Annotated in this window: 41 protein-coding genes and 7 pseudogenes (1 of these 48 running past the window's edge); 23 read left to right on the top strand and 25 right to left on the bottom strand. The window is 68.9% G+C overall.

Annotated elements, in window-relative coordinates:
* Both ABZ624_RS28190 and ABZ624_RS28185 read right to left on the bottom strand, forming a co-directional pair.
* Positions 1 to 977: the 5' portion of an NADH-ubiquinone oxidoreductase-F iron-sulfur binding region domain-containing protein gene (locus tag ABZ624_RS28190; RefSeq protein WP_360094691.1), read on the bottom strand. The gene continues 505 nt to the left of window position 1, outside the view; the window shows 977 of its 1,482 coding nt (coding positions 1–977); its start codon is at positions 975 to 977; its stop codon lies off the left edge, out of view.
* Positions 974 to 1,804: a hypothetical protein gene (locus tag ABZ624_RS28185; protein WP_360094688.1), complete on the bottom strand. Its 831-nt coding sequence runs from the start codon at positions 1,802 to 1,804 to the stop codon at positions 974 to 976. Before ABZ624_RS28185 ends, ABZ624_RS28190 begins: the two co-directional genes overlap by 4 nt.
* An 872-nt stretch (positions 1,805 to 2,676) precedes the next feature.
* Between ABZ624_RS28185 and ABZ624_RS28180 the strand changes: the two genes are divergently transcribed.
* From ABZ624_RS28180 to ABZ624_RS28145, 8 genes and pseudogenes are all read left to right on the top strand, one after another.
* Entirely contained in the window at positions 2,677 to 3,972 is a 1,296-nt protein-coding gene (locus tag ABZ624_RS28180; RefSeq protein ID WP_360094900.1) for an APC family permease, read from the top strand.
* A 441-nt stretch (positions 3,973 to 4,413) separates the two neighbouring features.
* A complete protein-coding gene (locus ABZ624_RS28175; protein WP_360094685.1) occupies positions 4,414 to 5,286 on the top strand; it encodes a Mu transposase C-terminal domain-containing protein in 873 nt (290 codons plus the stop codon).
* Between the two features lie 67 nt (positions 5,287 to 5,353).
* A complete protein-coding gene (locus ABZ624_RS28170) occupies positions 5,354 to 6,415 on the top strand; it encodes an ATP-binding protein (RefSeq protein ID WP_360094682.1) in 1,062 nt (353 codons plus the stop codon).
* Positions 6,412 to 7,131: a TniQ family protein gene (locus ABZ624_RS28165; protein ID WP_360094679.1), complete on the top strand. Its 720-nt coding sequence runs from the start codon at positions 6,412 to 6,414 to the stop codon at positions 7,129 to 7,131. Before ABZ624_RS28170 ends, ABZ624_RS28165 begins: the two co-directional genes overlap by 4 nt.
* Positions 7,132 to 7,859: 728 nt before the next feature.
* Entirely contained in the window at positions 7,860 to 14,039 is a 6,180-nt protein-coding gene (locus ABZ624_RS28160) for a DNRLRE domain-containing protein (RefSeq protein ID WP_360094676.1), read from the top strand.
* 75 nt (positions 14,040 to 14,114) lie between these two features.
* Positions 14,115 to 14,441 carry a hypothetical protein gene (locus tag ABZ624_RS28155; RefSeq protein WP_360094673.1) on the top strand — a complete coding sequence of 109 codons (327 nt, stop codon included), beginning with the start codon at positions 14,115 to 14,117 and terminating at the stop codon, positions 14,439 to 14,441.
* Positions 14,442 to 15,381: 940 nt separating this feature from the next.
* Positions 15,382 to 16,407, top strand: coding sequence for an FKBP-type peptidyl-prolyl cis-trans isomerase (locus ABZ624_RS28150; protein WP_360094670.1), 1,026 nt, complete (start codon positions 15,382 to 15,384; stop codon positions 16,405 to 16,407).
* A 239-nt stretch (positions 16,408 to 16,646) separates the two neighbouring features.
* Positions 16,647 to 17,102 (top strand): annotated as a pseudogene (locus ABZ624_RS28145) (DNA topoisomerase IB); the annotation flags it as partial.
* Positions 17,103 to 17,859: 757 nt separating this feature from the next.
* Here ABZ624_RS28145 and ABZ624_RS28140 read toward each other — a convergent pair.
* Both ABZ624_RS28140 and ABZ624_RS28135 read right to left on the bottom strand, forming a co-directional pair.
* A complete protein-coding gene (locus ABZ624_RS28140) occupies positions 17,860 to 18,276 on the bottom strand; it encodes a hemerythrin domain-containing protein (RefSeq protein WP_360094667.1) in 417 nt (138 codons plus the stop codon).
* Positions 18,277 to 18,315: 39 nt separating this feature from the next.
* Entirely contained in the window at positions 18,316 to 18,540 is a 225-nt protein-coding gene (locus ABZ624_RS28135; protein WP_360094924.1) for a hypothetical protein, read from the bottom strand.
* Positions 18,541 to 18,604: 64 nt separating this feature from the next.
* Here ABZ624_RS28135 and ABZ624_RS28130 point away from each other — a divergent pair, with 64 nt between their 5' ends.
* Complete coding sequence (locus ABZ624_RS28130) at positions 18,605 to 19,141, top strand: MarR family transcriptional regulator (RefSeq protein WP_360094664.1); 537 nt, start codon at positions 18,605 to 18,607, stop codon at positions 19,139 to 19,141.
* Positions 19,142 to 19,321: 180 nt separating this feature from the next.
* Positions 19,322 to 19,993, top strand: a complete 672-nt coding sequence (locus ABZ624_RS28125) for a hypothetical protein (RefSeq protein WP_360094661.1) — start codon at positions 19,322 to 19,324, stop codon at positions 19,991 to 19,993.
* A 292-nt stretch (positions 19,994 to 20,285) separates the two neighbouring features.
* On the opposite strand, the gene ABZ624_RS28120 is transcribed toward ABZ624_RS28125, so the two are convergent.
* The 3 genes from ABZ624_RS28120 to ABZ624_RS28110 all read right to left on the bottom strand — a co-directional run bounded on the left by ABZ624_RS28120 (position 20,286) and on the right by ABZ624_RS28110 (position 23,282).
* The gene (locus ABZ624_RS28120) at positions 20,286 to 20,459 is read right to left on the bottom strand and encodes an SPW repeat protein (RefSeq protein ID WP_360094658.1); all 174 of its coding nucleotides are present in this window, start codon (positions 20,457 to 20,459) and stop codon (positions 20,286 to 20,288) included.
* A 153-nt stretch (positions 20,460 to 20,612) separates the two neighbouring features.
* Positions 20,613 to 21,317 carry a DUF4396 domain-containing protein gene (locus ABZ624_RS28115; protein ID WP_360094655.1) on the bottom strand — a complete coding sequence of 235 codons (705 nt, stop codon included), beginning with the start codon at positions 21,315 to 21,317 and terminating at the stop codon, positions 20,613 to 20,615.
* A 285-nt stretch (positions 21,318 to 21,602) separates the two neighbouring features.
* Entirely contained in the window at positions 21,603 to 23,282 is a 1,680-nt protein-coding gene (locus ABZ624_RS28110; protein ID WP_360094652.1) for a chloride channel protein, read from the bottom strand.
* Positions 23,283 to 23,664: 382 nt separating this feature from the next.
* On the opposite strand from ABZ624_RS28110, the gene ABZ624_RS28105 reads away from it, so the two are divergent.
* Positions 23,665 to 25,140: an FAD-dependent monooxygenase gene (locus ABZ624_RS28105; protein WP_360094649.1), complete on the top strand. Its 1,476-nt coding sequence runs from the start codon at positions 23,665 to 23,667 to the stop codon at positions 25,138 to 25,140.
* A gap of 55 nt (positions 25,141 to 25,195) precedes the next feature.
* Here the strand turns inward: ABZ624_RS28105 and ABZ624_RS28100 are convergent, their stop codons facing one another.
* A complete protein-coding gene (locus ABZ624_RS28100) occupies positions 25,196 to 25,549 on the bottom strand; it encodes a transposase (RefSeq protein ID WP_360094897.1) in 354 nt (117 codons plus the stop codon).
* Between the two features lie 30 nt (positions 25,550 to 25,579).
* Here ABZ624_RS28100 and ABZ624_RS28095 point away from each other — a divergent pair.
* Positions 25,580 to 25,801 (top strand): annotated as a pseudogene (locus ABZ624_RS28095) (phosphatase); the annotation flags it as partial.
* 138 nt (positions 25,802 to 25,939) lie between these two features.
* Here the strand turns inward: ABZ624_RS28095 and ABZ624_RS28090 are convergent.
* From ABZ624_RS28090 to ABZ624_RS28040, 11 genes and pseudogenes are all read right to left on the bottom strand, one after another.
* A complete protein-coding gene (locus ABZ624_RS28090) occupies positions 25,940 to 27,211 on the bottom strand; it encodes an MFS transporter (protein WP_360094646.1) in 1,272 nt (423 codons plus the stop codon).
* A gap of 3 nt (positions 27,212 to 27,214) precedes the next feature.
* Positions 27,215 to 27,472 carry an acyl carrier protein gene (locus ABZ624_RS28085; RefSeq protein ID WP_360094643.1) on the bottom strand — a complete coding sequence of 86 codons (258 nt, stop codon included), beginning with the start codon at positions 27,470 to 27,472 and terminating at the stop codon, positions 27,215 to 27,217.
* A 40-nt stretch (positions 27,473 to 27,512) separates the two neighbouring features.
* The gene (locus ABZ624_RS28080; protein WP_360094640.1) at positions 27,513 to 29,084 is read right to left on the bottom strand and encodes an amino acid adenylation domain-containing protein; all 1,572 of its coding nucleotides are present in this window, start codon (positions 29,082 to 29,084) and stop codon (positions 27,513 to 27,515) included.
* Complete coding sequence (locus tag ABZ624_RS28075; RefSeq protein ID WP_360094637.1) at positions 29,081 to 30,421, bottom strand: condensation domain-containing protein; 1,341 nt, start codon at positions 30,419 to 30,421, stop codon at positions 29,081 to 29,083. The genes ABZ624_RS28080 and ABZ624_RS28075 overlap by 4 nt, the downstream gene beginning before the upstream one ends.
* 90 nt (positions 30,422 to 30,511) lie before the next feature.
* Positions 30,512 to 31,660, bottom strand: coding sequence for a TauD/TfdA family dioxygenase (locus tag ABZ624_RS28070; RefSeq protein ID WP_360094634.1), 1,149 nt, complete (start codon positions 31,658 to 31,660; stop codon positions 30,512 to 30,514).
* A 49-nt stretch (positions 31,661 to 31,709) separates the two neighbouring features.
* Positions 31,710 to 32,648: a fumarylacetoacetate hydrolase family protein gene (locus ABZ624_RS28065; protein WP_360094631.1), complete on the bottom strand. Its 939-nt coding sequence runs from the start codon at positions 32,646 to 32,648 to the stop codon at positions 31,710 to 31,712.
* 17 nt (positions 32,649 to 32,665) lie between these two features.
* Positions 32,666 to 33,919, bottom strand: a complete 1,254-nt coding sequence (locus tag ABZ624_RS28060) for a hypothetical protein (protein WP_360094628.1) — start codon at positions 33,917 to 33,919, stop codon at positions 32,666 to 32,668.
* Positions 33,916 to 35,052, bottom strand: a complete 1,137-nt coding sequence (locus ABZ624_RS28055; protein ID WP_360094625.1) for a pyridoxal phosphate-dependent aminotransferase — start codon at positions 35,050 to 35,052, stop codon at positions 33,916 to 33,918. The genes ABZ624_RS28060 and ABZ624_RS28055 overlap by 4 nt, the downstream gene beginning before the upstream one ends.
* Before the next feature lie 387 nt (positions 35,053 to 35,439).
* Complete coding sequence (locus tag ABZ624_RS28050) at positions 35,440 to 36,750, bottom strand: cytochrome P450 (RefSeq protein ID WP_360094622.1); 1,311 nt, start codon at positions 36,748 to 36,750, stop codon at positions 35,440 to 35,442.
* A gap of 412 nt (positions 36,751 to 37,162) precedes the next feature.
* Positions 37,163 to 37,480 (bottom strand): annotated as a pseudogene (locus tag ABZ624_RS28045) (leucine zipper domain-containing protein); the annotation flags it as partial.
* Positions 37,477 to 38,739, bottom strand: a complete 1,263-nt coding sequence (locus ABZ624_RS28040; RefSeq protein WP_360094894.1) for a beta-ketoacyl-[acyl-carrier-protein] synthase family protein — start codon at positions 38,737 to 38,739, stop codon at positions 37,477 to 37,479. The pseudogene ABZ624_RS28045 and the gene ABZ624_RS28040, both read right to left, overlap by 4 nt.
* 67 nt (positions 38,740 to 38,806) lie before the next feature.
* Here ABZ624_RS28040 and ABZ624_RS28035 point away from each other — a divergent pair, with 67 nt between their 5' ends.
* Both ABZ624_RS28035 and ABZ624_RS28030 read left to right on the top strand, forming a co-directional pair.
* A complete protein-coding gene (locus ABZ624_RS28035; RefSeq protein ID WP_360094619.1) occupies positions 38,807 to 39,424 on the top strand; it encodes a TetR/AcrR family transcriptional regulator C-terminal domain-containing protein in 618 nt (205 codons plus the stop codon).
* A gap of 500 nt (positions 39,425 to 39,924) precedes the next feature.
* Positions 39,925 to 41,001: pseudogene (locus tag ABZ624_RS28030) on the top strand (short-chain fatty acyl-CoA regulator family protein); the annotation flags it as partial.
* Here the strand turns inward: ABZ624_RS28030 and ABZ624_RS28025 are convergent.
* The 3 genes and pseudogenes from ABZ624_RS28025 to ABZ624_RS28015 all read right to left on the bottom strand — a co-directional run bounded on the left by ABZ624_RS28025 (position 41,000) and on the right by ABZ624_RS28015 (position 43,636).
* Positions 41,000 to 41,233 carry a DUF4158 domain-containing protein gene (locus ABZ624_RS28025; RefSeq protein WP_360094616.1) on the bottom strand — a complete coding sequence of 78 codons (234 nt, stop codon included), beginning with the start codon at positions 41,231 to 41,233 and terminating at the stop codon, positions 41,000 to 41,002. The pseudogene ABZ624_RS28030 and the gene ABZ624_RS28025 sit on opposite strands and share 2 nt — an antisense overlap.
* Positions 41,173 to 42,321, bottom strand: coding sequence for a site-specific integrase (locus tag ABZ624_RS28020; RefSeq protein WP_360094613.1), 1,149 nt, complete (start codon positions 42,319 to 42,321; stop codon positions 41,173 to 41,175). Before ABZ624_RS28020 ends, ABZ624_RS28025 begins: the two co-directional genes overlap by 61 nt.
* Before the next feature lie 205 nt (positions 42,322 to 42,526).
* Positions 42,527 to 43,636, bottom strand: a pseudogene (locus tag ABZ624_RS28015) (DnaB-like helicase N-terminal domain-containing protein).
* Between the two features lie 295 nt (positions 43,637 to 43,931).
* Here ABZ624_RS28015 and ABZ624_RS28010 point away from each other — a divergent pair.
* A pseudogene (locus ABZ624_RS28010) lies at positions 43,932 to 44,121 on the top strand (IS5/IS1182 family transposase); the annotation flags it as partial.
* A 275-nt stretch (positions 44,122 to 44,396) separates the two neighbouring features.
* Positions 44,397 to 45,842 carry an alpha/beta hydrolase gene (locus ABZ624_RS28005; protein WP_360094610.1) on the top strand — a complete coding sequence of 482 codons (1,446 nt, stop codon included), beginning with the start codon at positions 44,397 to 44,399 and terminating at the stop codon, positions 45,840 to 45,842.
* A gap of 469 nt (positions 45,843 to 46,311) precedes the next feature.
* On the opposite strand, the gene ABZ624_RS28000 is transcribed toward ABZ624_RS28005, so the two are convergent.
* Complete coding sequence (locus ABZ624_RS28000; RefSeq protein WP_360094607.1) at positions 46,312 to 47,592, bottom strand: AAA family ATPase; 1,281 nt, start codon at positions 47,590 to 47,592, stop codon at positions 46,312 to 46,314.
* A gap of 1,171 nt (positions 47,593 to 48,763) precedes the next feature.
* Here ABZ624_RS28000 and ABZ624_RS27995 point away from each other — a divergent pair.
* The 3 genes from ABZ624_RS27995 to ABZ624_RS27985 all read left to right on the top strand — a co-directional run bounded on the left by ABZ624_RS27995 (position 48,764) and on the right by ABZ624_RS27985 (position 52,219).
* Entirely contained in the window at positions 48,764 to 49,108 is a 345-nt protein-coding gene (locus tag ABZ624_RS27995; protein ID WP_360094604.1) for a putative quinol monooxygenase, read from the top strand.
* Between the two features lie 275 nt (positions 49,109 to 49,383).
* Positions 49,384 to 49,902, top strand: coding sequence for a transposase (locus ABZ624_RS27990; RefSeq protein ID WP_360094601.1), 519 nt, complete (start codon positions 49,384 to 49,386; stop codon positions 49,900 to 49,902).
* A gap of 1,105 nt (positions 49,903 to 51,007) precedes the next feature.
* Positions 51,008 to 52,219 carry an ATP-binding SpoIIE family protein phosphatase gene (locus ABZ624_RS27985; protein WP_360094598.1) on the top strand — a complete coding sequence of 404 codons (1,212 nt, stop codon included), beginning with the start codon at positions 51,008 to 51,010 and terminating at the stop codon, positions 52,217 to 52,219.
* A 1,102-nt stretch (positions 52,220 to 53,321) separates the two neighbouring features.
* Here the strand turns inward: ABZ624_RS27985 and ABZ624_RS27980 are convergent.
* Entirely contained in the window at positions 53,322 to 53,855 is a 534-nt protein-coding gene (locus tag ABZ624_RS27980; RefSeq protein ID WP_360094891.1) for a MarR family transcriptional regulator, read from the bottom strand.
* 247 nt (positions 53,856 to 54,102) lie between these two features.
* Here ABZ624_RS27980 and ABZ624_RS27975 point away from each other — a divergent pair, with 247 nt between their 5' ends.
* The 4 genes from ABZ624_RS27975 (at position 54,103) to ABZ624_RS27960 (ending at position 57,452) form a co-directional block, all read left to right on the top strand.
* Positions 54,103 to 55,173, top strand: a complete 1,071-nt coding sequence (locus tag ABZ624_RS27975; protein WP_360094595.1) for an alkene reductase — start codon at positions 54,103 to 54,105, stop codon at positions 55,171 to 55,173.
* Between the two features lie 83 nt (positions 55,174 to 55,256).
* A complete protein-coding gene (locus ABZ624_RS27970) occupies positions 55,257 to 56,162 on the top strand; it encodes an NADP-dependent oxidoreductase (RefSeq protein ID WP_360094592.1) in 906 nt (301 codons plus the stop codon).
* A 20-nt stretch (positions 56,163 to 56,182) separates the two neighbouring features.
* A complete protein-coding gene (locus ABZ624_RS27965; protein WP_360094589.1) occupies positions 56,183 to 56,623 on the top strand; it encodes a helix-turn-helix domain-containing protein in 441 nt (146 codons plus the stop codon).
* 34 nt (positions 56,624 to 56,657) lie between these two features.
* On the top strand, positions 56,658 to 57,452 hold the full coding sequence (locus ABZ624_RS27960; RefSeq protein WP_360094586.1) for an alpha/beta fold hydrolase: 795 nt from the start codon (positions 56,658 to 56,660) through the stop codon (positions 57,450 to 57,452).
* A gap of 119 nt (positions 57,453 to 57,571) precedes the next feature.
* Here ABZ624_RS27960 and ABZ624_RS27955 read toward each other — a convergent pair.
* Positions 57,572 to 57,671 (bottom strand): annotated as a pseudogene (locus ABZ624_RS27955) (IS481 family transposase); the annotation flags it as partial.

Raw genomic sequence — 57,671 nt, 5'->3', positions numbered from 1 at the left:
GCGGTCTCGCCGAGCGGGCAGGTGTCGTCGGGGAGTGTGGCGATCGCGCCCGCGCCGAGGGTGGCGCCGAGGCCGGCGAGGCCGGCGCGGGAGAGCGGCGCGTCGATGGCGTCCGACGGGTGCAGCCAGGCGCCGTGGTAGCCGCCCACCAGCACTCCGGCGCCCGGCCGGAGGCGGCAGGCGTCCAGTACGGGGCCCAGCCGCGTGCCGGCAGGGACCTCGACCACGAGCGGGTCGGCGCCTGGCCGGTTGACGGTGAGCAGGATCGTGCCGGGTTCGGCGGCGGTTCCGACGGCGGCGTAGGCGTCGGGGCCGAGCCGGGCCGCGAGGGCGAGCTGGGCCCAGGTCTCGGCGTTGGAGAGCAGCGTCGGACGGCGGCGCACCCCGCCCGTTCCGCCGTCGGCCGCGCGGGCCTTCAGCGGCGCCGGTGCCACCGGCAGACCGTTGATGCCGCGGATCAGGGCGCCGGATTCGCCGGAGACGAAGCGTTCGGGCAGGCATATGGTCCGGGCCCGGCAGGGAAGATCACGCTCGGCGAGGGCGACTGGGACCGATATCTCGCCGGGGCTGCCCGCGGCGACGCCGATCACGATCTCCTCGGCGCCGAACGCGGTCGCGGCCAGGCAGGCGCCGTCCAGTACCAGATGCGGTGCGCGGGCGAGCAGCATCTTGTCCTTGGCGCTGGCGGGTTCGCCCTCCGCGCCGTTCACCACGATGACCGGCGGCGCGCCCGTGCGGTCGGCGGCGACGAGCGTGGCCCGGGCCTTGCGGGCGAACGGGAAGCCGGCGCCACCGCGGCCGGTCAGGTGGACGGCTTCGGCCAGGGCGAGCAGACCGTCCCGGTCCGGTTGGCGGAGTGGCGGGTGGACACGCGTGTGGGCGGCGAGGTCCAGGCGCTGGTGACGGTCCAGGCCGGCAGTCAGCCGGGCCGGATCCAGCCGGCGCACCTCGGGCAGCTCCAGCGGGGCCTTCCTCACTCGCTGCTCCCCGGTCGGGCCAGGTGGAGCGGCCTGGGCGCTGGTCTCGCGGCGTGCTTGGGCTGGCTGGGCAGGCCGGCACTCCGCGCGGACCGGCGAGCCGCCGTCGGTGCCGCGGACCGGGCGGCCCAGGCGATCGGGCGGACGCCGGTGGCGGACCGCGCGGCCAGGGCGGCCAGCGCTGCCGGGCGGACAGCGGCGGGCCGGTACGCCTTGGCGCCGCGCCGACGCCTGTTCAGACTCCGGTGGCGGCCGACGTAGGACAGGGCACGGACCAACAGTGCGAGCGCCACCAGGGCCCCGCACACCCCATAGCCCCAGAAGACCCATGCGTGCGCCTTGCGCCCCGCCGTCAGCCCGTGCGCCAGTGAGACCGGCCAGCAGGCGTACGCCGTCGAGTGCAGCACCCGCCACAGCCAGGGGCGGCGGCCGGCGAACCGGCCGCGGAGCACGCCGGTGGCCGTGATCAGGACGAGCAGGTCGGCGGCGAGGGTGCCCAGGCTCACCGCGAGGGCGGCACCGCCGGTGAAGGGGACCACCGCCGTCTGCGGAGCGGCGTGCCGCTCGACGACCTTGACTGTGATGTGGATGGCCAGGAAGCCGAGCGCCGCGACAGCGCTTGCCCGGTGCACCGACTGCACGGCCACCCGCAGCCGAGGAGTCAGCACCAGCCGGTCGGTGGCGGCGAGCCCGCACGTGACCACGGCGGTCAGCGAGAGCAGGGTGAAGACACCGGCGAAGTAGTCCAGGAAGGCCATCATCCGGCCGGCCACTCCGGTCCACGCGACGCCGATCGCAGGACGGGCGAGCAGGACGACGCTGGACATGGGGCACCTTCTTCCTTGCGCTCGGGTCACAGCCGGCCCGTGGCGGGGCGGGATCGGGATTCCGAATGCCCAATCGGGAAAGGCACCGCCGGGGAGCGTGGCACCGGCGGCACTGCACGACAAGGGCCATCGTTAGCCTGTACACCGGCTTGATGACAAAGGTCCCTGATACGGCCTACGACCGTAGCTAAGTGCGGCAGCGGCGCCGCTTTCTCAAGTGCCGCCTGGCATTTCGGACCCACGACCGTGCGTAGTAGACGCCGGGAGCGGCGTGACCAGGCTCACCGCGCGACAGCCATGGGCCGTGCCCAAGAGGCAGGCGATCGCCTGGCACAGGGGCCAGATCATCGGCTGGCTGCGTGACGCTCCCGCGGCGCGCACGACCTACCTGGTCCCCTGCCAACCGGACGCATCCACCGCCTTTCGCGACCAGATCGACCGGCGGCTGGGTTGCACGGCGATCGCAGGGCGATCAGCTCCCTCAGATCTGGAGGCTCGGGCTCGCGCGGAGTCCGTGTTCGCTGATCCTCCCGTACACGCCTCGTGATCGTCGCCTCCCAGGCGACGGCGCCCGGCGTCTCCCGCTCTGCCTGCAGCCAAGCCTCGCACGGTCGTGCCGCAGCAACCATGAGGCAGTCGTCGGGGCCAGTGGGCCGCCGCGGCCACGGTCAGGGGCCACCCGGCCTCGACCGTATGCTCCGAGCCGTGCCCCAGGTAATAGGGGGCCGGTGCGAGCCTCGGGCCGTTCCCCGAGGCCAGACAGCGCGCGGCTGATACCGCCCTCTCCGTTGTGTACGGCACAGGCCGCCCTCACGTTCATGGGCACCAGTTATCGTGCCCCGACATCGGTGGACGACAGATGGGCAGGCCGCGTGGACCCGCACTCGCGGAACGGGCAAGCAGCCGTGCTGGAGCGGCGGCTCGGTGTGTTCGATGCCGTGGTCATCGGCCTGGGGTCGATGATCGGCGCCGGGATCTTCGCCGCCCTGGCGCCAGCCGCCCGGACGGCGGGTTCAGGCCTGCTGGTGGGGCTTGCGATTGCCGCCGTGGTCGCGTACTGCAATGCCACGTCCTCGGCTCGCCTCGCCGCGCGGTATCCGCAGTCCGGTGGGACCTACGTGTACGGCCGGGAGCGGCTGGGCGAGTTCTGGGGCTACCTCGCCGGGTGGGCGTTCGTGGTGGGCAAGACGGCGTCCTGTGCGGCGATGGCGTTCACCGTCGGGTCGTACGTGTGGCCGGGGCACGCGCATGTCGTCGCGGTGGCTGCCGTGATCGCGCTGACGGCAGTCAATTACGTAGGCGTACAGAAGGCGGCGTGGCTGACGCGGGTGATCGTGGCCGTCGTGCTGGTGGTGCTCGCGGCCGTGGTCGTGGCCTGTCTGACCTCGGGGGAGGCGCAATCCGGGCGGTTGGACGTCGAGGCTGACGCGTCCGTGACCGGAGTGCTCCAGGCAGCCGGATTCCTGTTCTTCGCCTTCGCCGGTTACGCCCGTATCGCCACCCTCGGCGACGAGGTACGAGACCCGGCGCGCACGATTCCGCGCGCGATCCCCGTCGCACTGGGCCTCACCTTGGTCGTGTACGGGAGTGTCGCGGTGGCGGTGCTCATGGTGCTGGGGCCGACAGGACTGGCGGACCAGGCGGCGCCGTTGTCCGAGGCGGTCCGGCATGCAGGCGTCGGTGGGCTGGCGCCTGTGGTGCGCGTGGGGGCCGCGGTGGCGGCGCTCGGCTCGCTGCTGGCGCTCATCCTGGGGGTCTCGCGTACGACGCTGGCGATGTCCCGGGACAGGCATCTGCCGCAAGCCCTGTCCGCCGTCCATCCGCGCTTCAATGTGCCGCACCGTGCCGAGTTGGCCGTCGGAGCGGTGGTCGCGGTGTTGGCCGCCTCGACCGATGTGCGCGGCGCCATCGGATTCTCCTCGTTCGGTGTGCTGGTCTACTACGCCGTCGCCAACGCCTCCGCCTGGACGCTGACGGCGGAGGAGAACCGACCGCTCCGCGCGATCCCGGTCGTCGGCTTGGCGGGCTGCCTGGTCCTGGCCTTCACTCTGCCCGTCTCGTCGGTGGGGTGGGGTGTGGCTGTGCTGGCCCTCGGGGCCGCTGCATACGGGGTACGCCGCAAGGCGGGGCCCGTCGCGGGTCCTGACCAAGGCGTGTCTGAGAAATGATCAGGGTCGGTTCGGGGAGCCAGGCAGCTGCATGACATCGGCCAAGCATTGTCGGTCGAGGGGAAACGGGGCCGCACAACCGACGTCGGCGCCTGAACCGGTGGCACGGCGGGTGTCGAGCGGACCCGCCACCCTTTCCAGCGCGGTTCGTTCGCCAGCGACCGCGTAGCTGCCTCAGCCGTGTAGACGCCCAGCGGAACGGCGCCGCTGCTACCGGGCCCGATAACGTGCCGTGCCGTCCCATGGTTGTTGGCGCCGGCCCAACCCCCTTGCCCGCTACCGTGAGTGACGTTGGCTGGTCCGGGAATCCACCTGACCCGTACTTCCGCGGATCGACTCGGAAGTCCTCAGTCAGCACGGTCCGATTCCGGTGCTGGTTCGGTGCTGACTTTTGGCGCGCGGACTAGGCAAAACCGCAGCTCCTAGCCCCGATCGAATGAGTTGTCGTACTTCTTCCTCGATGAACTCGAGGCGATCATCCGCGAGTGGATCACGCAGATCTATCACCGGCGCCACCACCGCGGACTGGCGATCCCGGAGGTCCCGGGGCTGAAGCTGAGCCCGCTGGAGATGTTCGAGCACGGCGTCACCCGGGCCGGCCCGCTGCGGATCCCTGCCCGGCCGCATCTGGCGCTGGAATTCCTGGAGGAGGAACGCACCACCATCCAGCACTACGGGGTAGAGATCAACGGCCTGCGCTACAACGGCGACGCGCTCAACGCCTACCGCAACCGGCCCAGCTCGCATCGCGGGGTGAACGCAGGCAAGTGGCCGATCGCAGTCGATCGCGGCGACATCACCAAGGTCTACTTCCAGGACCCCACAACCCGCCAGTGGCACACGCTGGTCTGGGAGCATGCGGCCGCGCTGAACGGGCCAGTCAGCCGGGAGGCGCTGGTCTACGCCCGCAGGATCGCGGCGAAGACGCACCGGTTCCCCGACACCAAGCGGGCGCTGGTCGAGCTGCTGGAGCGGTGGGGCGCGGGGTTGACCGCGGACCGGGCCGAGCGGCGCATGGCGGTGCGGCTGTCGCAGGAGCGGCTGCGGATGGTCGACGACGAGGACGCACCCCCGGGCGAGCGCGAGGAGGTAACGCAGTTGCCGTCGGTGCGACGACTGGCCGCTTTGAGTATCCCGCCCGGGGACAGCAGTGAGGGCCGGCCGGAGCGTCACGCGGTCCCGCCGACAGAGGCCGCCCTGGGCGGAGACGATGACGAAGACGGTGAGTGCACGGCCGACTTCCCCGGCGATGAGGAAGGTGGGGCCCTGGTCGAGGAGGAGGACTACTACGCCGACGTCTGGAAGAGCCATTGAGGACGGCCATCGGCATGGAGCCGTTCGTGGGCGACGACCGCCAGTACTCGCCCACCCGCCTGCCGGGATGGCTGCAGGAGGTCACCGACCGGACCGCACGCAGCCCCCACAGCTCACCCGGGCCGAGCTGGCCGGACTCTCCCCGCGCGAGCTGCTGCGCCACAACGACCGGCGCGCGGTCTGGCACGCCAACATCGGCCCCATCCACACCCCACAGCTGCTCAAGCTGCATGAGGATCTGGCGGAGATCGTCGAGGCCAACCGGCACGACGGTGACAAGACCAAACCGGCCGCCCTGGTGGATGCCTGTCCCGGTATCGGGAAGAGCGCGGCGGTGCGGGCCTACGGCCGCCGCCTGTACCGCGAGCAGATCGCGCTGCGGGGAGAGACGACCCCGGAGGGACACCGCCGCGTCCCGGTCATCTACATCGCACTGAGCGGCAACACGCAGATCCGCGGCCTGAACGCGGCGATCTGCCGCTTCTACCGGCTGCCGACAACCGGGGACGCCGACACCCTGGCCGAACGTGCTGTGGATGCGGTCCTGAGCCTGAAGACATGCGCGATCATCATCGACGACGTGCACTTCCTGGCCGGTTCGCAGTCCAACTCGGTGCGGATGGCGAATCAGTTGAAGTACCTGTCGAACGTCTTCCCTGTCACGCTGATCTACGTCGGCGTCGGCGTCCAGCAACGCGGCATCCTCCGCGAGGGCTTCTCCCCCGAGGAGACCCTGCTCGCCCAGTTCGGGCGCCGCACCACCCCCTTGACGCTGCTGCCCTTCCAGGTCGAAGACGAGACCGGACGCCATCAGTGGCGCACCCTTCTGAAGACGATCGAGCGGCAGTTGGTCCTGACCGACACGTATCCCGGCATGCTCGCCGACGACCTCGCTGACTATCTCTACGTACGCTCCACCGGGCACTTCGCCTCCCTGATGGCTCTGATCAACCGCGGCTGCCTGCGCGCGATCCGCACCGGACACGAACGCCTCGACACCGAGCTGCTTGATCAGGTCACGAACGACGCCGCTACCGAAGAGGCCCGCCGCGAGCTCGCCTCGGCGATCGACGCGGGCCTGCTGACCACACGCCCCGGCATAGCCGATGCCCGGAGGAGGACGGCATGACGGCGGCCTGGACGGCGCACCGGCTTCCCATCGTGGTGCCGCCGCTGCCCGGCGAGGCCGTGGACAGCTGGATCGCTTCGTACGCAGCCCGCCTGCGCGTCTCCACCCGCGACTTCTTGAATGCACTGGGCCTGACCGGATCACGGCCAGCGCAAATGGTCACCTGCCTCACCCCCGCGGAGCGACATGCGCTGGCCGCAGCCACCGGCCTGAACGCGGCACAACTGACGGCAATGACGTTGGAGCCCTTCGATGGTCTGGCGGTCACTCTCGGCCGCGGGTCCCGAGAGTTGCGGCGGCCGCCCTGCTGGCGGCGCAGCGGCGGCAGCCGCAGCGGGGCCGGCAGCCGCTACTGCCCCGAATGCCTCAGGCAGAACGCGCACCGGTGGCTCCTGGAATGGCGGCTGCCGTGGATCTACGTCTGCTCCCAGCACCGCTGCCTGCTGCTGGAGGTGTGTCCGGCCTGCGGGAATCCTCCGCTGCCTCACGGCCCGTCCTACCGGGGACCGGCCACCCCGGGACTGTGCTCACGCCCTGTCCCGGCGGCAGCTCACGGCAGCACGCTGTTACGGTGCCGCCACCGCCTTGCCGACACCTCCGTCCCGGACCCCAGGCCGATTCCGAACGGGCCGATACTCGCAGGCCAGCAGCACGTGCGTGCCCTGCTGCAGTCCGGGGTGTCCGATCCCGAGCCTGCCGCGCTGGCGTTGCGCTAGATCTACGCCCTCGCCTGGCGGGCGCTGAAACGAACTGCGCGGCGCCGGTCGCGAGGTGGACGCCGAGGTCCTGGCGCACATCTCTCCGGCTCGCAGCCCGGCGGTCAACTACTACGGCTCGATCACGGTCGACTACGAACACGAACTCGCCCAGCTCGATGAGAACGGCCGCCGCCCGCTGCGGACCGTGGCCACCGACGATGTGGCGGCCGGGCTGGAGACGGAGGTCGGCCCCGGCGCCGTCCTGCAGGGAAGGGGGCGGCGCCGGGCCGGGGCCGACGGTGTGCCCATGCGGTCCGCGATGTGGGCATTCCCGGGAGTCCCCGGCTGTGGCGTGACATGCAAGGCGGGGGTAGCCAGTGCGCGAATTATTTGGGCACTGTCAAGGCTCGGCTGTACAGGTATGCAAGTTGGCTCACCAGGGCTTTTGACGAGTTCTTACCCGTTGCTCCACTTCTTCTGTCATCTCTTGGGAAAGCCTTGAAGCGGGCCAGGGAACGCATCTGTGACTCCGGCGTCGAGCCACAACGGGCCTGAAGTGCATGAAAAGCATCAATAGGGATGTCACAAGAGGTCGACCAGTGCAGCGGCTTTTTATGCGCCTTGGTGATTCCTTGGACTTAGCGTGAACCTACCGTGTACCTGTCATGGGTGAGCTGTATACCTCCTGTGAAGATCAGTCCGTTTTGTTGGCTCCGTATCGCGGAGTGTCAGGGAGGGAGCTGATCATGCGTCACAGACCTGCGACTCGTGGCAGACCGAAGAAGAAGAGACAGGCCCGGCGGCTGCGGCAGATTGCCATGAGTGTGGTGCTGGCGATGGCGGTGGAGACCGCCTTGGTCGCGGAGGACACCGGGATGGCGTTCGCCGCGGGTATGGCCACCACGGCATCCGCGTCCACATCCTCCGATTCCTCCACGGTGTCGGGTCCTGCGGAGGCGCAGGACGAGGCGTCGGCGGTGCTGATGGCCCGTCTGCAGAACCGGAAGATCGAGGTGCTGTCGGCGCGGACGGCGGACTCGACGACGTACGCGCTGCCCGGCGGGGACCTGCAGACCGAGGCGTACGCCGGGCCGATCCGCGTCAAGCGGGACGGGGCCTGGAAGGACATCGACACCTCGCTGTCCGACACCGGCGCCGACCTCACGCCGACGGCGACGGCCGCGGACATCGCGGTGTCCGACGGCGGTGACACCCAGCTGGCCTCGGTGGCCAAGGGCAAGGAGTCCTTCGGGCTGGGCTGGCAGGACAAGCTGCCCACCCCGTCCGTGAAGGGCGACACGGCCTCCTACAACCTGGGCAGCGGGCAGACCCTGTCGGTCACCGCGCTGGCGCAGGGCTTCTCGGAGAACATCGAGCTCGCCCAGCAGCCTGGCAACGACACGGTGTCCTACCGGATTCCGCTGAACCTGGACAGGCTGAAGCTGTCCCAGGCGGACTCCGGGCACCTGCTGCTGAAGAACGCAGGCGGTGACCTCGTGGCCGAGGCGCCGGCCCCGATGATGTGGGACGCGTCCAAGGACAAGGCCTCCGGTGAGTCGGCGCACCAGGAGCGGGTCGCCACGACGATCGAGACCGCGTCGGACGGCTCGCAGACCCTGGTGCTCACCCCGGACAAGGACTTTCTGGCGACCGCGACCTATCCGGTGACCGTGGACCCCACATCCACGCTGGCCGTCACGACGGACACGTGGGTGCAGAACCCCGACTACCCGGACTCGCAGGTCTCCTCCGAGGAGCTGAAGTCGGGTACGTACGACGCGGGCACGGACGTGGCGCGGTCGTATCTGAAGTTCGACGTGTCGCCGTTCACGGGCAAGCACATCCAGTCGGCGACGATGTCGCTCTACAACTACTACTCGGCCACCTGCTCGACGTCGGGCGCCACCACGGACGCCAAGCGGATCACCTCCTCGTGGTCCTCCTCGTCGATCACCTGGGGCGCCCAGCCGACGACCACGACCACCAACAAGGCGACGAACAGCGGGCACTGGGGCTACAACTCCTCCTGCCCCGGTGCCTGGTCGAACTGGAACCTGCAGGCCATGGTGCAGGACTGGGCCAACGGCGCCGTCAACTACGGTCTGCAGCTGGCGAGCGCCAACGAGACCGACTCCACCACCTGGCGCCGGTTCCGCTCGGCCAACTACACCACCTCCGGGTACGCACCGAAGCTGGTGGTGACCTACAACTCTTACCCGGCCGTCCCGACCGCGACCGCAGTCTCGCCCTCCGCGGTGAACGCCTACAACGGCAAGCGGTACGTGACCTCCCTGACGCCGACCCTGTCGGCGAAGGTGACGGACGCGGACGGCGGCACGGTCAAGGCCCAGTTCGAGGTGACCCCGGACCCCGCGTACAACGACACCACCTACACCTACACCGCGACCAGCGCGGGCGTGGCGTCCGGTTCCACGGCCACCCTGGCGATCCCCTCGGCCAACGCCTTCCCGGCGGGCTCGCATCTGCGGTTCAGGGTGCGGGGCTACGACTCCACCGACTACGGATCCTGGACCGGGTACACCACGTTCGTGCTGAACACCGGGCTGCCCGCGGCCCCGACCATCAGCTGTCCCCCGTACCCGCAGGACACCTGGTCGGCGAAGGCGCCCGGGGCGGTGACCTGCACCCTGGACACGACCTCGACGGACGGACAGGGCTTCAAGTGGGGCCTGGACGACCCGGCGATGGCGAAGAGCGTCTACGACACGGTGGACGGCACCGGCGGCGACCCGCTGACCACCTCCATCACGTCCGCCGACGGCTGGCACACGTTGTACGCCCAGACCATCGACTCCGGCGGCAACCTGTCGGCCACCAACACCAAGTACTCCTTCGGCGTCGGCGCGGACGGTGCCGCGCTGCTCAGCCCCGGCAACGGCGACCGGCCCGCCCGGCGCGTGGCCCTGTCCGCGACCGGCAAGCCCACCTACACCGGGGTCACCTACCAGTACCGCCGCGGTGAGACCGACAGCTGGCTCAACGTGCCGCTCGCGGGCGTCACCAAGAACAGCGACGGCTCGCCGGTGACGGCCTGGCCGCTGGCCGCTCCCAACGGTGCGCCGCCGGCGCTGACGTGGAACATCACCACGTCGCTGACCGAGGACGGCCCGGTCGACATCCGTGCCGCGTTCACCGACGGCACCACGACGGGCTACTCGCCGGTGTCGACGGTCACCGTGGACCGCAACGCGGGCACGGCGCCGTCGGAAAAGGTCGGTCCGGGTACGGTCAACGACCTGACCGGTGACTACGCGTTGTCGGCGACGGATGCGTCGGCGTTCGGGATGGACGTGACGCGTACGGCTTCGTCGCGGAAGCCGACCGCGGGCGCTGATGCCCAGGGCCAGGTGGCGATCTTCGGCCCGCAGTGGACGTCCGGTACCACCGCGGACCTCGCCGACTCCGACTACGCCTACCTCCGGCAGACCTCCTCCACCTCGGTGGCGGTCGTGGACGGGGACGGCAACGAGACCGGGTTCACCGCCACCTCCACCGGTGGCTGGAAGAGCGAGCCGGGTTCGGAGGCCCTGACCCTGACCGGGTCTCTGACGGGTTCGTTCACCCTGAAGGACACCGACGGCACGACGACCACGTTCGCGAAGGTCGACCCCGCCGCCACCACGTGGCAGGTGTCGTCGTCCTCCCTGCCGACCAGCAACTCCACCACCACGGTGGTCTCGGAGAAGGTCGTCAACGGTTCGCTGACGCTGGCCCGCCCGAAGTACGTGATCGCGCCCACCTCGGCCGTGACGGCCGGCACCTGTGCGACGATGCCGTCCACCAAGGGCTGCCGCGTCCTTGAGTACGTGTACGCCACCTCCACGACGGCCACATCTTCGGTGTTCGGTGACTACGCAGGCCAGGTCTCGCAGATCAAGCTGTGGTCCACCGTCCCGGGCGCGGGCTCCGCGACCGGGACGGCGATCGCCCAGTACGCGTACGACGACTCGGGCCGGCTCCGCGAGAGCTGGGACCCGCGGGTCTCGCCGGCACTGAAGACCGCCTACACCTACGACAGCTCAGGCCGGGTCGTGACCCTGACGCCTCCCGGTGAGCTGCCGTGGACCTTCACCTACGGCACGGCCGGCAACGCGGCCACCGCAGGCCCTGGCATGCTGCTCTCCGCCTCCCGCCCGACCCTGGTCGCGGGCTCGAAGACGCAGACCGACGGCGGCACGGCCACGACCAGCATGGTCTACGACGTACCGCTGACCGGCACCAACGCTCCCTACCCGGTGGGCGCCACCGATGTCGCGGCCTGGGGCCAGACGGACGTACCCACCGACGCCACCGCGGTCTTCCCGCCGGACGCCGTGCCCGCGTCGAACACCGGGTCGGCCCTGACCGCGGCGAGCTACACCCGCGCCTCGGTCTCCTACGTGGACGCATCGGGCCGTGAGGTCGACAGCTCCACCCCGGGCGGGCACCTGAGCGTGACCGAGTACGACCACCTGGGCGACACCGTCCGTGAACTGACCGCGGGCAACCGGGAGCTGGCGCTGTCCACCAGCGGTCCGGGACTGACCGAGCTGACCCTGCTCGGGATCAACGGCCTGTCCACGGCGGACCGTGCGCAGCGGCTGTCCACCACGTCCGTGTACTCCAGCGACGGGCAGCGCGAGTTGGAGAGCTTCGGTCCCCTCCACCTGGCCACCCTGACCGGTGTCCTGCACGCCGGCACCGGCGGCACCGACCTGCCCGCGGGCAGCGAGGCGGCGGCACGCCGGCACACCGTCACCGCGTACGACGAGGGCCGCCCCACCGACGGTACGGCCACCGTGTCCAACCAGCCCACCACCGTCACCGTCGGCGCCTACGTGGACGGTTACCCGTCAGACGGCGACATCCGTACCACGCAGACGGCGTACGACTGGGTGAAGGGCCTGCCGACGTCCATCACGGACGACCCGGGCGGTCTGAACCTCGTCAGGACCACGACGTACGACGCCCAGGGCCAGGTCATCAAGACCACCCTGCCCAAGTCGAACGGCAACGACGCCGGTGCGACGGTGACCACCTACTACTCGGCGACGGGTACCGGTGCGTGCAACGGGCGCCCCGAGTGGGCGGACCTGGTGTGCTCGGCGGGACCGGCCGGAGACATCACCCTCGGCGGCACCAACCCCACCCAACTGCCCACCAGGACCACCGAGTACGACCGGTGGGGCAACACCGCCAAGCTGACCGAGACCGCCAATTCCACGACCCGCACCACCACGACCACCTCCGACGCTGCCGGGCGTCCGACCCTGGTGTCGGTGACCGGCGGGGTGGGCACCGCGGTTCCGGACACCACCACCGCTTACGACCCAGACAGCGGTGACGTCGCCACCGTCACGGCGGGCGGTCAGACCATCACGCATGTCACCGACATGCTGGGACGGGAGATCTCCTACAACGACGGCAGCGGCAACACCGCGGCCACCCAGTACGACGCGCTCGGCCGGCCCACCAAGGTGACCGACTCCGCTCCGTCGACCACCACCTTCACCTACGACACCACCAAGGACCCGCGGGGTGTGGAGACCTCCCGCGCCGACTCCGTCGCGGGCACCTTCAACGCCACCTACGACGCGGACGGCGCACTGGCCACCGAGCAGCTGCCCGGCGGCTACACGCTCACCCTGACCCAGGACGAGACCGGCGCGCAGATCTCCCGGGTCTACACCAAGGACAGCGACGGCACCGTCGTCGCCTCCGACAGCGTCGACAGATCGGCCCAGGGCCAAGCCGTCACAGACACCGACAGCACCGGCCAGACCCGGTCCCGCGCCTACACCTACGACGCGGCCGGACGCCTGACCCGGGCGGACGACACCGATCCGAGCGGGGCGTGCACGCGCCGCGACTACACCTTCGACGGCGACAGCAACCGCAGTTCGCTCGCCACGCAGACCGCCAGCGTCGGCGCGGCCTGCACCTCGACCGGCGCGACGACCACCTCGTACTCGTACGACAGCGGGGACCGGCTGGTCACCTCCGGCACGGTCTACGACGCCTTCGGCCGCACCACCACGCAGTCGTCCGGCGCGACCATCGGCTACTACGCCAACGACCTCGTCCGGCAGCAGACCTCCGGCACCAGCCGGCAGACCTGGAGCCTGGACGCGGCCGACCGTCTCGCCTCCTGGACCACCGAGTCCAACAGCGGTGGTACCTGGACCCAGACCGGCTCCAGGACCAATCACTACGGTGCCGACGGCGACAGCCCGAGCTGGACGGCCGAGGACACCAGCGGCACGATCACCCGCGACGTGCGCGGCATCGACGGCCAACTGGATGCGATCACCGGCGCCTCCGGCTCCGCCGTGCTGCAGATGAGCGACGTCCACGGCGATGTGACCGTGCGGCTCCCGCTGGACACCCAGTCGGCGGTCGCCCAGTCCTACGACGAGTACGGCAACGCCGAGGGCGACACCGCCACGGCCCGCTACGGCTGGCTCGGTGCCGCCCAGCGTTCCGCGGACTCCGTCACCGGGGCCGTCCTGATGGGCGTACGGCTGTACGACCCCGCCATCGGACGCTTCCTGTCCATCGACCCCGTCCTGGGTGGCAACGACGACGCCTACGTCTATCCGGCCGACCCGGTCAACCAGCTGGACCTGGACGGTCGGGCTTCCAGGAAGCCCGCGTCCCTGAACCACAAGGAGAAGCAGGCCCTCGAAGACAGGGCCAACGGGCGGCCGTACGACCACAAGGCGTACAAGTCGGCAAAGAAGAAGCTGGAGCAGGCCGAGAAGTACGCGGGCAGCCGCAACCAGCAGAAGAACCGCTCGCAGTCGGACAGCCTGCGGGTGGTACTGAAGGCGCTGGGACTGTTTGCCTTCATCATCGCCCTCGTGGTCACCCTGGTCGTCTTCTGGGAGGTGGACATCGTGGCCGCGGTGCTCTGGGCACTGTCCTGATCCCCGGTGGGCCGGGCGATCCGGCCGGCCCACCATCAGGACCCCGCACACCGACAGCGAGAAAGGATTCCCGCCATGTCAGCAGGCTCGGAACCCAACGATCCGTCCTGGTACGGCATCCGATGCATCTTCCGTCACGGCCCGCTGGAGGTCTACGAGGAGCGCATCACCCTGTGGACCGCCCATTCGCCCGACGAGGCGATCGAGCGCGCCGAGGCCGAAGCCGCGGAATACTGCGAGGGCCTCGACGACGTCGAGTACGTCCGCTTCGCCGAGGCCTACACGATCGACGGGGCGCCCGGGGAAGGCGCCGAGGTGTTCTCCCTCATGCGGGAGAGCACACTGCCACCGAAAGACTACGTCTCGCGGTACTACGCAACGGGCAGTGAACGGACAGGGTGAGCGGTAACGACACCCAAGGCGGGCACCACAGTCCAACTCCATCTGGACAGCAGCAAAGCCCCTGTCTGTCTTCGACGAATACAGAAATCTGAAGGACGACTCAGCCGCCATCCGCTATGGGCGGTCTGATTAGAACGTAGAGGAGGGACTGGTGTCGGCACTCGGTACTCCCCGTGCCGACACCAGTGCTGCTTGAAGTCGACGATGTGCCCCATCGGCGGCTACGGCTTGGACAGCTGCAGCGTCCCGTCCGAGGTCACGTTGATGTAATAAGGCCCCGGAGTTGCCTGGTAGGGGTCTAGCCCTTGCCGCGTCCCTCCTCTGCTTCACAGGTTATGTCGCGGTCGATAGGGGCAAGTGCATTACCTCGCCGCGAGCGGAACAAGAGTCCTGCCCCGGTGACACCATGAGGACATGATGATCGATTCTGGTTCCGCCGCCACCGTAATCACCTACGTCGCCTCCATCGCCACCGTGGCCTCATCGCGCCTGTACCTGAGGAAGCAATTCAAGATCATCGATCCGGTGGTCGGCGAGATCGAGAACCTTACCGAAACGCTCTCTCGACTGAATAGATTCCCTTTCTCATGGGGTTGGTTCTCCATGGGTGCCGGACTCGCTTTGGTCGCAGGTGGAATCCGAAACTATACGCGATGCGACTTGGTATCTCGCGCGGCGAAGACTGCGGCGGCGTGGAAAGATTCGAGCTCTCTGCCGAGTTGTGGTGTGTGTCGTAGCGGCGACCGTCGGACTAATAGCTACATGAGCAAATAAAATAAAGCATGGCCGTGAAATTCGAACCCACGCCAGTCGTCCAGAGAAGCTGGCGCGCCTTATGACCGCGCCTTCAAGACTGGACGGATCTATTTGTCGAAATTTGTATTGCCGCCTCCTTTCAGCCCGTTCGCCGCGGGTTGAAAGGACGGAAGACAGGAAAGAAATGCGCAGATTCGCAGCACTGCTGACAGCTCCCGCCCTTCTGCTCACGGGATGCAGCAGCGATCATTCATCCGGCAAGGCCCGCCCGGACGGCTGGCACCGGCCGGTCGCAGCCCCCACCGTTTCCGTGCGCGCGCGGCCCGAGCCTGCCGCGGTGCGCACCGACGCCGTACTGCCCACCATCGCGGGCCAGTTCGGACACCCGGCCGAGATCATCCTCCCCAGGTCCGCGCCGAGCGGCAAGTTTGTCGTAGCGCCGCAGACGCCGGGGCGGGGACTCGCCGCACACACTGGCGACATCGCCGTGGTCCGCTACACAGCCAAGGTATGGCGCACCGGCAAGGCGCTTCCCGGCTCGTACGGCAAGGGGACCCGGCCGCAGGTGTTCGCCGTCGGGCGGGGCGCGACGCTGCCTGCCCTGGACCGGGCCGTGCAAGGTGGGCGCGCCGGGAGCCGGGTCCTGGTCGTCGCACCCCCGGCGGCCGCGTACGGGACGACCGGCAGCGCGCGGCTCCATGTCACCGGCAAGGACACGGTCGTGTTCGCCGTCGACATCCTGAACGTCATCGGTGCGCACGCCCTCGTCCCCGGCGAGCAGCACTCGGTCTCCGATGCGCTGCCCGAGGTGCACATGAACAAGGGCGACGGCACCGCAACCCTGGCCGTCCCCGACCAGGCGGCCCCCAAGGTCCTGGTCGTCAAGCGCCTGGTGGACGGCACCGGCCCGGTGGTGAAGGCCGGGCAGACCCTGGTCCTGCAGCATTCCTCGGCTGCTTGGGATGCCGCTCGCGGCAAGGACGAGGCGGACCTCTTCCTCAGCTCCCACGCGGACGGAGGCCCGCTGCCCGTCGTGATCGGCCGAGGCAACGTCATCGCTGGCTGGGACCGTGCCCTGGTCGGTAGGCGGGTCGGCAGCCGTGTGCTCGCCGTCATCCCCGCGAAGCTGGCGTACGGTGCGCATCCCCCGAAGGGCCTGGCACCCGGCGCCACGGTGATCTCGGTCTTCGACATCCTCGCCGCCGTCTGAGGCGATGCCGGGACCGGCCACTCATCCAGTCGACCAGCCCTGCAGCACGAAGGCCGCCCAGTGCGCACCCGTGATGACATCCATCACCTGTGTCTGGGCGTGCCGCAGGGCAGCGATGGGGAACGTTCTACCGCTCCCACGGGTCCATCCGCTCGAAGTCGGCGAGAAGGTCGAGATGACCCACGACGCGACGCCTCGCGCCAGTCCAGGCACTCACAAGATCACGATCTACAGCTGGACTGCAGCGGCGCCGGGGCGGTGGTGACCGGCTCCTGGCGTACTGGGACCGGCGTGCCTGGCATGACGTGAGCGGCGATGACGTCAACGCGTACCTCAAGGAGCTGGCCGGACTGGAGATCTCGGCCAAGGACTTCCGCACCTGGCACGCCACCGTCATGGCCGCCGTCGCGCTGGCCGTCTCCCAGCCCGTCGCGCGCAGCGAGTCCGCCCGCCGCCGCGCCGTCGCCCGGGCGGCGCGCGAGGTCGCCGGGTATCTCGGCAACACCCCGGCGGTCTGCCGGGCGTCCTACATCAATCCGCGAGTGGTCGAGCTGTACGAGGAAGGGGGGACGGTCGTCGCCGCGCTCCCGCACCTCGGTGACGAGGGTGCGTACGGCGTACCCGCGACCCAGGGACCCGTCGAACGCGCCGTGCTGCGCATGCTCCGCACCGGACACCCACCCGAAGGCACGTGAGAAACGGACGCTACCTGGAGCAGAGCCGGCTGTCACTGCCGACCTGGTGGCTCTCACAGCAGACGCGGGTCCGCCCGGGTGAGCCCCGCCTGGCAGGTCAGCTCCGCTTCCTCCAGGTCAGTGGCGGCTTGCACGACTGCCCCGGTGCAGGACAATCCTCGTCGGACTGGCTGGATCTCCGGCTGAGGGCCCGCTGGTCGACGCAGCCCGCGCAGTCGGCGGTGCGCGAGGCGGCCGGGGCCCCAGACGCTTGCGCGTATCGTTCGAGGGACTCGGGCCCAGGGGCGGCGGGCGGCAGGCCGGGTTTCTCCCCGTTGTTCGTCGCAGGGCTACGCGCGAACCTGGTCGTGTGCAACGCTTTGCGCACGGCGGTCTGTTGGTTGCACCGAGGCTCGTTGTCCGTGTCCAGGCCACAGCGTCCCCATCCGTAGCATGCCCCTGCCCCCTGCCCCTACCCCGCGTCGCCCGCCCGGTTCATGAGCGCATGGCGGTTGGGTTCGGTCCACGTGACGCCCAGCTTCAGCGTTGCCGGCGCAGCCGTTGGCATCGTTTGTCATCCGGGCGTGTGCGCGACCGCGGGTTTACTGCAGCCCGCGGCGTCCCAGCCGGTCGCGCAGACGGTCCCAGGGCCCCAGACGGCGGAGGTGAGCTTGGCCAGGGCCGGCCGAGTCAGGCGCGTCAGGGCGTGGCCGGGTGGGTGCGACGGCTTCCGCGTGGCGTGTCCCGGCCCCCGCTTCGCGCAGGACGGCGGCGGGGCTCATGGCCTGCAGGCGGGGGAACACCCGCTGTTCCAGCTCGACCACGTGCTCGGTGACGCGGAGACGAGGCACAGCAAGAGATGCACATACCGTTCGCTGCGTGCCGGTACTGCTTCAAGGGACTCGAGCGTCCGTTGGATGTCCTCGTCGACGGCGAGCAGCGCGTTCACCCTCTTGTCCCCGTCTACGACGTAACGGTGCACGAGCGGGTACAGACGCTCCTTCTCCGCCACCAGATGACTCACCAGACGGCAGCTGGCCTGTTCCACGAGTGACGTGCGCTCGTCGCTGCCGGGTGGAGCGGACCGCACCCGGTCGAGCAGGTTCTGGATCCCGCGGTGGTCCGCCGCGAGCTGTTCGATGATGCCGCTGTCACTCCCTGCGAGCTCCCTGAAAGGTGAGGCGCCGGTGGTCACCGGCAGCTGTCGGTCCTGGATGCCCGCCTGACCGCCGTTTCATTCCGGCACGAGGGCGGGTTGGTTGAGGAATACGGCCTTCGGGTAACCGAGCGCCCGTCGCGCGAGTCGTCGGGCCGTGCGGCGCACGGTGACCGGGCGGGCCTGCTGAAGGGACCGGACGCGGATCGTGCCCTGGAGGCGCTGCGTGAGGACTTGGTCCGGCATGCCGCCGGGCCGCTCCATGACGATGCCGCGACGCTTTTGCTCCGCTATCACGACCATGCGGGCTGAATGTCTGTTCGTATGAAGTGCAAGCGGGGCGGCTTTGGCACGGTAGAAAGGATGTATGGCGGAGCAGCAGACCCCCACGGGTGCCTTGGACGATGTAGATGCGGTTACCAGAGCGGTGCTGACCGCGTCGCGTCTGTTGGTGGCGGTCTCCGCCCGCTCGTTGGCGGCGGTGGAGGAGCGGGTGACCGTCGCCCAGTTCCGGATGCTGGTGGTGCTGTCCACCAGGGGGACGACCAAGCTGGTCGAGCTCGCCGAGTTGCTCCAGGTGGCACCTTCCACCGCCATGCGCATGGTCGACCGGCTCATCGCCGCCGGGCTTGCCGACCGGCAGGCCAATCCCGTCAACCGTCGCGAGACCCTGCTGCGGCTGACCGAAGAGGGCCGGCGCACCGTCGAGGAAGTCACCGCCCGGCGGCGCGCCGAGATCGCCGCCATCGTCGAACGGCTTCGCCCGATGGAGCGGCTGGCGCTCGTGGAGGCGCTCAGCGCCTTCAACGAGGCGGGAGGCGAGCCTCCGGCACCGGGGGCGGACGATCCGGAGCCACACCCGCTCGGCTGGATCGTGGACGGAATGCTGGCGGACGACGCCTGACAGGGCACGGTCGGCCGTGAACTACTTTCAGGGGCTCCCTATCTCTGCCTCCCTCACGTTTTGCATAATGCAAGCGAAGTGGAGGAGCGTCGGCGGTCGCCCATAGCCAGGGACAAGAATGCGGGTGCGGCACGCATGCGCCGAAGGCGTCGGCCCTCGTCTTCCGCCGAGTCACACCTCATGTCGCATGGGCGGACCACGGTGTGGGGGCCGGCCGAGTTCGTCGGGCTGCCGCCCGGATGGCTCGTCGTAGAAGGCGTCCTCGCGGGGGCCGTCGCCACCGCCGCAATCGTGGGAACGGCACTCTTCGGTGCCTGGTCGGGCAGACCTTCGTTGGCCGACGGCGAAGCAGGGCTGGTGTGCGGGGCCGCGCTGGCCCTCTATCTGACGTCCGTGGGAGCCGGCCGCGCACGGGTCGGTATCACGGCCCTGCTCGGCGTGTGCCTCGCGCTTCAGGCGCCGCAGGCCGCCGCCGGTGTGGTGCTGGCTGAGCGTGGGCGGGTGCAGTCGGTGGTGGTGACATCGGTCGACGATGGCCGGGCGGCGAACGGTGGTCACGGCCGCTACCTCTGCTCGGTGATGGACCACGACGGCGTCTCGTTCAAGGTTCGGATCTGGCGCGGCTGTGGCGAGGCGACGCGGCCGGGAGACGCGCTCGCGATCGTCTACGACCCCGAAGGGCGGGTGCCGCCGCGTGGCGTGGCCGGAGGGCCGGGACCGCTGCGGGACCTTGCCCCGTGGAGCATGGCACTCATAGCCGTAAGCGTGACCGCCGTGGTGCGCTCCTATCGGCTTTCCAGTCCTCCCGAAGTTCCCCAGGTCAGCGGCCGACACGCCACGGGCCGCCGCTGATCAACCCGTCGTCCGGATGGTGGACGGTGCGGGCGAGGCTGTGTTTGTCGGCACCTCCGGGGCGGTGTGAGGGCTACCACGGGGGCCCGGTATCGGGTGGGCCCGCCTACTGCGAGCCCGGTCGGCTGCCCTACCCGGATGGTCCCAGAATCAGATTCGTGGCGATCAGCCCCATCAGGCACGTGATGCTGCCCGTCAAGCTGTTGCTCCCCACGATCCCGGGCGGTGCGTCGTGGGATGCGGTCACGACTGATGGCGCAGGGATGAGCCAAAGACCAAGGGGCGCCATGGTTCAAGCGAGTCGGTGCATCCGCTCAGGCGCGAGGGGGATTCCGAAGGCAAGGACCGTGGCGGCGAGCCCCCTGATCAGCATGTTGGCCGTCAGGTAGGGGTTCGTTCTGGCGAAGGGGATCGCCCATGGCGAGACAGCCGTGTAGACGCCGGCCAGCAGGATGAGCCAGTCCACTGCGCCTGCCGGGTCGCTCGGCCCTCTGCACAGGGCGGTTTTGCACGTCGGGCGCACCCGACTTGCTGTGTTCGGTCCAGTGACGTCAATACGTCATAGCTGTGCTCCGCGAGCGCTCCGGTCACTAGCCCGGCACGAGGGCGCCGGTCCCGCTCACATCCGCTCCTTCCAGCCGGCCCGGACCAGCCAGTCGTTGACCGACCAAGCCGTGAAGAATCCGACGATCATGGCGAGCTGCATCAGGAGCCAATACGCGGCCGTGGTCGTGTCCAGGCCGGGCGCGAAGAGAGCCTCCTGGCAGGCCCACATGCCGGCGAACAGGCCAACCTGGAACGCCAGAATGGAGAACGTGTCGGCCTTGACGGCGGCCCAGAAACCCTGGGCGGGTCCGATGTCGCGCATGGGGACGATGGTGAAGTACTGGAAGCCGATGCCCAGCAGCCAGGCGAATGCGAAGTCCAGCAGGAAATCGGCGTGCAGCGGTTTGCCAGCGATCGTCAGACCGCTCGCCCGTACCAGCCATTCGCCCGCGATGTCTCCCAGGACGCAGCCTGCGCCGCAGTGGCTGATGGCCTTCGCGGAGGGGACCCAGCCCGCCAGCTTCTCCGGATCCGGGTCGCCCTGCTCCTCAATCACCGGCAGGGACGTACGCCGACCGTGGCGGACGTAGAACCAGAGCGCGGCGGGACCCCAGTACAGAGCTGTGATCGGGTGTACCAGGTGCATGATCCACATGCGCTGCCGGTATCCGCGCAGTGTCATGTCCCACACGATGGCCAGGGCGCTCGCCCCTGCCACTGAGAGACTGGCCAAGCCGAGCGCCTCGAGCCAAGGCGGCGGCGGGTGGTGTGGCTCCACTGCCGTCACCTCTCGTGCAGCCGCGCCGACGCCACGCGCTCCGGTCGCATGATGCGGATCTTGCGACCCTCGCAATTGGGGCAGCGCGGCGACTGCAGCGGTGAAGGCACGAGTTGCCGCTGAGGTGGTAGACGGCAATGATCTGCCCGCGATCGTCCACCGTCACATCGATGTCGTACGCGCTTTCCCATCCGTGCCCGCAGTCGAGGCAGACGAACGAGTAGGCGCGCCGGACGTGCTTCGAGAGATCTCGGGAGTGGATCGCAACACCTGGGGATTGCGAGTTCAGGTGGTCGCGTGTACCGCGCGAAGTGCGCTCTGGTGGCTGAGCCACCCGACCGGCTTGCCCCGTTCGGAATCCAGTACGGGCACCCCGGTCCCGGCGGCCGACAGCAGGGCGTGCAGGGCCTGGGCGAGGGGCTGCTCCGTCGTGACCGTCGTCGGTGGCGCGGCGAGTTGCTCGACCGTCCGCGGCGCGGCGTCCGGTTGTTCCGCGAGGGCCTCGGCCACTGCCTGTGCCGTGACGATGCCGACATACTCCCCTGTGTCGGCGACGACCGGGAGCGCGCCATGGCCGGAGAGGCTCAGGAGGTCAGCGGCGTCGGCAAGAGCTGTGGTGGCGGGCAGCGGGGAGGGCAGTGGCTCCATGACGGCACCGACGTGCTGGGTGCCGATGGCCGCTCCGGGGGCGGGGCCCTCGAGGTCGATGCCGCGCCGGCGCAGCTTCAGGGTGTAGATGGTGTCGCGGGAGAGCAGGTGGCTGGTGGCGGTGGCCAGCACGATCGCCAGCATCAGGGGCAGAATGATCGAGTACTCGCCGGTCAGCTCGAAGAGGATGACCACGGCGGTGATCGGCGCCCGGGCCGCACCGGCGAATGTGGCACCCATGCCGATCAGGGCGTACGCGCCCACCGCGCCAGCGGTGCCGGGCAGCAGGTGGTGGACGCCGATGCCGTACGCGGAGCCCAGCATGGCACCGATGAACAGGCTCGGCGCGAAGACACCGCCCGAGCCGCCGATGCCGATGGTGAGGCTGGTCGCCAGCATCTTGCCGGCCAGGAGCAAGAGCAGGAAGCCGACCGCGTAGCCGCCCTCGGTCGCCTTCTCCAGGACCGGGTAGCCGACGCCGTACATCTCCGGCAGTGCCAGCAGCACCAGGCCGAGCAGCCCTCCGCCGACCGCGGGGCGCAGCCATTCAGGGCCGCGCCAGAGCCAGTCGCAGGCGTCCTCGATCAGGTAGAGGAAGCGGGTGAAGCCCATGCCGACGAGGGCGGCGATGATGCCGAGCAGGGCGAAGAAGCCGTACTGGGCGAGGTGGTCGACGTGGAAGGCGGGCAGGGTCAGGAAGGCGACGTCGCCGAAGGAGGCGCGGCCGATGATGCTCGCGGTGACGCTGGCCAGCACCGTCGCGCCGAACGCCTCCGCCGAGAAGGTGCCGAGGATCAGTTCCATGGCGAAGAAGACGCCGGCCAGGGGAGCGTTGAAGGTGGCCGCGATGCCGCCCGCCGCGCCACAGGCGACCAGGAGCTTCGTGCGGCCCTCGGCCGCCTTCGTCACGCGGCCGAGGGTGGAACCGAGCGCGGAGCCGATCTGCACGATCGGGCCCTCCCTGCCGACCGAGCCGCCGGACCCGATGCACAGGGCGGAGGCGAGTGTCTTGACGACGGCCACCTTCGGGCTGATCTTCCCGCCGCGCTGGGCGACGGCCAGCATGACCTCGGGCACGCCGTGCCCGCGGGCCTCCTTTGCGAACCGGTTGACCAGCGGGCCGTACAGCAGTCCGCCGATCACCGGGACGAGCAGCACGAAATAGGGGCCCAGCCACGGCATGTGCGGATTGCTCTGGCCAGGGGAGGCGGAGTAGTCGTCGTGCCCCGACAGCGCGCGGGTGAAGGTCTTGATGCACCAGCGGAACACGACCGAGCCGACGCCCGCTCCGGCACCGACCACCACGGCCAATGCCATGACACCCCACGAGGCGTTCCGTAGCCCCGCGAGCCTTTGCGCAGGTTCGGCACCGCTCGCTGCCGTGATGGGCCCTCGTGTGCTGTTCCCCGTTGCCGGTATGGCACCCATATATTTACCCCTTCCTACATTTGCATTATGCAAAATTAGTCAGGAGGGCGCTTCATCTGTCCACCCATCGGGATCGAAGGGTCGCAGGCGATCACAGCCTCGCGGCGGCGGGGGACCAGGGAACAGGTCGGGTCGGCGATCACTGCCAGCGCGCGCAGGCTCTTCCGAACAGGCTCGCTGTTCGTCTTGACGCGATAAGCCTTGCATAGTGCAAAATGGGTGGGGGCCGTAGCCCGCTGACCGTGCCCAGGCATGAAGGTGGTGTGCGCCGATGAGGGTCGTCATCTGTGGGGCCGGTATCGCGGGACTCGCCCTGGCCGGCCGCCTGCACAACGTGCTCGGCTGGGAGGTCGTGGTCCTGGAGAAGGCGCCACGGCCCCGCACCGAGGGCTACATGATCGACTTCTTTGGGCCCGGATACGACGCGGCGGAGGCCATGGGGATGCTGCCATGGCTGGAGGAGCTCAGCTACCCGGTCTCGGAGGCTGCTTTCCTGGACGGGGACGGGCGGTGCCGTGCCCGGCTCCCGTACGGCCGGTTCGCCCGTTCCGTGCGTGGCCGGCTGCTGAGCATCATGCGGCCCGACCTCGAACTCGTCCTGCGAGAACGTCTGTCGTTCGCCGTCCGCCTGCGCTTCGGCGTCGGCCCGGCCAGTGTGGACGCACGGCCGGATGGAATCCACGTCACCCTCACCGACGGCAGTGGCATCGACGCCGATCTCCTTGTCGGTGCCGACGGCCTCCACTCCACGCTGCGCACCCTGGTCTTCGGCGAGGAACACCAGTACGTGCGATACCTCGGCTACCACACGGCCGCATTCATCTTCCACGACCCTCAGGTGCACGAGCAGCTCGGTGACCGGTTCTGCCTCACCGACACCGTGGGCAGGCAGATGGGCCTGTACGCGCTGCGCGACGACGAGGTCGCCGCCTTCACCGTGCACCGGGCCGCCGATCCCTCCCGCTCCGGCGACGCGCGGGACGCCCTGCGCCGCGAGTACGGCTCGCTCGGCTGGCTCGTGCCCCGCGCCCTGGCCCAGTGTCCTCCGTCCGCACAGATCTACTACGACCAGGTCGCGCAGATCGATCTGCCCAGCTGGAGCCACGGGCGGGTCGTGCTGGTCGGTGACGCCTGCCAGGCTGTGTCCCTGCTCGCGGGGCAGGGCGCCTCTCTGGCGATGGGCGGTGCGTATGTGCTGGCCGACCAGCTTTCCCGAGCTTCCCGGATCGAGGACGCTCTGCACGCGTACGAGCGGCTGTGGCGGCCCGTCATCAAGAACAGGCAGCGCGTCGCCCGCAGAGCCGCGCGCTGGTTCGTCCCCGAATCATCGCGGCAGGTGCGCGCCCGCCGGGCTGCCTTGCTGCTCGCGGGACTTCCTGGCGTGTGGCGTCTCGTCGGTACCGCGCTTGCTGGTAGGCGACAACTCTCCTTGGGGGTAATCCGCCGTGGGTCCGGCCTGAGTGAGCGCGGCGCCAGTCGTGGGCGTCGCGCGCAGCAGCGCAAGTCCCCACAGGCCATGAACAGTTCGTGCCGGGCTGGGGAGCCCGGCAATCCGGAGGGAATCGACATGCAGCCAAGTCCCCCGCTCGGCCCTGGCGCCGTCACCGCTCACCTGCGCAGAGTCCTACCTCTCCGAAGCCTCCATGGCCGAGCTCTTCACCACCAAGCCAACCGAACCCGAACCGCAGATCACCCCACAAACGGAACCGAAACAGCTGCCGTGACTACACCACCCCGTGGGACATGACCGTTTCCACGGCTCCGGTGGGCTGGTGCTGCTCGCAGGGACGGGAACATGCTGGTCAGCCGGGGTTCGGGAGGGCGTGGAGCCGGTCCAGGGCCTCGTGATTACCTCGGTCCACGGCCAGTGCTTGGGCCAGACGGAGGTAGCGGCGTCGGCCGGTGGCGATGAGCTGGGCGACGGTGGAGAACAGCCGAAGCCGCAGTCGGCGGGGCTCCCAGAACCGGGCTTGGCCGGTCAGGGGGAACAGGGGCATCCAGGCCAGCAGGTCGAAGGCGATCTGGATGATCTCCAGCCAAATCTGGTTCGGCATGGCCTCCTGGAGGGGGAGGGTGCGTAGGCCGGTGGCGCGGGCGGCGCGGATGCGGTCCTCGGCGCGGGCCCGCTGCCGGTGGCGCAATTCGAGGGCGGCGATCGTCTCGCCCGCCGTGTTGGTGGCAAAGGCCTGATCAACTCATACGCGTGCTCCGACGATGCTGCAGTCGCGATAGCCGGGCGCGAGATGGCGCGGACGTGGTCCGCAACATGTACGACCGGCGGGGCCACCGCATCGACAAGGGTGCCGGGGAACTTTGCCGCCGCCGATGTGGAGGCTGAGAAGACGATCCTCGGCGTCATCACTGCCGCACGGCCTGATGACGCGGTGCTCGGCGAGGAATGCGGGCAGCCGTCGCCAGCTCATGGCGTGTGCGCAGTGCTCCCCATGACGACCGCCACGCGTAGCCAGTCCAGGCCCCGCATCCATTGCCGTACGTCCTCGGTGCGCTCCGCCTTACCCTCGGTGGTCATCGTGTTCCCCTCGTCCTCATGCCTCTTTTCCCGCTCCTGGCAGCGTTGTTATCGCTGGGCGACCCTCCCGTCGGTGGAACGCGGCAGTGGCGGCGGCTGTGGCAAGGCCGATGAGTGCGGCGCCCGCCCAGTAGGCCGGCCCCAGTCGGTGCTGGAACAGCGTGGTGAACAGCGCACCTCCGGCGAAGCCGCCGAGGGACTCGCCGAGGGTGGCGTTGACCTGCCGGAAGTTGAAGACCTCGACCATGGGTCGATCCCCGCCCAGTTGTGCGTAGGCGGTGCTGACCATGGGTGAGAAGACCATCTCGGCGGTGGCGAAGACGCCGACGGCGAGGAAGGTCAGGGCGATGGACGGGCCGGGGAGCGCGAGGAGGAGGAACGAGACGCCGAACACGGCGATGCCGACGCAGAGGATGATCCCCGGTGTGTGCCCGCGGCCGAGTGCCCGGTTGGTCAGGCGGGTGACCAGTACCTGGCCCGCGACGATGATGACGGCGTTCATGGTGTAGTAGGCGCCACGTACGGTCGGGGAGTCGGTGACGTGGGTGATGTGGATGGCGAAGGCCGAGAAGAACTGGCCGTACATCACGCTGCCGACGAGAGTGAGCAGGGAGACGGTGCGTACGCGCGGGTCGCGCACCATGTCCGCGACGACCCGCAGGCCCCGGGGTTTGCGGGTGGCGCTGTCGGCAGGGCGCAGGTCTCGCGGGACGAGGACGAACATCAGCGAGGCCGTGAGCAGGAAAATGCCGGCGATGACGGGGAGCAGGACACGGGGGTGGTCGCCGAGCAGCAGGTTCGCCGCCAGGGGGCCGACGGCGGCGGCCACGTTGATGGCGACCTGGATGTAGGCGAAGGCTGTGTTGCGTGCGGTGGGTTCGGCCTGGGTAAGGGCCACCAGTACGCGTGCGCTGATGTTGTTGGCGCTGACGCCGAGTCCGGCGAGGACCAGGCAGGCGAGGATGCCGACGGGGTGTGTCATGCCGTGCAGCAGCAGGAAGCCCGCGCCGGCGATCACCAGGCCGCCGGCGGTCGTGGTGCGTACTGGCAGTCTCTGCAGGGTGTTGGCGCAGAAGAGCGAGCCTCCCTTGTAGGCGAAGGTGAAGGTGAACAGCGCGGTGCCGGTCAGCAGGGGGTCGGGGTTCCGGGTGAGGATCCCGATGATCGTCGGCAGGACCGGTACGACGCAGTAGAAGCCGAGGCCGGAGAGGAAGAAGTCGACGATGACGGGAGCCGCGATGGTGTTGCGGCTCCCGGGTCGGGTGGCGGTGGGGGCGTTGGCAGCCATGCGTCAGTGGTCGGCGAGGGCCTGGGCGCAGGCGTCGGTCGTGGCCCGGAGGAGTCCGGCGAAGGACGCGTCGAGGAAGAGGTCGGCGATGTCGACGTCGGCCCTGACGGCATCGCTGATGGAGGCCACGAGTTCGGCGGCGAGGAGCGAGTCGCCGCCGTCGGCGAAGAAGTCGGAGTCGTCGGTGATGTCGTCGGCGGAGGTTTCGAGGACGAGGGCCCAGCGCTGGCGGACGGTTTCTTCGATGGTGATGGGGTCCATGGGATCTCCGGGTGGGTGGTGGGTGGTGGGTGGAGGTGGGTCAGGTGTGGTTGAGCAGTCGGGCCCGGTCGACCTTGCCGTTGGTGGTGAGCGGGAAGGCGTCGAGGTGGGTGATGCGCCGGGGCACCATGTAGGCGGGGAGTGAGGCCGCGAGGGCGGTGCGCAGGGTGCGCGGGTCGGCGGTCCGCCCGGTGTAGAAGGCGGTGAGTTCCAGGTGGCCGGCCCGGCCGGGGGCGGCGACGACGACCGCGTCCTGGACGGGTTCAGCCAGCCTCAGCGCGCCTTCGATCTCGGAGAGTTCGATGCGGAATCCTCTTATCTTGACTTGGGAGTCGAGGCGTCCGAGGTGGACCAGGTCGCCGTCAGGGGTGTATGCGACGCGGTCCCCGGTGCGGTACCAGGCCTGCGCCGTGGGGAGTGCGTCGTCGGCGAGAGGGAGATAGGTGTCCTGTTCGCGGACGTAGTACCGGCCGGTGTTGTCCTGGGGGTCGAGGTAGCCGGCGAAGCGCTGCGACCCGCGAAGGCACAGCTCGCCCTGCTCGGCTTCGCGGCCGTCCGCGACGACGACGCGTTCCATGTGATCGTAGACGCGTCCGATGGGCAGGGTGCCGTTGTCCGTCTGGGGCCAGTGCCGGGGGTCGTCGGCGAGCGAGTGGCTGCTGACGGAGATGGTGCACTCGGTGGGGCCGTACAGGTTCTCCAGCTTGCTCTGCGGTGCCGCTCCGTGCCAGGCGCGGGCGTGATCCGCGGTCAGGGGTTCTCCGCCGAACATGCTGACCTTCAGTGTCGGCATCGACGCCTCGGTCAGTTCGCCGAGCTTGGCGGCCGTGGCGATCGTGGAGGGGACGGAGAACCAGTGGGTGATCGCCTCGCGGCGCACCCAGGCGACCGGGTGCAGCAGGTCGTTGGGGGTGGGGGCGACCAGGGTGGCGCCTGATCCCCAGGCGACGAACATGTCGAAGACCGAGGGATCGAAGGCGAAGTCGAAGGTCTGGGTGAGCCGGTCGCCGACGCCGATGCCATAGGCGTCGATATTGTGGCGTACGCAGGCCAGGGCGTTGCCGTGGGTGATGGGCACGCCCTTGGGGCGTCCGGTGGTGCCCGAGGTGAAGATGACGTAGGCCACGGGGTCGGCCGGATGCGCCGTGGTCGGCTGCTCCCGGCGCTGGGGCGGCACCTGTGTGCGCGCTGGCGCTGTGGGCAATGCGTCGATCGCTATCACGCGCGGGGCGTTCGGCGTCTCGGCGAGCGGGGCCAAAGTGGCCGCCCCGGCCGCGTCGGCGACCAGGAGCGACAGGTTCGCGGCTTCGCAGATGGCGCGGACGCGGGCCGTGGGGGCGGCGGTGCTGAGGGGGACGACTGTGGCGCCCAGGCGCAGGAGGGCCAGGTAGGCGGTGTAGGTGGCCGTGGTCTTGTGCCCGATGAGGCCGACGCGGGGCGGGAAGCTGTTGCCGGTTCCGGCCGCTTGCAGGAGGGTGCTAGCCGTCGCTTCGGCTGCGTCGATCAACTGGGCGTAGGTGAGGTCGGGTTCGTGGGCCACGACGAGCGCGGTAGCCGCCGGGTGGCGTCGTGCCGTGTGGGCGACGAGGTCGTGGAGGGTCATGGCGGTCATGCGGTGGCCTCCGCGGTCTGGTCGCGCTCGACCCCCGTGACGAGGGTGTCGAGGCGAGCGAGGAAGCGTCGGCCGAGGTCCTCGATCCATGCGGTGGCGAGCAGGCTGGGGCAGTACGTGGCCCGCAGCGTCAGGTCCGGGCCGTTGCGTTCGACCATGACGCTGAGCAGGTCCAGGATGGTGCCGGCCGCGGTGGGGTGCTGTTCGGCGGTGATGCCGGGAAGTGGCAGCAAGTCGGTGAATCCGTCGATGAGTTGGAAGGCGACGGCGGATTCGGGGTTGGGTACGAACTGTCGGTCGAGGAGTGCCGCCTCGTTGACGGCGTCCAGGGAGACGCGGGCGTGGGCGAAGGCCGTCATGGCGGCGCGGTGGGTGGCCGCGAGCTGTTCGCGTGTGCCGGCGCCAGGGTCGGTCGGTACGCGCAGCACCAGGTTGTTGGAGAAGCGTCCGATGCCTTCCCACAGGGGCGCGGAGAGGCGGTTGGCGTATCCGCACTCGACGAGGTGCTCGCGGGCTCCGGTCAGGTCGGCGAGCGCTCCGCTGAAGGCGGACAGCAGCAGGACGTAAGGAGTGGTGCGGGACCGCGCCGCGGCCTGGGCGAGCCGGTCGGCCGTGTGGTGGGGCATCGCGGTGGTGTACGTGCTCGCGCGCCGGTCCTGTGACGGGATGACGGGAAGCGGCGTGACCGCGGGGGCGTCGGCGAGGCCGCGGGCCCAGTGGGCCAGGCTGCGGTTGAAGTTGCCTGCCGTGGAGCGCTCATGCCACCAGTGGGCGTAGTCGGGGAACTGGACGGTCAGTTCGGGCAGTGGTGCCGCGCCTGCGGTGGTTTCGGCGGTGTACAGCGCCGCGAGATCGCGCAGGGCGATGCGGACGCTGGTCTGGTCGCAGATGATGTGGTGCAGGACCATGCACAGGATGGCGCGCTCGGGCCCGGTGCGGGCGAGGGCGAAGCGCGCCGGCGGGCCGGTCTCGAGCTCGAAGGATCGGTCCGCGACGGTTGCGGCCCACTGCCGCTCGGCCTGGCCGGGATGGTGGGCGTACTCGGCCAGGTCCTCGGTGGTCAGTGCGGGCAGGCGTGCGGCGGTCGTCGGGAGCACGTGCTGCCACAGCCGGTCGCCGTCGGTGCGGAACTCGGTACGCAGGGCCTCGTGCCGGGCCACGAGTCGGTCGACAGCGCGACGCAGTGCTCCTTCGTCCAGTGGGCCTTTGAGGGTGAAAGCGGCCGAGAGGTTCATGAAGGCGTTGTCGCTTCGGCCATGGTGGGCACGCCAGTCGCGGCGCTGGGCCGGGGTCGTGGGTGCGCGTCGGGCGTCCGGGCGCGGCGTGATGTAGCTCATGTGCGGGCTCTCTGTCGGACGATCGGGGCCGGGGCTCAGGGCGCCGCCGGCGAGAGTTTCTCGTCGTCGGCGGCGGCCCGGGCGGAGAGGTCAGGCCTGGACGGAGCCGAACAGGCCCGTCTTCTCGGACAGGGCGACGCCCTTGGCGAAGAACTCGTCGCGCATGACCTGGCACTGGCGCACGTGGCGGTCGCCGTTGTAGCCGGTCCTCGCATGCAGGACGCGCAGGTTGTCGAAGAGGAGGGCGTCTCCTGCGGCCATGGTGTATTCGATGCGCTGAGCGGGCTCGTAGGCGATGCGGAACGCCGTGCGCAGGGCCGCGTAGGTCTCCTCCATGAGGTCCTCGTCGACGCGGATGGCTGTCATGGTGCGCTCGTTGAGGCGCACTTCGATGACCTCGTCTTCGTGGTCGAGGAGGATGGCGGGCAGGTCGGAGGAGATGACCTGGTCCTCGATGCGGCGCTGGTGCTGTACGGGGACGCGGGTGAGCAGCTCGTACGCCTTGGGGTCGCGCTCGCGCAGAATGCGCGCGACGTTGTATGCGTCGACGAGCTGGGAGACGCCGCCGCCGCACGGGCTGGGCTTGATGCAGTGGAAGATGTTGATGCCGGTCGGCACGCGCCGGTAGGCCTCGTCGGTGTGCGGCAGGATGGGCCCGGCAAGGTCGGCGAGGATCTGGGGCTTGGCGCGGGTGATGAGGTCGAAGAACTTGCCGTAGTGCGTCTCGCGCAGGTAGCCGATCTCGTCGGCGAGTTTCTCGATGCCGTCGTGGTCGGTGCCGAGGCCGCGCAGGAGGACGAAGCCGAACTCGGCGACGGCCACGTGCAGCTTGCGGCGTTCGGTGTCGTCGGTCAGGACCTTGTCCCACTCGACAGTGGGCCACTGGCTCAGCGTGCTGTCCCACACGGTCTTGACCGGCTTGTGGCAGTCGCGCAGCTTGGCCGGGCTGTAGGCGTTGGTGCGCAGCCAGTGGGCGGTGTAGACCGACTGGTGGCTGTCGTTGTCCCAGGTGACGGTAAGGGTGTCGGCCTCGGCGGTGACGGCGGCCGGGGCGATGTCGTCGGGGATGTCCAGCAGCCGCTGGAGCCTGCTGCCGGTGGCGTGCGGTCCGCAGTCGGCGCAGGCGCAGTTGTCGCGCAGCCACATGCTGTGCAGGGTGCTGTGGTGGCCATCGCTCCACTGGATGCGGACGGCCGCGGCGTCGAAGGACGCGCTGGTGATGGTGGCCGTGTCGGTCATGGTCGGGCTCCTTTGCGTGCAGGATCGTGTGGGGTGGGTGGCGCGGTGGTCAGGCGCGGGGGGTGAGGTGGGGGGCGACGACGGTGTTGGTGAGGCGCCCGATGCCCTCGACCTCCACCTCGATCGTGTCGCCGGCGGTCAGGAAGACGGGCGGCGACAGCTCGCCCAGGTCGGACGGTGTTCCGGTGAGGACGACATCGCCGACCTCCAGCGGGGTCAGCCAGGACAGACGGCTGATGATCTCGGCGACGCCGAAGGTCATGTCTGCGGTGTTGCCGTCCTGGATGACGTCGCCGTTGAGGTAGGTGCGGACCGCCAGGTCGGTGACGTCGACGATCTCGTCGGGGGTCACGAGCGCGGGACCGAGCGGGCCGAAGGTGGCCAGCATCTTGCCGCTCGTCCACTGGCTGGTACGGAATTCCAAGTCGCGGGCGCTGATGTCGTTGGCGCAGCTGTAGCCGGCGACGTGGGACAGCGCTTCGGCGGGTGAGACCTGGTGGGCGCGCTCTCCGATGATGACCGCCAGCTCACCTTCGGGGACGGGCTGGCTGGTGTTGGACGGGACGTGGACCGCCTGGCAGTGGCCGCGCAGGGCCGAGGCCGTCTTGTGGAACACCGTCGGGTGTTCGGGGACCGGCTCGTTCAACTGGGCGAGGAACGAACGGTAGTTCATGCCGACGCCGATGACCTTGCCGGGGCGCAGCACCGGGGGCTCGAAGTGGACGTCACCGGCGGGGACGCCGTGCTCGACCAGGCACCGGTCGAGGGTCCCGCGGTCGGCGAGTACGTCGTTCCACGCCTCCTGGATGGTATCGAGCGCGTGGGCGGACAGTACGTCCTCGACCGAGCGGAAGGCCCGGTCGGGGCGCAGGTACGCGGACGGCAGGGGCAGCGTGTTGAGGTTGACGAGGTACCCGCCGTGCAGGACTCCGGCGAGGGTGAGGGTGGGGTCGCCCGTGTGTGGGGGGCGGTAGGTGACCAGGTGCATGGTGTGCTCCGGGCCCGTCAGGGGGCCGTTGGGGTGGTGTGGGTCGAGGGGCGGGCTCCGAGGTCGAGGACCCGCGCCGCCTGCTCGCGTCCGCGCAGCGTCGTGGCGCGCTGCTTGCAGTGGGCCAGGACCGCGGCGACGGCCGTGTCGTCGGCGGCGAGCCCCATCTCGCCCAGGATGGTGGCGATGGAGCGGCCGCTGCTGTTGGGGCCCATGAGCAGGGTCTGTTCGCGACCGAGGGAGGCGGCTTCGACGGCGGAGTAGATGAGGTCCTCGAAGTCCCGTCCCATGGCCCGTGCCTTGACCAGGGCTGTGGCGTGCGTGCCGGTGGCGGTGCTGAACGCGTCGGCACCGACCAGGGGTTGGTGTGCCGCTACGTCGACGTGGAGGGCCTCGGCGACCGCGGCGCACATCCCGGGCAGGCGCTTGAGGTCGAAGTCGGCGTGTCCGGCTTCGGCCAGCACCGCGATGAACTGCTCCAGGGCCAGGTTTCCCGTGCGTTCGCCGAGCCCCAGGAACGTGCCGCTGATCACTCCGGCGCCTGCTCGGGCCGCTGCCAGGGAGTTGGCCAGGGCCAGGCCGCGGTCGTTGTGGCCGTGCCAGGCCAGTACGGCGTCGCTGCCGGCACGCGAGAGGACCTCGCGGGCGAACTCCGTGTGGCGTGCGGCCCCTTCAGGCAGGCACTGGCCCACTGTGTCGTTGAGCACGACGCATCGGGCTCCGACGTCGACGGCCGCGGTGATGCAGTCGGTGAGGACGTCGGGGGGCGTGCGGGTGGAGTCCTCGAAGGCGATCCGGAAGTCGAGGCCCTCCGCCGTCGCCTGGCGGGCCACGCGCTGGAGGCGGTGCAGCATGTCCGGCAGCGACCAGTCTTCGACGTGGCAGCGCAACGGGCTGGTGCTCAGGTAGAGGTCGGCGAGGACGAGCGCTCCGGTGCGCTGCCCGATTTCCAGCAGCGGCGTGAGGTCGGACGGCACGGCGCGCGCCATCAGGACGGGCTCGACGCCGAGCCCCTGGTCGACGATGTGCTGGACGAGTGACGCGCACTGCTCGTACTCGTTGTGTGAGGCGGCGGGGAAGCCGAGGAACGACACATGCACGCCGACGGCGGCGGCGAGGTCCAGCAGGTGAGTGCGTCGGTCCAGTGAGGGCCGGCGCACCGCCACGCTCTGGAGCGACTCGCGTATGTCGTCCTCGATGCGTATTCCGCGCAGCGCCACGTCCGCCTGGGGGTTCCAGCTGTAAAGCAGGTCCGCGGCGGTGGGGCTCATCGTGCGACGGTCTCGGTCAGCCGTCGCACGGTGTCGCCCAGGCGGGCAGCGGCCTTGACGAACATGGCGGGGTCGCGCATGAGTGCGACGCGGACGTAGGAGTCGCCGACGCTCTTGTCGGTCCAGTAAAACTCGTTGCCGGGCAGAACGTGGACGCCTTCGCGGGCCAGTTCGGCGACGACCTCGGCGGAGGTGATGTCCGCGTCGATGCGCAGCCAGCTCACACTCATGTGCTCGCGCTCAACGGGCGTCAGGAAGGTGCCGGCGAGCTCGGCGTGCAGCACGGCCCGGTTCTGGGCGGCGACGCCGCGGATGTGGCTGCGGCCGTCCTGCATCGAGGTGCGCAGGAAGTCTGTCACGAGGTCGATGGCGAACGGCGACACGTGGAGCAGGAAGTCGGAGTTGATGTGCGAGATCGCCTCGACGAGCCGCTTGGACACGGACAGGAACGGGCCCTTGAGCTCCAGGGTGGGCCAGGTCTTGCCGGTGTCCTCGATGACGATGCAGTCGATGCCGGCGTCGGCGAGCATCTTGTACTGGTCGTAGACGTCGTCGTCCGGCATGTAGAACCGGAAGCACGAGTCGAGGATGAGGGTCTTGCCGGTGCGGGCGCAGAAGTCGACGATGCGCCCGAAGTTGACGCGCCGCACGGTGGCCCCGGTGGGGTTGTTCGGGCTGACGATGAACAGCACGTCCGTCGTGATCTGCTCCAGGAAGGCAACGAGCTCGTCGCCGTCGGCCTCCAGCAGGTCGTCCGGGATGGGCTCCAGGGGGACCTGGTGCCGGAGCAGGATGTCCTTGAGGTTGTCGAAGCAGGGCTCGATCAGGGTCACAGAAAGGTTCTTCAGGCGCAGATAGTTGGCGATGATCTCTATGCCGGCCGAGGCGGTGAAGCAGGGGAAGCGGGCGAAGTGGTCCGTGTCGAGCGTCTGCTGTGCCAGGGCGTAGAACGTCTCGAAGTACTCGGCTTCGATGGCGTCCTGCTGGCGGCGGTCGACCTGCCGGAACTTCTGGGGGGTGGAGTCGACGACGGCCTGCTCCTGCGGGCTCCAGTCCCGATAGGCGTGTCCGTCGGCGAGGTTGTACTCGTAGGACAGAACCGAGACCTGTCGTTCCGTCAAGTTGCGCAGCACAAAGGCTCCTAGTGCGTTTCGAGGGGGGAGTTGACCTTGCGCTGCCGCGATCGCGGACTGGAAGGATGATCGTTCAACGTTGAACTACAGTGTGCGCAAGGTGGGGTCATGGTGGTGGGTCGCACCGGCATGCGCGCCACCATCGAGTGTCCGGCTATCGAACACGCGTGAACGCTACACGGACGATCAACCGAAACTCAACCTCCTCTAGAGGGCCTATTTCGTAGAAACAAACAATGGACAGAAGGGGATTCACCTGGGTGCCCATGTTTCTCCCCTTCTATGGTCCGAGCCCACGCGCAGATGTTGAGACAGCGAACGGGCCCCACACGCCGTGCGCGTGGGGCCCGCAGGTGTCGGCTCCTCCTCCGAGGGTGTCGCTCGGACTCAGCAGGGCATCAGATCCGCGTACCGGTCGACGACCTCACTGCGCACCTTCATGACCATCGGCATGCTCTTGATGCCCGCCACGAAGTTCGAGCGCAGGTGCTCGACCTCCCCGACGATCTCGAAGTGGTCGAAGCTTTCGAACAGCTCGGTGAACAGGATCTTCAGGCTCATCCGGGCCACGGCGTGCCCCACGCAGTAGTGGGCACCGCTACCGAACGCCATGTGCCGGTTGGGCTTGCGGCGCACGTCGAAGGTGAACGGGGCGTCGAAGACCTCCTCGTCACGGTTGGCCGAACCGAGCCAGGCCACCACCGCGTCACCGGCCCGGATCTTCTTGCCGCGCAGCTCCAAATCCCGCACCGCGTACCGCATGAAGTGGTTGGCGGGCGAGGACCAGCGCAGCGCCTCGTCCACGCCGGAAGTGATCAGCCCGGGATCGCTGCGCCACAGTTCAAGTGCCGGTGTGCCGACAACGGCGGACATGGCCCCAGTTGGGACGAAGGGGGTAGTGACATTGGCTCCCAGGATCAGTCCGTAGCAGTTGGACAGGACCGCACCCGAGTCCAGCGTCTTTCCGTCGATCTCCGTATCCATGAGCAGACTGATGAGATCGTTGCCCGGATTCCGACGCCGTTGTCTGACGACGTCATGGAAATATCCGAACAATTCGCGATGGGCACGTTGCAATGTCGCGTTCTCCCCTCCCGGCTCGGCGAAGTCGGGGTCGCCTGGGGCAACCGCCATCGCTGTCAGTCGGGTGAGGCGGTCCCAGTCCTCGCGCGGCAGACCCATCATCGTGCTGGCCGTGGCCATCGGCAGCGCCATCATGACCCGGGCGAAGTCGAACGGCTCGCCGCTTGCGGCCGGTGCGAGCAGCCGGCGCACCGCGGCTGCGACCGCCGGGCGATATTGTTCCACGTTCCTGGCGGTGAGCGCGCGCCGCAACGGCTCCCGCATCCGCGTGTGGCGCGGCGGATCGGTCGCGGCCATTTGGCGCCCGCCGGCGGGATCCTGCTTTCCCAGCAGGAAGAGCATCGTGCCCCGCTCGGAGGTGAACAGGGTGTGATCCCTCAACACCAGGTCAACGTCGGCGAATTTGGTAACCGACCAGAATCCGCGATCGTCGTCGACCTGCTGCCATCGCACGGGGTCGCGGTGCCGCATGGCGTTCCAAACGGAATGCGGATCTCCAAAGGCGTACAGATTGCTGTCGGTCAAATCGGTCGCATCGAGGTCGACATCGTCCGGTGATACGGCGTAATCAAGTTTCACTTCTTCAGGCAATTCTGTTGATGACGCACCCGTCATGAGCAGGCGTGTATGGCTGCATGGGGGCGTAACGAATCAGTCGGCCTCCCGTGCCGGCGGGAGGGGGTGTGCGGCGAGCGGCCCGGCCGCCTCACGCCCTGTCCGGTGGAACGCAAGAGGACAGGGGCGAGGGGTTCTCAAAGCATCAGCCAGGACATGTGTAGCACCTCGCCGTCCGAAGGGCGGACGCCCCCCTCGGTTTGAGTACAAAAGGTCCCACTCGCAAGGGGTAGTTCTTGATGGCCTTCTCATGAGGCGGTGCCGTGCGTCGAGGAGGCCCGGTACCAGGAGCCGTCCGCCCTACGCTGTCACCCACCCAAACAACAACCGTGAGTCGATCGGCCAGGCGGTGATCAACGTGAAGGTCTCCACGGCCCGCACGCGCGTGTCCACCTTCCTCGCCCGGTGGAGGAACGCGACGGTGCGAGACCACAATCCCATCGACGGCGAGCTCGTGGGCGATGCGAGTGGCCGACCACTTGTGGGCACGCCGCATCTGCTCAATGCGTGTGACCACGACGACTGGTGTCGCACTCGGCTGATGGTGCGGCGTCGAGCTTCGATCAACCAACCCGAGTTCGCCGTGTCACCGGTGCCGGTTCACCCACTTCGACGCCGCTGCTCGGGAAATCCCCATCTCTGCGGCTACATGCGCGATCGGACGAGTCTTGCAACGCTCGACCAATCGGCGGCGATCCTCCACGGACAACGGTGCGTTCGCGTGGGTCATCGCGTGGTCGAGGTCGTACGGGACGCGGGGTGCCGTGCTCCGGTGACGATGAGTGAGACGTTCTGCCCACCGAAGCCGAAGGAGTTGCTGAGCACGGCCTCCTGGGGAACGTCTCGTCGCTCTGCGACGACATCGAGATCGATGTCGGGACTGACGCCGGCCGCAGTGATGTTGCGGGTCGGCGGGATAACGCCGTGCTCGGCGCTGAGGACGGCGATGAGCGCCTCGATCGCGCCGGCCGCGCCAAAGAGATGGCCGAGCGCCGCCTTGGGGGCTGTCACGGTGGCGCGGCCGAAGACCTCCCCGATCGCGTGTGCCTCGGCGACGTCGCCGACCGGAGTTCCGGTGGCGTGGGCGTTGATGTGGCTGATCTGCTCGGGAGCCAAGCCGGCTTGCGCGAGGGCCTTCCGCATCGCCGAGATCTGACCGGAGCCGTCGGCAGCGGGCGCCGTGATGTGGTGAGCGTCGGCGGCGATGCCAGCGCCCGCGAGCACCGCGTGGACGCGCGCGCCTCGGGCGCTGGCGTGCTCGGCGCTTTCGAGCACCACGACAGCGGCGCCTTCACTGAGGACGAAGCCGCTGCGGTCCGCGGCGAACGGCCGGGACGCTGACGCGGGTTCGGCGGTATGCCGCGACAGTGCTTGTGCCTGGGCGAAGCCGGCGACGGTGATCGGGGTGATCGCGGCCTCGGTCCCGCCCGCGATGACCACGTCCGCCTCGCCGGCACGGATAAGCCTGGCACCCAGGGCGATCGCCTCGGCACCGGAAGAGCACGCCGAGACGGGCGTGTAGACCCCGGCCCTTGCACCGTATTCGATACTGATCAGCGCCGCCGCCGCATTGGGCATGAGCATCGGTACCGTGCGTGGCGACACGCGCCGCGTCCCGGCCGCCTCCAGTACGTCGTCTTCCTTCAACAGCGTCCGTACGCCTCCGATGCCCGTGCCGATCGCCGATGCGAGCCGGTCCCGGGCCACGTCCGGGGCGCCTGCATCGGCCCAGGCTTCGGCCGCCGCGGCCAAGGCCGCCTGCTGCGAGCGGTCCAGCCGCCTGGCCTGCACCGGCAGCAGCAACTCGGCGGGGTCGATCGCCATCGTCCCCGCGACGGTGTCGGGAAGGCCGGCGTCCTCGTGGCCGCGCAGGGCGCCACCTCGGATGCCGGACTGGCCGGCAAGCAGGGCTTTCCAGGTGGACTCCACGTCTCCACCGAGTGGTGTGATCGCGCCGAGTCCGGTCACGACGACTTCAGTCCGGTGCATGCCCTTGGACCTTTCTTGTATGCGATACAAGTGAACGAAGCCTTGTTGTATCACATACAATTTGGGTGTGGAGAAGAAGCGAACCAAAACTCGATCAACGTCGACTCCGTCGCGTGACCGCGGTCGCGAGACGAGGCGCCGGCTGATTGAGGCAACTGCACGGCTCTGCAAGGAGCGGCCCGGCGCTGAGGTGAGCGTCGCGGAGATCGCGAACGCGGCAGGCGTCTTCCCCAATCAGGTCACCTACTACTTCGGCTCCAAGGACTCGCTGCTCGTGCACGCCGCCTTTCTCGGCTTGCTGCACGACGCCCGACGGATTGAGCGCATCGGTCGCCAAGCCCCCAATGCGGCGACATTTCGGCGCAACATCGCCCGCGCCGTCCTGGCCATGCCCTCGCTCCCATCGGTCGCGCGAGCACTCGCCGCCGGGATCTCCAAGCCCGAACTCGCCCCCGTGGTCGACCAACACCTCCAGTTGCTGTTCCGGCAATCCGAGCGCTTCGTGAGCCAGCTCATCGGCGGTCGCGGCTGGAGGGCCCGTCGCCCGCTCGACGTGGAGGCCCGGACGTTCTGGAGCACCGCACTCGGAGCAGTGCTGCTCGTCCGCGCCGGGGCGCACGGCACTGTCGCCGACCTCGACCTCGCCGGAGCATTGACCATCCACGACGAACCCGAGGGCGGCTAGCTCAGTCGAACGGGCCTGCGGCGACGACGTGCGCGGTTCCCACGCGACGGTGGCCTTGTCGCGGTCGGCATGCTCGCCGTCGCCGGCGAACTCCACTGTTGTGGCTAGAGCAAGGCGTCAAGAACCTGCTTGCCAGCAACAGCTAGCTGCCAATCCCGTGGTCTAACGAACGGACATGGCACTGCGTGTCGTCGCACTGGATGCGGCCCGACGTCACCCTGGAGGGCGAAACTGAGCAGTGTTGCCGATACAGTCCGCCACCGTGCCGGGATCTCCGACGTCAGGGCGGAAACCGTGCCACGGTTCCGGACTTTGCCTGCCGGTGTCCGGCGGGCCGCACTGTGACTGTGTCGACACTGGCACTCAGTGCCATCAACCTTGGATCGATGCCGACTTCTGCGAATCTTTCCCGCCAGTCTTTGCCAACCTTGCGAAGGTCGCAGTCGAGGCTGCGTCCCGTACCGCTGACGCGATCGGATCCGGGGTGTGGAGGAGTGGTCGTGAGCAAGATGTACGCGGGCGCGCGACTGCGGCGGCTGCGCGAGGAGCGGCGGATGAGCCAGGCCGAACTCGCCCGGACGCTGGAGATCTCGCCGAGCTATCGGAACCAGATGGAGCACGGCTCCCGTCCTCTCACCGTGCCGGCCCTTCTGCGGCTGACCGAGGCCGTTCGGCGTCGACCCGGGCTTCTTCTCCGAGCGCGACACGGCCCGGCTCGTGGCCGACATGCGCGAAGCGCTCGCCAGCGCCTGTCCGAGCGACTGGCCGAGGTGACGGACGGCCGAGACGGCGACCGGGGGACTGTGGCCTCACCCCACGAGGCGATCCGGGATATTTTCTACCGTCGGCAGAACTACCTCCACGACAGCGACCTGGCGGCCGAGCGCCTGGCCCAGGAGATCGGCATCCGGCCGGGGGAGGTGATCGGAGCCCCCACCGAAAGAATCGCCGACACCCACGGCATCCATCTCGCTGCCGAGCCCGGCGAACGGCTGCACCGCTACGACGAGAGAAGCCGCACTCTCCACCTGTCCCCGCGACTGCGGCCAGGTCAGCGCGCCTTCCGGATGGCGACACAGCTGGCCCTGTTGGAACACGGCGAGGACCTCGACCGGCAGGCCGCCGAGGACTTCGCACCCGGCTCGACCACCCACGCGCTGGCCCCCATCGGCATCGCCAACTACTTCCCCGCCGCGCTGATCCTGCCGTAGACAGCCTTCCACACGGCAGCCGAAGAGACGCGCTACGACATCGAACGCCTCACCGACCACTACGGCCTAGGCTACGAAACCGTCTGCCACCGCCTGAGCACGCTGCAACGCCCCCGGCTGCGCGGGGTGCCGTTCTCCTTCGTGCGTGTCGACCGGGCCGGCAACTTGTCCAAACGCCAGTCGGCGAGCGGCTTCCACTTCTCCAGGGCCGGCGGTACCTGCCCGCTGTGGAACGTCTACGAGGCGTTCGCCGCGCCCGGCCGCATCCATGTCCAGATCGCCGAAATGCCTGGCGGCCAGCGGTACTTGTGGACCGCCCGCGCGGTCACCAGGCATCGCGGTGGCTGGGGCGAAACCGGCAGGACTACTCATGCCAGCCGGTCAGATCCCGCAGCGCGCTGCGGTGCCGCTTCGCGGCTCGCGAGGTGAAGTCGTAGAACCCCAGCTCCGACGCGGCGACGCTCACCTGTTTGGCGACGTGCTCGACCGCATCGGGCGGCAGCTCCATGCGCATCCGGGGAAACCAGCCGCGCCAGGTCAGGAACTTGAGCTGGACGGCGAAGCCCAGCCTCGTCCCCTGGTCTTGATCCGTAACCATCCCGACTTGTCGCCGGACAGGGTGAAGTGGTCCACCGCCCCGTCCAGACCCGATCCCGCCCCACTCCACAGCCCCTTCCCACGCCCCCGTACCCGGTATCCGGGCTGGACGGCAGAGGGGCTGCCATACAGCGAGCGCGGGAATCCGGGAAACCCCCGCGGCTCAGTGGTTGGACCTGATCGGCCGGCGGGTCTATGAACCCGGTACTCGCGGTGCAGCTGCACAACACCAGCAGTAGCGCGGTCGTCTGCAATTCGGGCCGCCTGGTCAGTCACACCCCGCACTTGCCTCGGGGCGGCGAACAGGTGCCGGGACGGGCCCCGCTGGAGGAGCGCCGGGTGCGCTGGCCGAGGGCAGGTGTGCACGGCGCAGTGGGGTGGCCAGGCCGGCCGCGAGCGAGGCCGGTCGGCGCCGTTGATCAGCGGCACCAGCCGCGGCTTCGGCCCGTGTCTGCGGGAACCTTTGCCGTGTCGGACGTTGAGCTTGCCGAAGCAGCCCAGCTCCCACCGGATGTCGTCCAGGTCGAGCATCCGTGCCTCGTTGATCCGCAGCCCCACGTCCGCCGCCAGCCGGGCCACCGCGTAATTGCGGGCGGCCGGGCCGAATTTGCGGCAGGTCACCAGCTCCTCACGCCACCCGGCAAACAGCGCCTCGATCTCCGCTTCACTGGGCGGGATCCGCAGCTGCGGTTCCACCGAGGCCCGCGGCCGGTTCATCTCGTCCAGCGGGCACTCGACCACGCGGCCGGTGAGGTTGTGCAGCTCGACCTTGTGCCGCAGCTCAAGGAACTGGAAGAACACCGCCAGCGCACCTGCCCGACCGGTCCGGGTCGAGAGTTTGGCGCCGCGCAGCACCTTGCCGAAATAGACGTCGGCGTCGGAGGGCTCCATCTCCCACAGCGGTCGGCCGAACCAGTCCCGGATCAGCTCCAGGTGGTTGGTGTCGCTGCGAATCGTGCCGTCGACCAGACCGGCCGAAGCCCTGGCGAGAACGAACCGCGCCAGCACATCGGTCTCGAACTCGGCGAGCTCCTCCTCGCTCGCCGGCGCCCGGTACTCACGCAGATCGCGTACTACGGCCAGAGCCAACCCACGCCTCCACGACTTCACCCAGACTGAAGGAATCCCGACAGGGATGAGGCTTGCGCACAACGAGCGAGGTTGGTCAGAACGGGCTTCGGTCACCCGGACGAGGTACCAGGTCCAGGTCCTGGCACTCTCAGCGGTGCCAGGACCTGGGGGACGAACGCGGAACTCGGGGACTATTGCTCACCCAACCGGCGTATGCAGGGGGCTATCGGGTTGCTCGCGCGGCGCGGGCGGTGCGGGCAGCCGTGGTGGTCGGCGGCCCGGCACGGGTGGTGGGCGCCGGGCGCGCTCGCTGCGGCGGGACGGTTCCGGTGGCGTGCTGCCGGCGAGTGCGGACGGCATCGATGTCGGAGAGGGATCGGCGCGCGCCGACGACGAGTTGGAACGGGGTGTTCGCCGGCTCGCCGGCGTACGCCTCGATGCGCCGGCCGGTGTGATCGGCGGTGGCCAGGAGTGATCGCTGCAGGGCCCGCTTGCCCCAGTGCTCCACGGAGCCGGCAGGCTCGGCCAGCAGGCGAAGCACCTCGCCCGGTTCACTTCCGTCGGCCAGCAGACCGCGCTGCTGGGTCTCCCACAGAACGGTGACGGGGTCGACAGGCTCGCGGCGGCGAGCGAGGGCGGTTAGGCACTGCCATAGGCCGGCGTGCAGCGGCAGGGTGAGGTCGTCGGGGAGCAGCCACCGGACGGACTCGATGTCGGCGGGGTGGGCGGTGGCGCTCGCGAGTAGCAGTTGCTCCTCCTCGACCGCCTCGGTGTGGTCGGGCGCGATGGCTGGCGGCGGTGCCGCGGTGCGGGGCAGAACTCCGGCGCGCGGCGGGAATTGGCTCGCGATGTCGTCCACGACCGCGGCGAGCGCGTCGGCCTCGTCGAGCACCGTCTGGGCGGGGTGCGGGAGGGAGTCATCGGGAACGGTCTGGACGAGGCGTTCGGCGGCCGTCTACAGACGGCGGCGGGCGTGCTCGGCCTCGACCATCCGCGCGTAGGCCCGTGCGTGGCGGGGCCAGGGGCAGACCTGGACGAGAGTGTGCAGGTACGAGGCGGTCAGTCCGCGAGCCTGCTCACGCCCCGCGGCGAGCACCTGGACGAGCCATTTGGTGTTCTCGCGTGCTCGGCGGGGTCGGGCGGCGGCAGGGTGCTGATCGCGGCGAACGGCGGCGTGCGCGGCGGTGGAGAACGAGAGCCGGTCGCCGGCGGCCGCTCCCGCAATATGACGGTGGCGCCTCGGCGTGTCCCCTTCAAGGAACGACCGGATAACACCGACGAGCGCCAACAGGCCGACTGCAAACGGTTCCAGAACCCAGTCGGTACCAAACATGTGGTCGTGATCTACATGGACTGTCCCGGCGCCGTCGGCACGACCCCGCCCCTGACCTCGCACCACAACTGAACTGCGGGGCGCAGCCGGCTGGATGGGGAGCGCCTCCGATGGCAAGACATGACTCGACGGCGGAGTTCAAGGCCACGCCTCACTCCACGGATCTCGTATGGCGGCGTCGGTCATGCCGCGGTCGGCGAGGAGCCGTGCGAGGCGGCCTGCACTGCTCGTCGAGCGATGCCTGGGGACCGGTCGTGCCGAGATCGATCGAGTGCACCCACGATGGGCAGAACGCCTTCCGCGCACCTACGCCTGACAGAACGCTTCACACCGGCTCGCGCGCTGCCATGAACGGCGGGTCACCGTCATCAAAGCCGCCTTCGACCTCATCGACGCGATCATCACCGTCCGAGCCTGATCCGCCGAGCCCGATTCGCCCAGCCTGGGCCACCCGCCGCTGCGACACACGCCCACGACGGCGACCATCACCGGTCGCCCGTCTGGGCGGCCTGTCGTACGTGCCTAGCGAATCACAGTTGAGTAACGCCCACTCCGAAGGTGGTATGTGATATTGCACATGCCACATGATGTCTCCATGACAAAAGCTAGAGTCCTGTTATCGGTCGTCGCCGTCATCGGCGGAGTCTGCGCGGGTATCACCCCTGCTTCGGCTTCCCTGACTGCGCCAGAGGGCACAGGTCAGGGGAATCTCGTCTGGAATTCCTGCCACGATGCGACCACTCCTGCGCTGCAGTGCGCCATGCTCGAAGTGCCGCTGGACTACACGCAGCCGAACGGCGCCAAGATCAAGATCAAGGTGAACCGGCTCCCGGCCACCGCGCCCAAGAGCAAACGGCAAGGGCCCATCCTGCTGAATCCCGGCGGCCCCGGCGACTCCGGTCTGTGGATGCCCGCCTACGTCTCCGGAAAGATTCCCCCGGACGTCGCCTCGACCTACGACTGGATCGGGTTCGACCCCCGCGGCACCAACGCCAGCGAACCCCACGTCACCTGCGACGCACACTACTTCGACGCCGAGCGGCCGGACTACCAGGTCGGCCAGGGCACGTCACAAGCATGGCTGGAGAAGTCGGCCACGTACGCCGCCGACTGCGCCGCGAACTGGAGCTGGTTCCTGCCCCACATGACCACCGTCGACAACGCGCGCGACATGGACAGCATCCGGCGGGCGCTCGGCGTCCAGAAGATCAACTTCTACGGGGGCTCGTGGGGCACCTCGCTGGGCTCGACGTACGGCCAGCTCTTCCCTTCGCACGTGCGCCGGATGGTGCTCGACAGCATTGTCGGCCCCACCATCAGCTGGTACGACCACAACATCCTGCAGGACAAGGAACACCAGCGCAGGTTCGACGCCTTCGCGGCATGGACCGCCAAGGCCGACTCGGTCTACCACCTGGGCACTGACGCTGCCACCGTGGAGCAGAAGTACTACCAGGTCGAAGCCGCGTTGCGGACCAGCCCGGTCGCCGCCGCCCCGGCCCCCGGCAAGATCGGCCCCGCAGAGTTCGAGGACACCTTCTACGGCGGCGGCTACAACTTCCTGCGCTGGCCGCAGATGGCAACCGTACTGTCGGCCTACCTCACCAAGAACGACACCCGCCCGCTGCAGAGCGCCTATAACCGCTATGCCGCCCCGGGTGCCGACGACGGCACCTTCCCGGCGTACAACGCGGTCCAGTGCACCGAGAACAACTGGCCGCGCGACTGGGAGTTCTGGAAGAGGGACCAGGCCAAGGTCAACGCCGTCGCGCCCTTCTACACCTACAACAACATGTGGTACAACGCCGCCTGCATGTTCTGGCCCTACCAGGGCACCTCGGCCGGCCGACTGAAGATCACCGGCAAGGGCCTGCCGCCCGTCCTGCTCTTCCAGGCCACCGAGGACGCCGCCACCCCCTACCCGGGTGCCCTCGCCATGCACAAGGCACTGCCCGGATCCAAACTCGTCGTCCAGAACGGCGGCAGCTTCCACGAGATCCTCTTCCACGGCAACGCCTGCCTGGACGACACCTTCACCGCCTACCTTCGAGACGGCTCCCTTCCCGCAGGCAAGGGCGTCATCGCCAAGACGTGCGCACCCGAGCCCGACCCCACCCCGGTCTATGTGACGCCGCCCCCCGCCACCGTGAAAGCCGAGCTCGCCCTGCCGGTCACAGACTCCCAGGCCATTCACGGCGCCGAGTAACGCAACGCAACGCTCCCGCTGGACAGGAGGGCCGGGTAGCCCGGGGCATCGCGCCCCCGGGCTACCCAGGTTCTGCGGCTCTGATCAACATTTCGGGTCCAACGGGCGAGTGGGATGGAAACTCGGGCCGCCGCGGCAGCAGGGTGGTGAGTTGGTCCCACAGCGGTCCGGTCAGCCATGACGGCGGCGCAGGCGCAGGTATCCCTTGAGTACAGAGCGTCGCACTCCTTGATCACCGCACCTGTATCTGTCCTGTCCGTCAATGGCCCCAAGGGAGGTGGTCTCTCACACTGACACCTGCTGGGTCAAGTACGCATAGCCGTCGAAACGATGCGGGACAAGGAGCTGTGTGTCCGCTCAACGCCTTGGTCCCCGGCGGGTGGTTTACAGGCGCAGGAAGGAGGGGTGTCGGCAGGAATGCCCTGATGCCGCAGGGACAAGCGGACACCGACCAGCCAGATCAGCAGCGTTACGTGCGCGAACCCGATGCCGGCCATGCCCCGGCCGCTATACGCAGTGCCGCCGGTGTGAGGGATGGTTCCTGTGCGCCGAAGGCAACGGCAGCCCTGAGATTGGCCTCTTCCCTGCTCAGCTGGCCCGACCAATACTGCTGGTCCGGGCCGAACCATTCAGCATCGGCCCGCTCGGCCATTTCCAGGCACCACGCCAGGTGGCGTCGGCGGAGAACCGCTTCCTCACCCATGTTGTCCAGGCGTTCCAGGCCATACTGCCGGATGGCGTGGTGCATGCGGAAACGGACCTGTCCGCCGGTCTCCTCTTTCACCAGGATCGACTTGTCCATGAGCCCTGCAAGCAGGTCGAGTACATCGTTGGGCGCAATGCCCCCTCCGGAACACACGGCTTCAGCCGCCTCAAGTTCGGCGCCCTCGGCGAATACCGACAGGCGGGACCACAAAAGCTGCTCCGCTGGGGAGCACAGACGGTAACTCCAGTCAATCGTGGCTCTGAGGGTCTGCTGCCGTGCCGGACCGTACCGTGCCCCGCCTGTCAGAAATCCCAGAGGATCCTGCACGCGCTGAAGAAGCCTGCCCACAGAAAGCACGCGGAGGCGGGTGGCGGCAAGCTCGATGGACAACGGCAGGCCATCCAGTCTTCGGCAGATGTCCGCCAGGATCTCGCTGTTGACGTCGGACAGGGTGAAGCCTGGCAGAACGGCTGCTGCGCGCTCGACGAACAGGCGCACGGCCTCGCTCTGCGCTGGGGTTCCCGGGGAGCTTGGGCTGTGCGTATCGGGAAGTGAAAGTGGCGTCACGGGCATGACATGTTCGCCCTCGACACCCAGCGGCTGACGGCTGGTGGTGAGGATGTGGAGTCGCGGGGCAACGCGCAGCAGCCTGTCGGCAAGCTGGGCGCACTCCTCGATGAGGTGCTCGCAGGTGTCCAGGACCACCAGCATTCGCTTGCCGCGCAGATGCGCCTCCAGAACCGCCCGGGGCTCCGACTCCTCGTCGATGGGCACCCCCAAAGAGGCTGCCACTGTCCTCGCCACGCGGTCGCCGTCAGGAAGGGCAGCCAGCTCGACCAGCCATACGCCGTCGGGGTAGGAACGGCTCACTTTCGATGCCGTTCGCACAGCCAGCCGGGTCTTGCCCACCCCGCCGGGACCGATCAGCGTCAGGATCCTGGTGCGCGAGAGCAGCTCCTTGGCTTCGCAGATGTCCCGGCGCCGGCCTACGAAACTGGTCAGCTCCGGGGGCAGATTCCCCGCACTGGCAACATGGTTGATCATGAGCTGTGATCCTGTCAGTGGTCCAACGGTGATCTGGAGGGCTGGCGCCCACGAGCTCGGGCCCACCAGGGGCAGAGTCGGTCCGGTTCAGCGTTACCGGCTGCATCGCCGGGCGTCAGCCTCCCGTGATCTCCCGGACGTCCTGGTGGACGGCCCGGAGTACGCGGTCAGCACGATGTTGAACTCTCCCTTTGGCTGCTGGATCCGTAGAATCACGCGGTTACCTACCTACGTATCGGCCACGTTGCCCGTGCAGCTTTTGGGTGGTCCACAGCAGCGGGATATCCCGCAGAGAGGACGCGAGCTGCACTTCGGGCCGATGGACGGCCCCGGGCCACGCGACGCCAGGGCCGGTCAGAGGGCTGTCGGGACATGACGCTCAACGTGTGCTCCGCCCTCGCTGGTAGTGCGAACAGGAGTTGCATACACATCTCGAACTGGCTGACCGCAGGGCACTCGGTATTCAGTAGCCGACCGGCCACACTCACGCATTGTATGTACTCGACTACCCACAGCACGTGAGCGCGCAGCCTCCTCCGTCCCGTCAGTGGCGTCAACATCGTTGCCCCCGGAGTTCCCAGGATCACCTCATCACGGACCGAGTCCCGACGCGTTCTCAGTAACGCGCTGGACAGCGCCGAGAGCTGTGGTGCAGTGCAACTGACAGGGCGGATACGCAAGGAACTCAAGGCGGGAGGCGGCCGCCCCGCACCCATGCAGGGCTCGCGTTGCGGTCCCTGACGCCGAGCGAGGTCCGTGGTGCCGAGCCGGCGGCCCACGAGAACACGAAATGCGAATTCCGCCGGACACTCTTCGTGACGGGGAAGACGGTGGAGACCCACCTGGCCAGTGCCTACGGGAAACTCGGGATCAGCACCCGACTTCAGCTTGAGGACAAGCTGGAGCGGCCGAGGGATCAGAGGTCCGCAGCTGCCCCGAGACCCGGAAGCTGAGGTGCGGTGAGAGGCGGCGCAGGGCCGAATTTTATTGAGGGGTGAAGGAACCGGAGCCTTCGTCGGCCACAGCGCCAGGACCGCCCGGTCGAACCGCCGACCTGGTGCTCCAGACGGACCGGTGGCGCATCGGCCGGTGACGCGCATCCTGGAAGTGCAGCTTCACTCCTTGTCCCACATGCGCGGCTCGTGAGGCCAACCCGGAAGGATCTGCGCGCATGCCCGTCGTCATCGTCCGCCTGATTCCCGCGCCGGGCCAGACCCAGAACGTCCTTGATGTGTTCCGTGACCTCGCCCCGCTGGTCCACCAGGAACCGGGTTGCGGGCTGTTCGCGCTGCATAGCGATGGCGAAAACATCTTGCTCGTCGAGCGCTGGCTCTCCGCCGGTGATCTGCAGGCGCACCTGTGCAGCTCGAACTTCCACCGGATCAGGGACGCGCTCAGCCCTCTCCTGGCCGCGCCCTCCGCTGGTGGAGAGCGTCCCCCTCGGCGACCCCGACAAGGGTGTGATCCAGTGACGGCGCTCTCCGGGCCGTCACCGCAGAGTGCGTTGATGCGGTAGCCGCGCGGGGCCGCGATGGACGGCTCGTCCACGGCCGAGGAGGGCACCAGGTGCTGTCGCGGCGGTCAGCTGCTCCCCGTGTGTGCGATCACTCCATGGGACAGCCCACCTTGCCGGAAACGGGAGGTCAGCCGGGTACGTGCACCGAACCCGGCCCAGCTCGCCGGTCCAGCCCTGCTCCGGCGTGGTTCGGCCATGTGCGACATGGTGGGGGACGGGAGGCGTCCTCCAGCCCGTGGGAGGCGGCGCATGTGCGTGCCCGCCTTGCCTGGCGGATGCAGCAGGTGATCGGACCGTCCGCGCTGATCGTCGATGACCCCCGCTTCCTCAAGGACGGGAATGTCTCGGCGTGCGTGGCCAGGCAGTACACCGGCACCGCGGGCGAGATCACCAACTGCCAGGCCGGTATCTCCCTGCACCTGCCCTCCGACGGCGCCTCGGTGGCCACCGACTGGCGGCTGGCCTGGAAGAACGCGGGCTCGGCTACGCGGTGGGGCCCCGCCTTACGGCGGTCGCGGCCCATGACCTCAGCCTGCCTGCCTCGAGTCGGCCCAGACGGTGAAGAAGCTGGTCATCGAGGCAGGCAAGCGGGCCGCGAAGCCGGTGCAGTGGCGGGAAGGCTCCCGGCCCAGCAGCGGTTGCAGCGGCGTCAAGCGCATGTACTCACGCTTCGTGGCCTTGCGCCTCCTGAGGGACACGCCGACTTCAGCTGCCCCGCGCGGTCTGGACCGGCGCCTGCCCCACCTGTCATCGCTACATGCCAGAACCGATATCAACCTGACCGGCCCTATTAGGTAGTGGTCCAGGTGTTTCCCACCTGTTTGTGAAGCCGGTGGCCGTTCAGTGTCGGAGGTGTCGCATCGCCTCATCGCCTAGTGCTCCACCCTGGATGATCATGGAAGCCTCACAACCGCGCTACCACATGGCTAGCAAGGTAACGCGCACCCCTCCGCCGCTTCCTCTGAGCCTGGTGCCGGCCGGCAGCGAGCCACCTGTCGCGATCGAAGACGCTCCCGCCCGCGTTGTCGATGCACACCCGGAGTCCGCGGCATCTGCGGTGGTGGACAGCAGCGGCACGATCAAGGCATGGAGTGACAACGCTCGGATACTGCTCGGCTACGACTCCTCGGACGTGGTGGGGCGGTCTGTTCGTTGTCTCTTCGCTGCGCCGCCTCCTTGGGTGGCACGGCACCGGTGGGCTGTCCCGGACGGGTGGACGGCACCGGTTGAGGGGATAGATCACCACGGGCACCATCAGGCTCTGGTGATGCGGGCCCAGCCGCTGACCGGGCTCGGAAGTGAGGTTCTCTGGGTCCTCACGGTCGCCGTTCCCGGGGAGGCGACCGGCGGGGCAGAAGGCGTCTGCCAGGCGGTTCACGACGCCTCCGAGCCCTTCTGGGTGCATCGGCGGTTGTCCATACTGAACGAGGCCAGTCGCCGGATCGGCAGCACCCTTGATCTGAACCGTACCGCCGACGAACTGGCAGGAGTCGCCACAGATTACTTCGCCGACTTCGCCGTCGTGGATCTGATTGACGGGCTCCTTCAAGGCGACGAGGCTGAGCGAGCTGCTGGCGTCGGCCATCTGGTCTTTCGCAGGGCCGCTCAGCGCTCCGTGCTGGAGGGCTGCCCGGAGAGTGTCGTCGAAACAGGACGCACGCACGCGTATCCAGAGGACTCCCCGCAAGCGTATGCGCTCACCAGGGGCCGGGGCTTTCGCCATGACATTGACATGACCAACCTGCGCTGGTGGGCAGCGGGCTCTCCAGAACGAGCCCGCAAGATCGAAGCATACGGAATGCACTCCATCTTACTGATGCCCTTGCGGGCACGTGGCATCACGCTCGGGTTCGCGATCTTCGCGCGGCACCGGACTGTGGTCCCTTCCAGGATGACGACTTGCTGCTGGCCGAGGAGCTCGCCTCGCGGGCTGCCGTGTGCGTCGACAATGCCCGCCGCTACGCTCGTGAGCGCGCCACCGCAGTCGCCCTGCAGCGCAGTCTGCTTCCGCAGCACATTCCCAGGCAGTCCGCCCTGGAGGTGGCCACCCGCTATCTGCCCTCCGGCTCACGCGCCGGTGTAGGTGGCGACTGGTACGACGTCATCCCCCTCTCCAGCAGCCGAGTCGCTCTCGTCATGGGGGATGTGGTGGGACACGGCCTTGCTGCGTCCGTCACGATGGGGCGACTGCGGACAGCCGTGCGCACGCTCGCTGACGTCGACCTGGAACCCGACGAACTGCTCACACACCTTGACGACGTGGTGATCCGCCTCGAAAGAGAGGATTCGGACCCGGATGACTGCGCCCTCGTATCAGGGCCCGCCGGTGGAATCAGCGCCACTTGCCTGTACACGGTATACGACCCGATCTCGTGCTCGTGCTCCATGGCCAGCGCCGGACACATCCTGCCCGCCATCGCCACCCCCGATGGCGCAGTCGCTTTCCCCGATGTGCCTGTCGGCCCGCCACTCGGCGTAGGCGGACTTCCTTTCCAGACCGCTACGTTCGAACTGGCCGAAGGAAGCCTCCTCACCCTCTTCACCGACGGCCTGATCGAAGGACTGGGCAGGGAAGACATCGACGCCGGCCTGGCAGAGATTCGCGACGTTCTCAGCGAACCGTCCCAGCCCCTGGAAAGCGTCTGCGATCTGCTGCTGGCGCTTCTGTCGCCAGGGCGCCACACCGACGACGTCGCCGTGCTCCTGGCACGGACCCGCGCTCTTGCTCCCGACCAGGTCGCCGGCTGGGAGATACCCAACGACCCCGCCGCCGTCAGCGAGGCCCGCAAGATCACATCCAGCCTCCTGTCGGCCTGGGACCTCGAGGAAGCTGCCTTCACCACCGAACTCGTGGTCAGCGAACTCGTCACCAACGCCATCCGTTATGGCGGCGATCCCATCCAACTCCGCCTGATCCGTGACGCGGCACTCGTCTGCGAGGTATCTGACGGCAGCAGCACCGCCCCCCACCTACGCAGTGCGCGCCTGTACGACGAGGGCGGACGCGGCCTGGGGCTCGTCGCCCAGCTCACCGACCGCTGGGGCACCCGGCACACGCCCCATGGAAAGACCATCTGGACGGAGCAATCGCTACCATCGGGTAAAAGTTGACGACCACAGCCGTGACCGAGATCTCCACTCGCCCGCTGCAGAGTCCATCGCCAGCACGGTGGTGATCAAGATTGCGTAACACCGCACTGTCGCGGCCTACGGGGCGGAGTTGCTTGACGCCGCGGTCACCTGTGCCGTCCCAAGGCGCCGCGCTGTCGGCGCGTCAGGTGCGCGCCCAGCACCCGCTCGATCGTGTCGCAGATGATGCTGGCCGGACCGACGGGGACTACGGAGCGACACCCGGGCAAGCACCTGCAACTTTCTCGGCCTCGCGGCCGCGTTCCGCTGTTTCCTCTGCGGTGAAGGGGCCGGAATGCGATCGCCATGATCGTCGTCATCGTCTTCCCGGTCGGCAGGAGCCGTGTCCTGCGGTACTCCGCGAGTATTCGGGTGCAGATGCGACTGCGCGGGTGCGGCGCTGGTGCAGCTGAAAGGCTGGTCGCCGGCGATCTGCCGGCGGAGGAGCGGCAGGTCCGGCATGGGTACGTCCGTCTGGCGGGACCGGCCGCGGCTTTGCTGATCGCGGGGGTGGCTTCGTAGCCACGGATGCTTCGCGTCCCTGCAACCTGCGCGAGTCGAGGCGGCCGAGCGCAGTCGAGGGCGCGGACCGTGACAACCATCTGGCGGGGCGTCTTGGTGTGCCGGGCGCGACGCCCTTGGCGACCGGGAGGTCGTAGCGGACGACACCGGGCTCCGTAAATGCGCGGTTCGGGTGTGCGAGAAGTAGGTAGTGCGAGGAGCAGGTAGCGGTATGCGTATTTCTCCCCTGCCCAAGCCTGAGGGATGCGGGGGAGGGTGGTGGTGCCTACTGCTTCCGAGCCCCTGCGGATTTCGAATGCCTCTGGCGTGTTTTTCGACGCCGGGTGCGTTCGGGATGTGGGACTGCCGGGGGTGGGGCAGCGGCGCTGTCGCGTGGCCGACTCGGGTGACGTGACACACCACCACTTAAGGCGCTTATTGTGCGGGAGATCGTCTTCGTCATGCTGGAGCCGTGCGAGCGGTCGTGTCCGCAGTACCGGACGGCATGCCGATGGCCATGCTGCTTCTCACCGACGGGTCGTCAACAGGACCTGTGCTGGGCGCCTTTGCGGCCGCCGAGGAACTATCGCTCCGCATCTGCGCCTGCGGGATCGGCGGCGGCCTGCACGAGGTTGCGCTCCAGGCGTTCCAGTGTGAGCAGCGCCATGGTCCGCTCGTCGGCGGACAGGTCCGCCGTCACCAGGCCTTCGAGTTGGCTCCAGACCTGCTCGACCTCACGGCGCAGGGCATGGCTGGCCGCGGTGGGTTCGACGAGCGTTGCGCGCTTGTCGGTGGGCGAGGGGCGGCGGCGGACGAAGCCGGCCTGCTCCAGACGCCGGACGGTGCGCGTCATGGTGGCGGCGTCGGAGTCCAGCAGTCGCACCAGGTCGGTCTGCCGCTGGGGGCCGAGTTCCCACAGGTGCATCATGACCAGTTCCTGGCCCGGGTGCAGGCCGGTGCGGCGCAGCAGTTGTCCCGCGAACATGCGGTGCAGGCGGGCCAGGCGGAAGATCGCGTGGCTGACCGGCCCACCGCCGGCCGCGGCCGGAACCGGGACGGTGGCTTCCTGTCCCGTGCCCGTGGGCGCCTTTTCGCCCCTCGGAGCGGACTGCGGCATCTCTTCCTCGCTTTCTTGCCTGAACAACTTAATGCTACCTCCTGGTCCCTAGCCCCGAAGAGCTCAGTCCAACTTCGGCAGGTGCGCAGCATGTCATTGATGTGTGACTTGCGTCACGGCTGTCCCGGAATGAGCGCGGTGCACTTACTTGTTCGGACAGGTGATTTACTTGTTCAGACAGGCATTCGCTGATGCAGGCAACACCGTGCCGGGCCGCAGCGCGCCACCCACTCGCAAGGAAGAAACCATGACCACTGCATTTGATCCGATCGTCCTGGGCGGCAAGCGCCTGGCGAACCGCGTCGTGATGGCGCCGATGACCCGCAGCCGCGCCTTTGGGCCTGGCGCGGAGCCGACGGAGCTGATGGCGACGTACTACGCCCAGCGCGCAGGCGCCGGGCTGATCGTCACCGAGGGTATCCAGCCCTCCCTCCTCGGCCAGGGCTACCCCGACACCCCCGGCCTGCACACGCCCGGACAGGTGGATGCGTGGCGGACGGTGACCGAGGCTGTGCACCGCGAGGGCGGTGTGATCTTCGCCCAGCTGATGCACACCGGCCGGATCGGCCACCCGAGCCTGCTGCCCGACGGTCTGGTACCGGTGGCGCCGTCGGCGGTGGCCGCCAAGGGCCAGGTCTTCACCCACGAGGGGCCGAAGGACTTCGTGACGCCGAAGCAGCTGAGCGAGGCGGAGATCCGGCAGACGATCGCAGACTTCGCCGCCGCGGCTCACAACGCGATCGAGGCCGGGTTCGACGGCGTGGAGATCCACGGCGCCAACGGCTACCTGATCCACCAGTTCCTCGCGCCCAACACCAACCAGCGCACCGACGCATGGGGCGGCGACACCGAGGGCCGGATCCGCTTCGCCGTCAAGGTCGTCACGGCCGTGGCCGAGGCGATCGGCAGCCACCGGGTGGGTCTGCGGATCTCGCCCGGAAACCCGTACAACGACATGTCCGAGGACAACCTGGGTGAGGTCTACGGGGCACTGCTGGACCGGCTCGCCGACCTGGACCTGGCCTATCTGCACCTGATGGAAGGCCCGGACCGCGATCTGACCGTGCGGCTGCGCAAGGCCTGGGCCGGCACGTTCGTCCTCAACCCGTTCACCTACCCGGATGCCACCGGCCCCGACGCGTTGGTCCTGATCGAGGACGGCAGCGCGGACGCGATCGCCTACGGGGCGCTATTCCTGGCCAACCCTGATCTGCCACGTCGCCTCGCCGCCGGCGGTCCGTTCAACACCCCCGACCCGGCCACTTTCTACGGCGGCGACCACCGCGGCTACACCGACTACCCCACCCTCACCGCCTGAGCGGCGCCCTCGCCGACAGGGCCGCACGCGCGTCAAAGCGCCTGCGGCTCCCTTCTCCACCCGTTCCTACCTGGGAGTTCGCGATGTCCAAAGCGATCACATTCTCCGAGTACGGTGCACCCGAGGTGCTGCAACTGTCAGAGACCACCACGCCGGAGCCCGGCCCGGGCCAGGTCCGCATCCGGGTGCGGGCCGCCTCCGTGAACCCTCTCGACATCAAGGTCCGATCTGGTCTGATGGCCGGCACCGCCACTGCCCGTTTTCCCGTGGTCCCCGGGCTGGATGCGGCCGGGGTCGTCGACGCGGTCGGCGAGGGAGCCGGTGCGGCGGTGGGGGACGAGGTCCTCGGTGCCACCGTCGGCGGCAGCTACCGCGAGTACGCCCTGCTCGATCAGCCGGTGGCCAAGCCCGAGGCCCTGTCGTGGGAGGTCGCCGCCTCCCTGGTCACGGTCGGCCAGACCGCGTACCGAGTCCTGGGGCAGCTGGGCGTGCAAGCGGGTCAGAGCCTGCTCATCCACGGCGCTGGCGGCAGCGTGGGCGGCATCGCCGTGCAGTTGGCGGTCGCCCGCGGCGTTACTGTCATCGGAACGGTCGGCGAGCATGACATCGCGCGTGTCACCGCACTTGGAGCCACCGCGGTCCGCTATGGCGACGGCTGGGTGGAGCGGGTGAAGGCCGCGGCTCCCCAGGGAGTCGACTTCGTCTTCGACGCCTCCGGCGCGGGCGTGCTGGCCGACTCCGTGGCCCTGACCGGCGACAGCTCACATGTCATCACCATCGCCGACATGTCCGCCCGGCAGCACGGCGTCCGCTTCAGCGCCGGCGCCACCGACCCGGTCGGAGAATCCCTGCCGGAGCTGGTGCAGCTGGCTGCCGCGGGCAAGCTCACCCTGCCGATCTGGCGCACCTACCCCCTGACGGAAGCGGCACAGGCTCACACCGACCTGGAAGCCCACCGCAACCAGGGCAAGGCCGTCCTCCTTCCCTGACTCCCCGACGCCGCCGCCTCTTGCCGCTGGAACGGGCGAGGCGGCCGCGGGCCGCAGCCGGCACCACCCCCCGCCGGCCGTGGCCCACCCGCCGAACGCCGCACCACCAAGGACGCAGGACCGAGAAACGATGGCAGGCCCACCCCACCTTCGAGCCGCTCACGGCCGACGCGGACCTCGCCGTCGCGTTCGAGATCCTCGGCCAGAAGTGGAACGGCATCATCCTCCACCCCCTGGCCACCTGCCCTGCGCGCTTCTGTGAACTGTTTACCGCCATCGAGCACATCAGCACCAAGATGCTCGCCGATCGGCTGCGCGAACTCGTCCAGGCCGGGCTCGTCACCCACGACCAGGTCCCGCGCCCGGGCCTACCTCCTACACGCTCACCAGCGACGACCGGGCTCTGCTGTTCGGGCTGGAGCAGATCCGCTCCTGGTCGCAGTCGCAGCACCCCTCTTTGATATCCCCTTTAGTTCTCGAGGAATGGAATTCTCCGTGTCTGTACGTACTCTGCCCGAAGCAACCTTCGCCCGCACCGTTTTGGGCTCCGGCCCCGGCCTTGCCCTCGCGCACGGTGCCGGCAGCAGCGTGGCCGGCACCTACGGCCCAATCCTGGAAGGCCTGGCCGCGGGTCACACCGTCGTCGGCATCGACTACCCCGGCAGCGGCGACACCCCCCGCTCCACCACTCCCCTCCAACTGGACGACCTCGCCGACCAGCTCGTCGCCGCCGCCGTCGCCGAAGGCCTGGACACCTTCGCCCTGCACGGCTACTCCCTCGGCGGCCCGGTCGCCATCCGCGCCGCCGCCCGCCACCCCGAGCGCGTCACCGCCCTCGTCCTGACCGCCACCATGGCCCACCCCAACAACCAGCAGGCCCTGACCCTCAGGGTGTGGGGCAAGCTCGCCGCCACCGGCGACCACCGCCTGGTCAGCGAGTTCCTCTTCCCGCACGCCCTCAGCCCCCAGGCCATCGAAGCCATGCCCACCGAGCAACTGGAGGAAGTCATCACCTACGCCGCCGGCGAAGTCGCCGACGGCACCGTCGAGCACGCCGACCTCGCCGGCCGGATCGACGTCCGCGACGACCTGGCCGACATCCGCATCCCCACCCTGGTCATCTCCACCACCGCCGACCACCTGGCACCCCCCGCCCTGCACCGCCACCTCGCCGAGAACATCCCCGGCGCCCAGCTCACCGAGATCCCCACCGGCCACCTGCCCATGGTCGAACGCCCCGAAGAATGGCAGAAGCTCATCACCAACTTCCTCAACCGGCACAGCGCCTGAAACTCACCGTTCGTGGGGACCACGCCAGCGACAACGACGCGGCCCCCACGAACGGCCGCCGGTGCGGCCCGGGTGTTCAGCACCACAACCCGGCATCCCTGGGCCGCTCGACTCACGCTCTAGCTGTATTGACCTGAAGCGTTGTTCACGCGGCTGATCGGTGGGTGGCCGCCGAGTGCGGTGTGGCAGCGGTGGTGGTTGTAGGTGTGCAGGAAGTCT

The organism is Streptomyces sp. NPDC007205 (genome assembly GCF_040634095.1).
GTDB lineage: Bacteria > Actinomycetota > Actinomycetes > Streptomycetales > Streptomycetaceae > Streptomyces.
Note: the sequence above shows the minus strand (reverse complement) of the source record. Positions and strands in the feature narration are given on the sequence as shown.

Bases quoted from the DNA above. Each gene is read 5' to 3' on its own strand.
- ABZ624_RS27980 (WP_360094891.1), bottom strand. From the start codon at position 53,855: ATGCCGCAGTCCGCTCCGAGGGGCGAAAAGGCGCCCACGGGCACGGGA.
- ABZ624_RS28080 (WP_360094640.1), bottom strand. From the start codon at position 29,084: ATGACCGCCATGACCCTCCACGACCTCGTCGCCCACACGGCACGACGC.
- ABZ624_RS28185 (WP_360094688.1), bottom strand. From the start codon at position 1,804: ATGTCCAGCGTCGTCCTGCTCGCCCGTCCTGCGATCGGCGTCGCGTGG.
- ABZ624_RS28065 (WP_360094631.1), bottom strand. From the start codon at position 32,648: ATGCACCTGGTCACCTACCGCCCCCCACACACGGGCGACCCCACCCTC.
- ABZ624_RS28060 (WP_360094628.1), bottom strand. From the start codon at position 33,919: ATGAGCCCCACCGCCGCGGACCTGCTTTACAGCTGGAACCCCCAGGCG.
- ABZ624_RS27970 (WP_360094592.1), top strand. From the start codon at position 55,257: ATGTCCAAAGCGATCACATTCTCCGAGTACGGTGCACCCGAGGTGCTG.
- ABZ624_RS28135 (WP_360094924.1), bottom strand. From the start codon at position 18,540: ATGGTCGTGATAGCGGAGCAAAAGCGTCGCGGCATCGTCATGGAGCGG.
- ABZ624_RS28160 (WP_360094676.1), top strand. From the start codon at position 7,860: ATGCGTCACAGACCTGCGACTCGTGGCAGACCGAAGAAGAAGAGACAG.
- ABZ624_RS28075 (WP_360094637.1), bottom strand. From the start codon at position 30,421: ATGAGCTACATCACGCCGCGCCCGGACGCCCGACGCGCACCCACGACC.
- ABZ624_RS28040 (WP_360094894.1), bottom strand. From the start codon at position 38,739: ATGCACCGGACTGAAGTCGTCGTGACCGGACTCGGCGCGATCACACCA.
- ABZ624_RS28110 (WP_360094652.1), bottom strand. From the start codon at position 23,282: ATGGCATTGGCCGTGGTGGTCGGTGCCGGAGCGGGCGTCGGCTCGGTC.
- ABZ624_RS28150 (WP_360094670.1), top strand. From the start codon at position 15,382: ATGCGCAGATTCGCAGCACTGCTGACAGCTCCCGCCCTTCTGCTCACG.
- ABZ624_RS28050 (WP_360094622.1), bottom strand. From the start codon at position 36,750: ATGACGGGTGCGTCATCAACAGAATTGCCTGAAGAAGTGAAACTTGAT.
- ABZ624_RS28025 (WP_360094616.1), bottom strand. From the start codon at position 41,233: ATGGTTACGGATCAAGACCAGGGGACGAGGCTGGGCTTCGCCGTCCAG.
- ABZ624_RS28085 (WP_360094643.1), bottom strand. From the start codon at position 27,472: ATGGACCCCATCACCATCGAAGAAACCGTCCGCCAGCGCTGGGCCCTC.
- ABZ624_RS28070 (WP_360094634.1), bottom strand. From the start codon at position 31,660: ATGACCGACACGGCCACCATCACCAGCGCGTCCTTCGACGCCGCGGCC.
- ABZ624_RS28090 (WP_360094646.1), bottom strand. From the start codon at position 27,211: ATGGCTGCCAACGCCCCCACCGCCACCCGACCCGGGAGCCGCAACACC.
- ABZ624_RS28170 (WP_360094682.1), top strand. From the start codon at position 5,354: ATGGCTGCAGGAGGTCACCGACCGGACCGCACGCAGCCCCCACAGCTC.
- ABZ624_RS28125 (WP_360094661.1), top strand. From the start codon at position 19,322: ATGTCGCATGGGCGGACCACGGTGTGGGGGCCGGCCGAGTTCGTCGGG.
- ABZ624_RS28105 (WP_360094649.1), top strand. From the start codon at position 23,665: ATGAGGGTCGTCATCTGTGGGGCCGGTATCGCGGGACTCGCCCTGGCC.
- ABZ624_RS27975 (WP_360094595.1), top strand. From the start codon at position 54,103: ATGACCACTGCATTTGATCCGATCGTCCTGGGCGGCAAGCGCCTGGCG.
- ABZ624_RS28000 (WP_360094607.1), bottom strand. From the start codon at position 47,592: ATGATCAACCATGTTGCCAGTGCGGGGAATCTGCCCCCGGAGCTGACC.
- ABZ624_RS27990 (WP_360094601.1), top strand. From the start codon at position 49,384: ATGCAGCAGGTGATCGGACCGTCCGCGCTGATCGTCGATGACCCCCGC.
- ABZ624_RS28165 (WP_360094679.1), top strand. From the start codon at position 6,412: ATGACGGCGGCCTGGACGGCGCACCGGCTTCCCATCGTGGTGCCGCCG.
- ABZ624_RS28130 (WP_360094664.1), top strand. From the start codon at position 18,605: ATGGCGGAGCAGCAGACCCCCACGGGTGCCTTGGACGATGTAGATGCG.
- ABZ624_RS27995 (WP_360094604.1), top strand. From the start codon at position 48,764: ATGCCCGTCGTCATCGTCCGCCTGATTCCCGCGCCGGGCCAGACCCAG.
- ABZ624_RS28155 (WP_360094673.1), top strand. From the start codon at position 14,115: ATGTCAGCAGGCTCGGAACCCAACGATCCGTCCTGGTACGGCATCCGA.
- ABZ624_RS28005 (WP_360094610.1), top strand. From the start codon at position 44,397: ATGCTCGAAGTGCCGCTGGACTACACGCAGCCGAACGGCGCCAAGATC.